General features: G+C 31.2%; 50 protein-coding genes and 2 pseudogenes (1 of these 52 running past the window's edge). 10 read left to right on the top strand and 42 right to left on the bottom strand.

The window, feature by feature from the left end:
- Positions 1–772 carry the 3' portion of an AraC family transcriptional regulator gene (locus tag DWW96_RS06035; protein WP_117909782.1) on the top strand. It extends 110 nt beyond the left edge of the window, so 772 of the gene's 882 nt are visible here — the last part of the coding sequence; its start codon lies off the left edge, out of view; its stop codon occupies positions 770–772.
- 5 nt (positions 773–777) lie between these two features.
- On the opposite strand, the gene DWW96_RS06030 is transcribed toward DWW96_RS06035, so the two are convergent.
- Positions 778–1,668, bottom strand: a complete 891-nt coding sequence (locus DWW96_RS06030) for an AraC family transcriptional regulator (protein ID WP_243003027.1) — start codon at positions 1,666–1,668, stop codon at positions 778–780.
- Between the two features lie 196 nt (positions 1,669–1,864).
- Here DWW96_RS06030 and DWW96_RS06025 point away from each other — a divergent pair, with 196 nt between their 5' ends.
- Positions 1,865–3,538, top strand: coding sequence for an alpha-glucosidase (locus tag DWW96_RS06025; RefSeq protein ID WP_117909780.1), 1,674 nt, complete (start codon positions 1,865–1,867; stop codon positions 3,536–3,538).
- 157 nt (positions 3,539–3,695) lie between these two features.
- Here the strand turns inward: DWW96_RS06025 and DWW96_RS06020 are convergent, their stop codons facing one another.
- The 5 genes from DWW96_RS06020 to DWW96_RS06000 form a co-directional block, all read right to left on the bottom strand.
- Positions 3,696–5,777 carry a heavy metal translocating P-type ATPase gene (locus tag DWW96_RS06020; protein WP_117909778.1) on the bottom strand — a complete coding sequence of 694 codons (2,082 nt, stop codon included), beginning with the start codon at positions 5,775–5,777 and terminating at the stop codon, positions 3,696–3,698.
- A 142-nt stretch (positions 5,778–5,919) separates the two neighbouring features.
- Positions 5,920–6,231: a DUF6110 family protein gene (locus DWW96_RS06015; protein WP_117909776.1), complete on the bottom strand. Its 312-nt coding sequence runs from the start codon at positions 6,229–6,231 to the stop codon at positions 5,920–5,922.
- A gap of 319 nt (positions 6,232–6,550) precedes the next feature.
- A complete protein-coding gene (locus tag DWW96_RS06010; RefSeq protein ID WP_117909774.1) occupies positions 6,551–8,416 on the bottom strand; it encodes a heavy metal translocating P-type ATPase in 1,866 nt (621 codons plus the stop codon).
- Between the two features lie 134 nt (positions 8,417–8,550).
- Positions 8,551–8,769, bottom strand: a complete 219-nt coding sequence (locus DWW96_RS06005; RefSeq protein WP_117909772.1) for a cation transporter — start codon at positions 8,767–8,769, stop codon at positions 8,551–8,553.
- 55 nt (positions 8,770–8,824) lie between these two features.
- Entirely contained in the window at positions 8,825–9,187 is a 363-nt protein-coding gene (locus DWW96_RS06000; RefSeq protein WP_022087925.1) for a metalloregulator ArsR/SmtB family transcription factor, read from the bottom strand.
- A gap of 400 nt (positions 9,188–9,587) precedes the next feature.
- On the opposite strand from DWW96_RS06000, the gene trkA reads away from it, so the two are divergent.
- Both trkA and DWW96_RS05990 read left to right on the top strand, forming a co-directional pair.
- Complete coding sequence (trkA, locus tag DWW96_RS05995; RefSeq protein WP_022087924.1) at positions 9,588–10,946, top strand: Trk system potassium transporter TrkA; 1,359 nt, start codon at positions 9,588–9,590, stop codon at positions 10,944–10,946.
- Between the two features lie 9 nt (positions 10,947–10,955).
- On the top strand, positions 10,956–12,395 hold the full coding sequence (locus tag DWW96_RS05990) for a TrkH family potassium uptake protein (RefSeq protein ID WP_022087923.1): 1,440 nt from the start codon (positions 10,956–10,958) through the stop codon (positions 12,393–12,395).
- 179 nt (positions 12,396–12,574) lie between these two features.
- Here DWW96_RS05990 and DWW96_RS05985 read toward each other — a convergent pair whose 3' ends face one another.
- Positions 12,575–12,802, bottom strand: coding sequence for a DUF3006 domain-containing protein (locus DWW96_RS05985; RefSeq protein WP_117909770.1), 228 nt, complete (start codon positions 12,800–12,802; stop codon positions 12,575–12,577).
- Positions 12,803–13,163: 361 nt separating this feature from the next.
- On the opposite strand from DWW96_RS05985, the gene DWW96_RS05980 reads away from it, so the two are divergent.
- On the top strand, positions 13,164–14,024 hold the full coding sequence (locus DWW96_RS05980) for a patatin-like phospholipase family protein (RefSeq protein WP_117909768.1): 861 nt from the start codon (positions 13,164–13,166) through the stop codon (positions 14,022–14,024).
- 899 nt (positions 14,025–14,923) lie between these two features.
- On the opposite strand, the gene DWW96_RS05975 is transcribed toward DWW96_RS05980, so the two are convergent.
- The 8 genes from DWW96_RS05975 to DWW96_RS05940 form a co-directional block, all read right to left on the bottom strand.
- Complete coding sequence (locus tag DWW96_RS05975) at positions 14,924–16,207, bottom strand: GHKL domain-containing protein (RefSeq protein ID WP_117909766.1); 1,284 nt, start codon at positions 16,205–16,207, stop codon at positions 14,924–14,926.
- Entirely contained in the window at positions 16,207–16,887 is a 681-nt protein-coding gene (locus tag DWW96_RS05970) for a LytTR family DNA-binding domain-containing protein (protein WP_022087919.1), read from the bottom strand. Before DWW96_RS05970 ends, DWW96_RS05975 begins: the two co-directional genes overlap by 1 nt.
- Before the next feature lie 322 nt (positions 16,888–17,209).
- Entirely contained in the window at positions 17,210–17,467 is a 258-nt protein-coding gene (locus DWW96_RS05965) for a heavy-metal-associated domain-containing protein (RefSeq protein WP_117909765.1), read from the bottom strand.
- Positions 17,468–17,907: 440 nt separating this feature from the next.
- Positions 17,908–18,708, bottom strand: coding sequence for an ATP-binding cassette domain-containing protein (locus DWW96_RS05960; protein WP_117909762.1), 801 nt, complete (start codon positions 18,706–18,708; stop codon positions 17,908–17,910).
- Positions 18,708–19,643: an ABC transporter permease gene (locus DWW96_RS05955; protein WP_117909761.1), complete on the bottom strand. Its 936-nt coding sequence runs from the start codon at positions 19,641–19,643 to the stop codon at positions 18,708–18,710. The genes DWW96_RS05960 and DWW96_RS05955 overlap by 1 nt, the downstream gene beginning before the upstream one ends.
- Before the next feature lie 12 nt (positions 19,644–19,655).
- The gene (locus DWW96_RS05950) at positions 19,656–20,672 is read right to left on the bottom strand and encodes an ABC transporter substrate-binding protein (RefSeq protein WP_117909759.1); all 1,017 of its coding nucleotides are present in this window, start codon (positions 20,670–20,672) and stop codon (positions 19,656–19,658) included.
- A gap of 630 nt (positions 20,673–21,302) precedes the next feature.
- Positions 21,303–22,028, bottom strand: coding sequence for a hypothetical protein (locus tag DWW96_RS05945; protein ID WP_117909757.1), 726 nt, complete (start codon positions 22,026–22,028; stop codon positions 21,303–21,305).
- Between the two features lie 25 nt (positions 22,029–22,053).
- The gene (locus tag DWW96_RS05940; protein WP_117909755.1) at positions 22,054–23,136 is read right to left on the bottom strand and encodes an iron-containing alcohol dehydrogenase family protein; all 1,083 of its coding nucleotides are present in this window, start codon (positions 23,134–23,136) and stop codon (positions 22,054–22,056) included.
- A gap of 248 nt (positions 23,137–23,384) precedes the next feature.
- Here DWW96_RS05940 and DWW96_RS05935 point away from each other — a divergent pair, with 248 nt between their 5' ends.
- Positions 23,385–24,326, top strand: a complete 942-nt coding sequence (locus DWW96_RS05935) for an AEC family transporter (protein ID WP_022087912.1) — start codon at positions 23,385–23,387, stop codon at positions 24,324–24,326.
- A 218-nt stretch (positions 24,327–24,544) separates the two neighbouring features.
- On the opposite strand, the gene DWW96_RS05930 is transcribed toward DWW96_RS05935, so the two are convergent.
- Together DWW96_RS05930 and DWW96_RS14395 are read right to left on the bottom strand one after the other, a co-directional pair.
- Positions 24,545–24,958: an EamA family transporter gene (locus tag DWW96_RS05930; protein WP_117909751.1), complete on the bottom strand. Its 414-nt coding sequence runs from the start codon at positions 24,956–24,958 to the stop codon at positions 24,545–24,547.
- A gap of 12 nt (positions 24,959–24,970) precedes the next feature.
- Positions 24,971–25,882, bottom strand: coding sequence for an SEC-C metal-binding domain-containing protein (locus DWW96_RS14395; RefSeq protein ID WP_022087910.1), 912 nt, complete (start codon positions 25,880–25,882; stop codon positions 24,971–24,973).
- Between the two features lie 466 nt (positions 25,883–26,348).
- Here DWW96_RS14395 and DWW96_RS05920 point away from each other — a divergent pair, with 466 nt between their 5' ends.
- Entirely contained in the window at positions 26,349–26,951 is a 603-nt protein-coding gene (locus tag DWW96_RS05920; protein ID WP_117909749.1) for an accessory gene regulator B family protein, read from the top strand.
- 299 nt (positions 26,952–27,250) lie between these two features.
- Here DWW96_RS05920 and DWW96_RS05915 read toward each other — a convergent pair whose 3' ends face one another.
- From DWW96_RS05915 to DWW96_RS13970, 10 genes are all read right to left on the bottom strand, one after another.
- Entirely contained in the window at positions 27,251–28,480 is a 1,230-nt protein-coding gene (locus DWW96_RS05915) for a GHKL domain-containing protein (RefSeq protein ID WP_158562656.1), read from the bottom strand.
- A gap of 118 nt (positions 28,481–28,598) precedes the next feature.
- Entirely contained in the window at positions 28,599–29,333 is a 735-nt protein-coding gene (locus DWW96_RS05910) for a LytTR family transcriptional regulator DNA-binding domain-containing protein (RefSeq protein WP_022087906.1), read from the bottom strand.
- Positions 29,334–29,526: 193 nt separating this feature from the next.
- Positions 29,527–31,380, bottom strand: a complete 1,854-nt coding sequence (locus DWW96_RS05905) for an ABC transporter ATP-binding protein (RefSeq protein WP_117909745.1) — start codon at positions 31,378–31,380, stop codon at positions 29,527–29,529.
- On the bottom strand, positions 31,374–33,263 hold the full coding sequence (locus tag DWW96_RS05900; protein WP_117909743.1) for an ABC transporter ATP-binding protein: 1,890 nt from the start codon (positions 33,261–33,263) through the stop codon (positions 31,374–31,376). Before DWW96_RS05900 ends, DWW96_RS05905 begins: the two co-directional genes overlap by 7 nt.
- Positions 33,264–33,461: 198 nt before the next feature.
- Entirely contained in the window at positions 33,462–34,721 is a 1,260-nt protein-coding gene (locus DWW96_RS05895; RefSeq protein ID WP_117909741.1) for a GHKL domain-containing protein, read from the bottom strand.
- On the bottom strand, positions 34,718–35,425 hold the full coding sequence (locus tag DWW96_RS05890) for a LytTR family DNA-binding domain-containing protein (protein WP_117909739.1): 708 nt from the start codon (positions 35,423–35,425) through the stop codon (positions 34,718–34,720). The genes DWW96_RS05895 and DWW96_RS05890 overlap by 4 nt, the downstream gene beginning before the upstream one ends.
- Positions 35,426–35,976: 551 nt before the next feature.
- Positions 35,977–36,102: a hypothetical protein gene (locus DWW96_RS14530; protein ID WP_260978319.1), complete on the bottom strand. Its 126-nt coding sequence runs from the start codon at positions 36,100–36,102 to the stop codon at positions 35,977–35,979.
- Positions 36,092–36,301: a hypothetical protein gene (locus tag DWW96_RS05885; protein WP_117909737.1), complete on the bottom strand. Its 210-nt coding sequence runs from the start codon at positions 36,299–36,301 to the stop codon at positions 36,092–36,094. Before DWW96_RS05885 ends, DWW96_RS14530 begins: the two co-directional genes overlap by 11 nt.
- Positions 36,302–36,336: 35 nt before the next feature.
- Positions 36,337–36,468 (bottom strand): hypothetical protein, encoded by a 132-nt coding sequence (locus tag DWW96_RS14525; RefSeq protein ID WP_278286568.1) that lies wholly within the window; start codon positions 36,466–36,468, stop codon positions 36,337–36,339.
- Positions 36,469–36,622: 154 nt separating this feature from the next.
- On the bottom strand, positions 36,623–36,913 hold the full coding sequence (locus DWW96_RS13970; RefSeq protein ID WP_158562655.1) for a TetR-like C-terminal domain-containing protein: 291 nt from the start codon (positions 36,911–36,913) through the stop codon (positions 36,623–36,625).
- A 290-nt stretch (positions 36,914–37,203) separates the two neighbouring features.
- On the opposite strand from DWW96_RS13970, the gene DWW96_RS05870 reads away from it, so the two are divergent.
- Positions 37,204–38,577 carry a sodium-dependent transporter gene (locus DWW96_RS05870; protein WP_117909735.1) on the top strand — a complete coding sequence of 458 codons (1,374 nt, stop codon included), beginning with the start codon at positions 37,204–37,206 and terminating at the stop codon, positions 38,575–38,577.
- Positions 38,578–39,019: 442 nt separating this feature from the next.
- Here the strand turns inward: DWW96_RS05870 and DWW96_RS05865 are convergent, their stop codons facing one another.
- From DWW96_RS05865 to DWW96_RS05845, 5 genes are all read right to left on the bottom strand, one after another.
- Positions 39,020–39,277, bottom strand: coding sequence for an HPr family phosphocarrier protein (locus DWW96_RS05865; RefSeq protein ID WP_117909733.1), 258 nt, complete (start codon positions 39,275–39,277; stop codon positions 39,020–39,022).
- Between the two features lie 16 nt (positions 39,278–39,293).
- Positions 39,294–39,599, bottom strand: coding sequence for a PTS sugar transporter subunit IIB (locus DWW96_RS05860; RefSeq protein WP_243003026.1), 306 nt, complete (start codon positions 39,597–39,599; stop codon positions 39,294–39,296).
- An 82-nt stretch (positions 39,600–39,681) separates the two neighbouring features.
- On the bottom strand, positions 39,682–40,998 hold the full coding sequence (locus DWW96_RS05855) for a PTS transporter subunit EIIC (RefSeq protein WP_117909731.1): 1,317 nt from the start codon (positions 40,996–40,998) through the stop codon (positions 39,682–39,684).
- Entirely contained in the window at positions 40,985–42,394 is a 1,410-nt protein-coding gene (locus DWW96_RS05850) for a glycoside hydrolase family 1 protein (protein WP_117909729.1), read from the bottom strand. The genes DWW96_RS05855 and DWW96_RS05850 overlap by 14 nt, the downstream gene beginning before the upstream one ends.
- Positions 42,387–42,707, bottom strand: a complete 321-nt coding sequence (locus tag DWW96_RS05845; RefSeq protein ID WP_117909728.1) for a PTS lactose/cellobiose transporter subunit IIA — start codon at positions 42,705–42,707, stop codon at positions 42,387–42,389. Before DWW96_RS05845 ends, DWW96_RS05850 begins: the two co-directional genes overlap by 8 nt.
- 165 nt (positions 42,708–42,872) lie before the next feature.
- On the opposite strand from DWW96_RS05845, the gene DWW96_RS05840 reads away from it, so the two are divergent.
- On the top strand, positions 42,873–44,768 hold the full coding sequence (locus DWW96_RS05840; protein WP_117909726.1) for a PTS sugar transporter subunit IIA: 1,896 nt from the start codon (positions 42,873–42,875) through the stop codon (positions 44,766–44,768).
- A gap of 825 nt (positions 44,769–45,593) precedes the next feature.
- Here DWW96_RS05840 and DWW96_RS05835 read toward each other — a convergent pair.
- The 3 genes and pseudogenes from DWW96_RS05835 to DWW96_RS14390 form a co-directional block, all read right to left on the bottom strand.
- Positions 45,594–46,187, bottom strand: a complete 594-nt coding sequence (locus DWW96_RS05835) for a fibronectin type III domain-containing protein (protein WP_117909724.1) — start codon at positions 46,185–46,187, stop codon at positions 45,594–45,596.
- A gap of 120 nt (positions 46,188–46,307) precedes the next feature.
- Positions 46,308–48,044 (bottom strand): metallophosphoesterase, encoded by a 1,737-nt coding sequence (locus DWW96_RS05830; protein WP_117909721.1) that lies wholly within the window; start codon positions 48,042–48,044, stop codon positions 46,308–46,310.
- Positions 48,045–48,286: 242 nt separating this feature from the next.
- A pseudogene (locus DWW96_RS14390) lies at positions 48,287–48,466 on the bottom strand (5-methyltetrahydropteroyltriglutamate--homocysteine methyltransferase); the annotation flags it as partial.
- Between the two features lie 331 nt (positions 48,467–48,797).
- Here DWW96_RS14390 and DWW96_RS05820 point away from each other — a divergent pair.
- Positions 48,798–49,574 (top strand): sulfite exporter TauE/SafE family protein, encoded by a 777-nt coding sequence (locus tag DWW96_RS05820; RefSeq protein ID WP_117909719.1) that lies wholly within the window; start codon positions 48,798–48,800, stop codon positions 49,572–49,574.
- Positions 49,575–49,738: 164 nt separating this feature from the next.
- Here the strand turns inward: DWW96_RS05820 and DWW96_RS05815 are convergent, their stop codons facing one another.
- The 7 genes and pseudogenes from DWW96_RS05815 to DWW96_RS13960 form a co-directional block, all read right to left on the bottom strand.
- Complete coding sequence (locus DWW96_RS05815; RefSeq protein ID WP_117909717.1) at positions 49,739–50,986, bottom strand: DUF438 domain-containing protein; 1,248 nt, start codon at positions 50,984–50,986, stop codon at positions 49,739–49,741.
- A 183-nt stretch (positions 50,987–51,169) separates the two neighbouring features.
- Positions 51,170–52,507: a M18 family aminopeptidase gene (locus tag DWW96_RS05810; RefSeq protein WP_117909715.1), complete on the bottom strand. Its 1,338-nt coding sequence runs from the start codon at positions 52,505–52,507 to the stop codon at positions 51,170–51,172.
- Between the two features lie 119 nt (positions 52,508–52,626).
- Positions 52,627–52,803, bottom strand: coding sequence for a hypothetical protein (locus tag DWW96_RS13965; protein ID WP_158562654.1), 177 nt, complete (start codon positions 52,801–52,803; stop codon positions 52,627–52,629).
- A gap of 205 nt (positions 52,804–53,008) precedes the next feature.
- Complete coding sequence (locus DWW96_RS05805) at positions 53,009–54,406, bottom strand: sodium-dependent transporter (RefSeq protein WP_117909713.1); 1,398 nt, start codon at positions 54,404–54,406, stop codon at positions 53,009–53,011.
- Positions 54,407–54,613: 207 nt separating this feature from the next.
- Positions 54,614–55,591: a biotin synthase BioB gene (gene bioB, locus DWW96_RS05800; RefSeq protein WP_347496335.1), complete on the bottom strand. Its 978-nt coding sequence runs from the start codon at positions 55,589–55,591 to the stop codon at positions 54,614–54,616.
- 157 nt (positions 55,592–55,748) lie between these two features.
- The gene (locus DWW96_RS05795; RefSeq protein WP_117909709.1) at positions 55,749–56,276 is read right to left on the bottom strand and encodes a nitroreductase; all 528 of its coding nucleotides are present in this window, start codon (positions 56,274–56,276) and stop codon (positions 55,749–55,751) included.
- Positions 56,277–56,525: 249 nt separating this feature from the next.
- Positions 56,526–57,671: pseudogene (locus DWW96_RS13960) on the bottom strand (hypothetical protein); the annotation flags it as partial.

The raw sequence follows: 57,671 nt of genomic DNA, 5'->3' as shown, positions 1-57,671 counted from the left end.
TTTGCATTGGCATAATGAAGTTGAAATTATAGTAATAAAGAAAGGTTGCGGAATAGTTAATGTTAATTTAGTATCATACTCAGTTGAAGCCGGAAATATAATTTTTGTATTTCCAGGTCAATTGCATTCAATAAGTCAGAATGAAGATAATATTATGGAATATGAAAATATATTATTTAAATCAGGTCTTCTTAAATCTTCAGGATATGATTTATGTAATGATAAATTTGTTCAGTCCTTGCTTTCAGGGAGTTTAAATATAAATCCTGTTATTAATGATTGTTTTGAATATTACAAGCCTGTTATTACCCAAATTAATGAAATTGACAGATTATGTGATTTTCGTCCATATGCATATCAGTTATCAGTCAAATCTCATCTGTTTCAAATATTTTATATCTTAATTTCAAGTTGTGGCTTAAACGAAGTTAAACCTATCAGTAAAAAGTCCCTTGATAAGGTAAAGTCTATTCTGACTTATATTGCAGATAATTTTCAAAGTAATATTACTATAGAGGAAATTGCAGGTCATTGTTTTTACAGCAAATCCTATTTTATGAAATTCTTTAAGGAAACTATGGGTATGAGTTTTATACAATATCTTAATGATTATCGTTTAGAAGTTGCAGCTAAATTATTAACCACAACTTCTGATGATATTATTGATATCTCTGTTAATACCGGATTTGAGAATTTATCTTATTTTAACAGATGCTTTAAGAAAAAATACGGCACTACTCCGGGAAGATATAGAAAAACCATCAATTCTTAAATGTTTTAACTATATTTTTTTAAATCATTTATAAAAGAAAGAGGTGTCATGCGATACTTTTTCTTAAATGCCCTATGAAAATATGAAAGATTGTGAAATCCTACAGATAATGAAACTTCCATTATTGATGAGTTTCCCTTTTCAAATAGTTCGACTGCTTTTTCAAGTCGCAAATTATTAATGTATTCAACACAAGTCATATTCATATGTTTTTTAAAAAATCGCATAAAATGATAATCACTAAAATAACAAAGTTTAGCTAATTGTGACACGGTAATTGTTTCAGAATAATGAAGTTCAATATAATCAAGTACATTTTTTATCTTGTCCGACACCTTTTCTGTCTCCGGCACTGCTACCTTTTTACTATATTGAAGCAATAAGAATATTGTTTGTAAAAATAATGATTTCAATGCAAGTTCATAACCAATTATTGATTCGTCATATGTTGTATTAATCTGATTAAATATTTTTCTAAGAGATACATATGCCGGATAATTTGGTTTTATAACGTATGGCATGGAAAACTCCTGATTCATAATAGGCGCAAGATACCTTGTCGAGCATATATCTGTAGAATTTCCTCCTAAAAATTTCAGGTGAAATACATATGTTTCAGAACTTACTTTTTTATTATTTCCTAATGTTATTGAATGTAAAAACAATGGAGGAACAAATAAAATATCTCCTTCTTCTACTTCATATTCAACTAAATCAATCTTATATATACATTTTCCACTTGTAATCAACGTAAGTTCCGCCTCTTCGTGCCAATGGTTAGTTACTCCCATGTATTCTGAAGAAAGATTTGTTATATATTTTTGTACAGGAAAAAAACTTTCTCCATGTTTAGCATCTTCTTTTTGATCTATCGCAAGTGTATGTACCTTTTTCAAATTTATTACCTCTTATCATTACTTCATATATTTTATTTTCAATAGCAGTATTGTGTTATATATTGTTAAAATACTGCAAGATAATTTTATTTTTTATTTTTATAATAGCAGTATAATACATATATTTCAATGTATTTACATTATATGAGTGAAAGAATTTACTAAGCATCAGTTTTAGTAAAAATGAGGTATTTATATGAATAAAAAATGGTGGCATGATAAGGTTGCTTATCAGATTTATCCTAAAAGTTTTCTTGATACTAATGGGGATGGAATTGGTGATTTAAAAGGTATAATATCTAAACTGGATTATTTAAAAGAATTAGGAATTGACATTATATGGCTTTCTCCTATTTACAAGTCACCTTTTATTGATCAGGGCTATGATATTTCTGACTATTATTCTATTGCCAAAGAATTCGGAACTATGGAAGATTTTGATGAATTACTTTCTGAAGCAAAAAAACGTAATATGTACATTATAATGGATTTAGTTATAAATCACTGTTCTGATCAACATGAATGGTTTAGGAAAGCTTTAGCTGACCCTGATGGCGAATACGCTGATTATTTCTATTTCAGAGAAGGCAAAAATGGTAATCCACCTAGCAATTATCGTTCATATTTTGGTGGTAGTTGTTGGGAACCTGTACCTGGAACTGATAAATATTATTTACATATGTTTGCAAAAGAACAGCCCGATTTAAATTGGGAAAATCCAATTCTAAGACAAAAACTTTTTGATATGGTAAACTGGTGGCTTGAAAAAGGTCTTGCCGGGTTTAGAATTGATGCAATTATGAATATCAAAAAAGACCTTGATTTTCCTGATTTTGGACCTGACGGTCCTGATGGCTTGTCAGGATGTTGGCGCATGATAGAGAGTGTTGATGGAATAGGCGAATTGTTAGACGACTTAAAGAAAAACACGTTTGAGAAATATGAAGCATTTACTGTTGCCGAAGCTTTTAATTTAAACAAATCTGAACTTAATAAGTTTATTGGCGAAAACGGATATTTCTCAACTATTTTTGATTTCAGTGCGCAGTGCCTTAGTGACGGTAAACATGGTTGGTATGATTCACCTGACATCACTTTTAAGAAGTGGCGTGAAACCATCATTAACTCACAACTTGATGTCCAAAAGGTTGGATTTGAAGCAAATATTATAGAAAACCATGACGAACCTCGTGGAGTATCAAGATTTTTACCTGAATATGCCAGAAACGCTGATGGCACAAAAATGCTTGGAACCGTAAGTATTCTGCTTCGTGGAATTCCATTTATTTATCAGGGACAGGAAATAGGAATGCAAAATGCCATTTGGGAAAGCATTGATGAATTTAATGACATAAACACAATAGACCAGTATAGCATTGCAAGAAAAGCCGGTCTTAATGACACGGATGCATTAGCTGTCTGTAGCAAAATGAGTCGTGACAATGCAAGAACACCTATGCAGTGGGATTCTTCTAAAAATGCCGGCTTTACAAATGGTACACCTTGGTTAAAAGTTAACTCGAATTATAAATTAGTTAATGTTGATACTCAGGAAAAAGATTCCGATTCTGTGCTTAACTACTACAAAAAATTAGTGTCAGTGCGCAAATCTCCTGAATATATAGAAACATTTACTTACGGCGAATTTATTCCTGCATATGAAAACACTGAAACAGTTATGGCTTATTATCGTGTATTTAATAACAAACGTATACTTGTTATTTCCAATTTTGGTAATACATCCGTAAATATACCTCTTGAATATAGCGTAAAACATATAATTCTTTCAAACAAAAACCGAAACGCTCTTCCGATTACCTCTATTAAACTTGAAAGTTGTGAGGTTCTTGTTTTAGAATGCGATAATTAAAAAGGATTGGCTTTATATAAATTTTCTTAAATGTCATAATTAGGGGCTCTAAACTTTACTTAGTTGTAAAATTTAGAGCCTTTAAATTTTTACATTTAATTAAATCTTATATACCAATCCTCTTTTTTATACATTTAATATTGTATATTTATTCTTTCTAATCATCCAATAAATTCTGCATACTACGCAAGCTTATTAATAAAGTTGATGTATTATGCAAAAGTGCTGCTAATGTAGGCTGAATAATTCCTGCCACTCCAAGAACAATTAATCCTGTGTTAAATATTGCTATATCTTTGTAGTTTTTATGAATTTTCTTCATTAGCCCATTACTAATTGCTTTTAATGTTACGATTTCATATAAACTGTCAGCACCTATTGTAACATCAGCAATTTCCCGTGCAATTTGAGCGCCATCACTTATTGCAATTCCTACATCTGCCGCTGATAACGCCGGTGAATCATTTACACCATCACCTATCATTATAACTTTTCGGCCAAGTGACTTTTCCTTTTCTACAAATTTAGCTTTGTCTTCCGGAAGTACTTCTGAATAATATTCATCCACACCAACACGTTTTGCTATAACTGAAGCTGTTCTTTCACTATCACCTGTCATCATAACGACCTTACTTAATCCTGCTTTTTTCAACGAATTAATTACTGCTTCTGCTTCATCCCTTAATGGGTCTTCTATGCAAATTACGCCTGCAAGTTCATTTTCAATTGCAAGATACAGATGAGAACACTGTAATGGCAAATTATTAAACTTTTCTTCCATTCCTTTTGGGACCACACATTTTTCATCTTCAAACACAAAATGCGAGCTTCCTATAATTGTTTTTCTTCCGTTATAAAACGTAGAAATGCCATGAGCCACTATATATTCAACCTTTGTATGTTCCTCTTCATGTTCAAGACCTTTCTTTGCTGCTGCATCTACAACAGCCTTAGCCATAGAATGTGGAAAATGTTCTTCTAAGCACGCTGCAATTTTTAACAATTCATCCTGAGACTGTCCGTTGAATGAAATAACATCTACAACTGTAGGTTGTGCCTTTGTAAGTGTGCCTGTTTTATCAAACACAATACTGTCTGCTTCTGCTATTGCTTCAAGATATTTACCACCCTTTACGGTTATGTTATAAATACTTGCCTCTCTAATGGCTGACAATACAGATATCGGCATCGCAAGCTTTAATGCACACGAGAAGTCAACCATAAGCACTGACAATGCCCTTGTTACATTTCTTGTAACAAGCCATGTTACACCTGTTCCAAGCAAAGTGTATGGAACAAGTCTGTCTGCCAAATGTTCTGCTTTTCCTTCTACCTGTGACTTGAGTTTTTCTGACTCTTCAATCATCGTTACAATTTTATCAAATCTTCCTGAACCACTTACTTCTTTAACACAAATTGTAAGTTCTCCTTCCTCAACAACTGTTCCTGCATATACCGAACTGTCTTTTTCCTTTTGTACCGGAAGTGATTCTCCCGTCATTGACGCCTGATTTACCATAGCTTCTCCATCTGTAACAGTACCGTCAAACGGAATAACATTTCCCATATGTACTATAACTTTGTCCCCTGCCTTTATCTTATTTGAATCTACAAGGATTTCTTTTCCATCACTGCCAACAAGCCATACCTTATCAATGTTAAGTGACATACTTCTTGCTAAATCATCAACAGATTTCTTGTGAGTCCACTCTTCAAGAATCTCACCTATTCCAAGTAAAAACATTACTGAACCTGCTGTTTCCATATCTCCTCTAAGCATAGAAACTGTTATTGCCGTTGCATCTAATACCGGTACTTCAATTTTTCCTTTGAGAAGAGTCTGTATTCCATGTTTAATATATTTTGTCGATTTAACAACTGATATGGCTGCTCTTATAGGATATGGAATAAATAACTTTGAACTATATCTAAGAACTACTTTATTTATAAGTTTTTCTTTGTATTTTTCATTCAATTCTCTTCCTGAATTTTCAAGAAAAATCTTTGGTACTTCTACATTCTCATAAGAGAATGTCTTAATCATTTTAATTATTTCTTCCCTGTCTCCCTGATAACATACAGTTACATCACCTGTTCTGTTTTGAACATTTACATGAGTAATATTCTTTCCCATAGAAAAATAATATTGTAGTATGTCTGCCTGTTCATATGACATTCTATTTTGAATGACGTGAAAACGTATACGACCTTTTATTTCATGCATTATTTTAACTTTCATTTTTGTGCCTCCATACAACTATAAAAAGCAACTTAAGCAGTTATTCCCTGCCCTCGCTGCTTTCATAGTACCTATTTCGATATAAAGTTATTTTTATCTGCATTTATGTAATTTAATAAGTTATAAACTATTAACTTCAAATTTACTCTGCATCTTCTGTTGTATCTTCAACTACATCTTCAAATTCATCTTCAATATTTTCTGCTTCCTCTGCTGCAGCTCTTTCTTCATTAATCTGCTGAGCTTCTGCATAAATATCTTCTGCATTTTCCTGAATTGTTGTAGCTGTCTTCATAACACAATCTTTAGCTCTAAGAGCTGCTGCTGTACAGTTTGTATATACTTTTTTAGCATCCTTACTTCCTAAAACTTTTACACCTGCTGTTCCAAATAATACACCTGCTGCAAAAATTCCTGTTTTCTTAATATCAATTTTCTTTAATACGTCTAACATTTTTCTCCTCCTAATTCTACTGCTACCTTAAGACTTCAAAACTATTGTAAAACTTATTAAAATTTAGCAATCCATTTTATTGCCATATTATGCAAAGCATTACTAAAGTGTTTTAATCATCTATCTGTAGTTATTTATTTCTAACTCATTTTATAGCACACTTATTTTTTTGTGTCAATAAATGGTAATAAATTATTAATTACAAATTTGCACCATATTATTCCTGTATAATTTTTATATACTTATTTGTTTATATATTATCTTTAAACTCAAAAAACATGGTCAAAATTTAACCGGTCAAGTTTTTCATTTTATTCATCTATTCTTCTTTTAATGTTCGCATCGAGTTAAGTATTGCTATAACCGATACGCCTACATCTGCAAATACTGCTTCCCACATATTTGCAACGCCAAAAGCTCCTAATATAAGCACTAATGCTTTAACTCCTAACGCAAATACAATGTTTTGCTTTACAATAGAAAGTGTTTTTCTTGATATTTTCACAACTGAGGCAATTTTTGTAACATCATCATCCATTAATACAACGTCCGCTGCTTCAATTGCCGCATCACTTCCCATACTTCCCATTGCAATACCTATGTCAGCTCTTGTGAGTACAGGAGCATCGTTAATTCCATCACCAACAAATGCCACTTTGTCCTTTTCACTCTTTTGTTCAAGAAGTTTTTCTACACGGTCTACTTTGTCTGCCGGTAACAATTGTGCATGATATTCATCAATTCCAAGTTCACCTGCCACCTTCTCAACTATTTCCTTCTGGTCTCCGCTAAGCATTACAGTCTTTCTAACACCCACATGCTTCATATCTGAAATAGCTTCTTTAGCACCTTCTTTTATTTCATCAGAAATAACTAAAGAGCCTGCAAATTTGCCATCAATCGCTACATAAATTATTGTCCCAATTGCATCACATTTTTCATAGGAAATGTTTTGTTTATTCATCAGTTTTTCATTGCCAACAAAAACATCTTTCCCTGCAAACTGTGCATGTATTCCATGCCCTGCAATTTCTTCAACATTCTGAAGTTTTGATGTATCTATTTTTTCTCCATATGCATTTTTAATAGACTCAGCAATAGGATGTGTCGAATACGATTCACTATATGCTGCTACTTCCAACAATTCCTTTTCACTACATCCGACTGCATTTATCCCTGATACTTTAAATTCACCTTTAGTTAGAGTTCCTGTCTTATCAAATACTATTGTTGACATTTCTGCCAATGCTTCTAAATAATTGCTTCCCTTTACAAGTATTCCAATTCTTGAAGCTGCTCCGATTCCACCGAAAAATCCTAATGGTACTGATATAACCAAAGCACATGGGCAAGAGATTACAAGGAATATACATGCTCTCTGAATCCAGTCACCCCACTGTCCTCCGAAAAACAAAGGCGGTATTATTGCCAAAGCAACTGCACCAATAGTAACTACAGGTGTATAATATTTTGCAAATCTTGTAATAAAGTTTTCAACTCGAGCTTTCTTACTGCTTGCATTTTCTACTAATTCAAGAATCTTAGCTACTGTAGAATCATCAAATTCCTTTGTAGTTTTTACTTTTAAAGTCGTACTTCCGTTAACACAGCCACTTATGATTTCATCACCTGCACTAACCTTTCTTGGAACAGACTCACCTGTTAAAGCTGCAGTGTCAACAAATGACTCTCCTTCAACTACAACTCCATCAAGAGGTACTTTTTCACCCGGCTTAATTACTATAATACTTCCTACCTCAACATCATCCGGATCGACCTGTTTTAATCCGTTTTCAGTTTCAATATTTGCATATTCCGGGCAAATATCCATCATATCTGAAATTGACTTTCTTGATTTACCAACGGCATATGCCTGGAACAATTCACCTACCTGATAAAACAACATAACTGCTACTGCTTCTGAATATTCACCAACTCCAAATGCACCAAATGTAGCAATCATCATCAAAAAGTTTTCATCAAACACCTGTCCGTGACTTATATTTCTAAACGCTTTAAAAACAATGTCATATCCAATAATAATATATGGTACGAGATAAATAACAAATAATATCCACTTATTTACATCATCAAACTTTCCTGTTTTTTCTAATATAAGAAGAACTACAAATAAAATTAATGTTGCTATTATTCGTCCCAACATCTTTTTTTGCTTTTCACTCATAATATACTCCATTTCTCCGTATTTATTTTACGGATGTATAATCAAAAACCGTATTTTCTAATTTATATTTATAAAGCCGGTAACTTTCTTTGACTTATGCATTGAAAATCTGCCGGCTTTATAACTATGGACAATTATAATAAAATCTTGCAGTCAGGTTCTACCTTCGCACAAACCTTTACTACTTCTTTCATAATGTCATCAAATCTTGCATCGTCTGCATCAACCATCATCTTCTGTGTCATAAAGCTTACAGATGCACCATTTACTCCATCAATTTTCTTAATTAAATCTTCCATCTTTGCTGCACAATTTGCACAATCCAAATCCTGTAATTTAAATTTCTTCTTCATAATTAACATCCTTTCCACTAATGCTTTAGTACTGACTTTCTAATCTCTAATATATTTATTTTTCTTCTATATGTTCAATTCCCTGGGAAATTATCGTTCTCACATGACCATCTGCAAGTGAATAGAAAATTGATTTACCTTCTCTTCTATTCTTAATAAGTTTAGCCTGCTTTAAAATTCTCAACTGATGAGATACGGCTGACTGAGTCATGTTCAAAGTTTCTGCCAAATCACATACACATACTTCAGATTCAAATAATACAAAAAGTATACGTATTCTTGTAGAATCTCCAAATACTTTAAATAACTCTGCCAAATCATATAATTCATCCTCATCAGGCATATTATCATTAACGATTTTCAACAAGTCTTCATGAGTCTTACATTCATCGCAACATTCTACATTGTGATTTATCATTTTAATTCCACCTTTCTCCAAACATATGAATAATTGTTCATATGTTTATAGTATATTTTTTTTTCATTTCTGTCAACATATTTTTTTTCTTTAATGCTATTAAATAATCTACTATATTAATATTGATTTTCTGCTCACTCCCGTTATTTTCACAATAGTTCTTTTCTTTCCTTTTCAGTCGATTTTTTTGTTTATCTAATATCCTATACTTTCCAATCTAACTATGTTATAATCTTTGACGCAAGGAACTTATAATTATTCAAACTAATTATAGGTTTCTTGTATTAAGTTTAAACATTTTTGTTGATAGTTTTAAACTAATATTAAGAAAGGATTTTAAATACAAGTCATTGTCTAATCTTTGATTTGTGTCTTGTTTTTACAAGGTTTGGTACGGAAAATGAATATAATCATAGTTGGCTGTGGTAAAGTTGGAAAAAATCTGGCTGCACAGTTGAGCAAAGAGGATAATAGTATCTGCGTTGTTGACATTGATGGAAATGTTGTTCACAAGTTAGCTGACACTTATGATGTTATGGGAATTATCGGTAACGGTGCAAGTTATAGCGTTTTACAGGAAGCCGGTCTTGAATATGCTGATTTATTAATCGCTGTAACTAAGTCTGACGAAGTAAATCTTTTATGCTGCATGATTGCAAAAAAAGGAAGCAACTGTAACACAATTGCCAGAGTCAGAAATCCTATATATAACAAAGAACGTCATTTTCTTCAGGAAGAATTAGGATTATCCATGATTATTAATCCTGAATTTATTTCAGCAACTGAAATTTCACGTATTTTGTGTTTTCCAAATGCAATTGATGTTGATCTATTTTCAAAAGGACGAGCTGAAATGATTCGTTTTAGAATTCCTAAGGATTCTGTTCTTGATAATGTACATATAAAAGATTTATCATCCCGTATATTTGCAGGTGTTCTTATATGTGCTATTGAAAGGGATAATGAAGTAACAATCCCAACAGGTGATTTTGTTTTAAAATCAGGAGATGTTGTATCAATGATGTCTTCTAGACAGACAACCATTGACTTCTTCCATTTTATTAATTTCCATACTCACGAAGTTAAAAATGCGATGATTGTTGGTGGTGGAAAAATTGCTGTATATTTAGCACAAATGCTTTTGAAGTTAAAGATTTCAGTAAAAATAATCGAACATGACCCTGCACGTTGCCAGGAATTGTGTGAAATGCTACCTAATGCTACTATCATCTGCGGTGACGGAACAGACAATACTCTTCTTATTGAAGAACGAATAGACCAGACAGATGCATTAGTTACATTAACTAATTATGATGAAGAAAATATACTTCTTGCTTTATTTGCTCAAAAGAGAGTAAAAACTAAAGTTGTGTCAAAAATAAATCGTTCACAGTTAACTGAAGTGGTTCATAATTTAAATTTAGACAGTGTTATTTATCCTAAAAATCTTTGTACTGAACGAATTTTACAATATGTACGTGCAAAGCAAAATGCCATTGGAAGTAATATCGTTACTCTATATAGATTATGTGACGATAAGGTTGAAGCTTTGGAATTTAACATTGCCGAGAAATCAAAACTGACAGGTGTTCCTTTGAAAGACCTTAATATAAAAAAGGGTGTATTAATTTGTTGTATAACCCGTGATGATAAATTAATTATTCCGGGTGGAGATGATGTAATTGCTCCTGGTGACTCAATGATTATAGTTACAACTCTTTTAGGCTTAAAAGACGCTAGGGATATTTTGGAGGATTAACATAAAGTCATGAATTATTCAATTATACGATATATTTTAGGAATTGTATTAAAACTTGAAGGCATATTAATGTGTCTGCCTTTGATTGTGGGCATAATTTATTCTGAAAAATCAGCATACTCTTATGTAATTACCATTGCTATGTGTCTGATTATTGGTACTATTCTTAGTCACAAGAAACCAAAAGATACAGAATTTTATGCAACAGAAGGTTACATAACAGTTTCATTAAGCTGGGTAATTTTAAGTATATTTGGTTGTCTTCCATTTGTTATAAGTGGAGAGATACCTTCAATGGTAGACGCCTTATTTGAAACCATCTCCGGTTTCACAACTACAGGAGCAAGTATTTTATCTGATGTTGAATCTTTATCCTATTGTAATAATATGTGGAGATGCTTTACGCATTGGATTGGTGGTATGGGAGTTCTGGTTTTTATACTTGCGATTCTCCCAATGCGTGGTGGACAGCGAATGTATCTTATGAAAGCAGAGAGTCCCGGACCTTCTGTTGAAAAACTTGTACCAAAAGTTAGAAATACTGCAATGATTTTATATGGGATATATACTGTTATGACTTTTATTGAAGTACTACTTCTTCTTATATCAGGTATGCCGTTATTTGATGCTTTAACTACATCTTTTGGTACTGCCGGTACAGGTGGATTTGGAATAAAAAATGACAGTATAACCGGATATAACTCATCGATTCAGATTATAGTAACTGTTTTTATGATATTATTTGGTTTAAACTTTAATATATACTATCTTATTTTATGTAAAAAATTTAAACAGGCACTACATTCTGAAGAATTAAAAGCTTACCTTTTAGTAATTTTTGCAACTATAGGAATTATTACTTTTAATATTCGTAGTTTTTTCCCAACTATAGGTGAAGCATTAAAACATGCGGCATTCCAGGTTGGTTCAATTATTACTACAACAGGATTTTCGACCACAAATTTTGATTTATGGCCACAAGTATCCAAAACAATTCTTATTATGCTAATGTTTATGGGTGCCTGTGCCGGAAGTACAGGTGGTGGTATTAAGGTTTCACGACTTTTAATATTAATCAAAACATTAAAAAAAGAATTATTTACTATTGTTCATCCTCGCGGAGTCAAAAAAATAACTATGGACAAACGACCTATTGAACATGAAACAGTACGTTTAACAAATATTTTTATGGTTGCATACATATTTATTTTGGCATTTTCAATTTTACTTATCGGCATTGATAATTTAGACTTCACAACTAATTTCACAGCCGTAGCTGCCACATTAAATAATATCGGTCCCGGATTAGAACTTGTTGGACCTACCCGTAATTTTGGAATATTTTCTGATTTTTCAAAATTTATTTTAATGTTTGATATGTTAGCCGGACGACTTGAAATTTTCCCTATGTTAATGCTTTTTGCACCAATCTCATGGAAAAGACAATAGTTCGAAATGTATGTTTTAAAATAAATTGAATTTGCAGTTAAACATTCATAGAACGTATAAGTATTATGTTTAATATCCTTATACAAAACAGGCACTACATACTGAACAGACCCCCAAAAAGTTAAAATTCCAGTTATAACTTTTTAGAGTCGGCTCACTTGCAGTGCCTGTTTTTATTATCAACTGTATATCGACGGTTCAACAATAACTTTTTCTTCTTTTTCATTCATTTTTTCCATACGATGTTTTCTAAGAAATTCTTCATCTGTGTCCATAGAATATTTTCCCGTTATTCCCTTCTTTATTACATTTCCTTCTGTTGCTTCTTCCGGAATCTTCTTTTTCTGAATAACGTACTCTTTTCCATTCGTGTCTTCACAAACTACCATTGCGTCCTCAAATCTCATTATTATCAGCTTCACTTTTTAGTCCGTCCCTTCCTGCATTTCAAAACACAATGATTAGAATTACCTTTGTGTTTTGCAACATCTATACTATAAATTTACCTATTAATTGTAAATATCTTATAGAATAAATTACTATTGCATAAATTAAATCTCGACATTTTACAATTAATTATAGTAAGTATACTATTTTTTATATTCATTTTCAAGAACGGCATAATCAGGAACAATATGTTTATTAGCATTTTTACTTTTAATAATATAAATTTTTTCTCTTTTCAAAAATTATAATAAACATTACATTTCAGTTCTTTTTTGCTTTTTTAAACATATATTTAATTTATACTTAGTATAAGGATTTAAAATGGATTACGGATTAGCTTTATCTGGTGGTGGTGCAAGAGGAAGTGCTCACATCGGAATTTTAATGGCTCTCGCTGAAGAAAATATGTTGCCCTCTTCAATCGCAGGAACGAGTGCCGGAAGTATTATCGCCGGTTTATATGCGGCAAATGTTTCTATTGATACTATGCAAAAAATTGCCCAGATTTTAACTTCTCACCCAACTACTATATTAGACCCGGATATTATTGGAATGCTTTTATTTTTTCCTCAATTTTTAACTTGTCGCAAGCAGCATTTAACGGGGTTATTAAAAGGGCATAAACTTAATAACTTTCTTTGCTCTTATACTGATGGTAAAGATATTTCTGACTTAACTACTCCCCTTATAATTCCTACCGTGGATTTAATTTCCGGTAATACAATTGCATTTACTAATTCTGAAATAAAATATCCTACCGAAAACGTCATTTGGAAAAAGAGCGGAAAACTATGTGACATTATTACCGCAAGTTGCTCTGTCCCCGGAATATTTCGTCCTGTCAAAATGAGCAAGTACTACCTGGTTGATGGTGGTGTAACCCACAACCTTCCGGTAAATCTTTTAATGTCCACAGGCGTTGATAAAATTATTGCTGTTGACATTGGTGTAGATTATAAAACTCCTCACAACAATTCTATTACTGAAATTCTCTCTCATTCTTTTTCTATTATGTCTTACAATCTGAAAACATGCCTTTCTCAGGGAGAACGACTTTTACTTGAACCTTCACTTGATAAAAATGCCGGTCTTTTAACTTTTAATATGATTAATGATTGTATAAAATCCGGATATGTTTACGGCAAAAAGATGATTCCTAAAATTAAAGATGCCTTGAAATAATCTTGTTATACGCACGGCTTCGCCGTTCATAACACTTCGAATCCGCTTCGCTTCTTCTCAGTGATTATGCATTCGCCGACTCTTACTCTTTATCTTTTTTGTTATACCCATGGCTTCGCCATGTAATCACTTCGAATCCGCTTCGCTTCTTCTCAGTGATTATGCATTCGACAACTCTTATTCTTTATCTTTTTTTGTTATACCCATGGCTTCGCCATGTACATCACTTCGAATCCGCTTTGCTTCTTCTCAGTGATTATACATTCGCCAAATACTTTCAGCTTTTTTTGCAAGCAAAAAGCTGAAAGTATTTGGCTCATTGCGTATAACAAGAAAAGCCTTTCAAATAGATTATTTCTACTTGAAAGGCTTCTTTAGTGAACAGGTCGTTCCACTTGTAATTCCCCAATTACATTATTATTTTGTATACACCTCATACGGAAAACCTGTCTCTTATTAGTCCCAATACATATATTTCCAAATGCTACACTCAACGTGTACCTTCTAATTGTTAATTATTTGTTGACGATTGAAATTAATGTTTTCAAATCGTATCTGTTAAACTTATTCTATTTGAAGAAAAATTTAATTATTCTCCAAATTGTATCCATTGCACATGTATCAATAAACATATCTTTTACCTCTTCCAAACTTACTTGTTTGTTTCTTTCTAAATTTAATTGTATCTAATATTTCTTTTAACTGCAATCCATATGTTCTTAACGCAGTTTTTTTGTTCTTAACGTAGTAAAATCTGTTACGAGCGTAAGTTTTCTGTTCTTAACTTAATCATTTTCTTTACTAACACATCTACTTCTACATAACCTTCTTACTATCTTTAATTAATCATTAACTTACTTTATCCGCTAACCTTTATATTCACGACCCGTTCAATAAAATTAAATTAGCATTTCTAACAAAAATCTGCCATCAACATATTTGATTTGCATTGTGCCGTTATATTTATCCACTACCCTCCTTATGTTTGAAATACCATATCCATGGTTCTTTTTGTCATTCTTTGATGTATTTATATTTTTCACATCCACCGGCTGTGATGTATTTTCTATTTTTAAAATTATTCTCTTTTTGTGGTTCTGAATTGTTATTCCTAATTCTTTCTTTCCTTCAAATCGACTAAAAGCCTCTTTAACATTATCCAATGAATTTGCCAGAATAATACATAAATCAGTTTGTTCTATTCCTACTGACTGTGGGAATTTTCCAAGAATCTGAATTTTAACATCATCACCATTTTCCTGTTTGATTGCCTGTACTTCGCCATTAATAATGTAATCCGCAACCACATTTCCTGTCTTATACGTAAAATGTACATCTTTTCTATTTATTAGTTCATTTACATAGTCTCTTGCCTGCTCAACATCATTTTCATTTAACAATGCTGATATTGCATTATAATGCTTATTAACATCATGCCTGAAAGCCCTTAATTCACTATCTTCCGTTATAAGTCTCTCATAATAATTTTTTTGGTATTTCATACACTCTTCATTCAAATCATTAATTTCCATTAAGATTTTTCTTGAGTTTACTACATACACAAACATAACACTCATTGCAATTATTATGACTAAAAATATAACTGCTACAATCATTGCCATTCTTTGAATGCTCAATGTCATTTCACCTAAATAAGCACCCTGAATACATGCAACTACAATTCCTAAAGTTCCCATTACAGCGATAACAAAAATAAGTTCTTTAATCTTTATATTCCTTATTACCTCAGCAATATCTTTTCTTCTTTTGTACAAAAATAATGCTGCTAAAAAAATTATTATAAATCCTATGCAATTTCCATAGATAAAAATTTTTCTTTCATAATCATCATAATCATTTCCAAGTGAAGTAATTCCAACCAGTATCAGCCAAACCATTAAATCTATAAGCGATACTAAAACAAACTCTATAATGAATCCTCTTATAATAGTCTGTATTTTTTCATCAAACAGCACTAAAAGAATTACTATCTGAAATAAAATTTCTGCCGTTACGGTAGGCTTATTTACATTAAACAAATAAGCAGCCGTCAAACCTAAAATAGGTATTATTGCATATTTTAATTTACTCTTTCGTAAATTAAATCCCATAATGCCAATTGGAAATACTATGTATTTAATGAAGCTTAAAAATGTACTTAACACCTTTAATCCATAAATCATCAGCAAAACCTCGCATTCTCTATACAGAAGCTTGTGTATTTTTTCTCGACAGACGCTTTTAATCTGCTACTAATCTGAAGAACCGTGCCTCCATGCATATACACTTTACCATTCTTCATTTCTTCCACCTGCTCCATGTTAACCAGACATCCTCTGAAAATCTTTATAAATCCTACAGTTTCCAATCTGTCCTCTAAGGCTTTCATACTTTCTCTCAGTAAAAATTCCTGTCCGTCTGTAAGATACAAATTGCAATAAATATGCTCTGATTTAATGTATTCAATATTTCTACTGTCTATGCCTTCTATAAGAACCGTTCCTCTTACTATCTTTAAAGCTCTCTCTAAAACTACCGGTAACTGATCTTCTATGTATTTCTTTGTAACAAATCCAATAACATTTACTCCAAATGCCTGAGCCATCATCTCTTCATGGCTCGTTGCAAAAATAATGACTGTATTGCTCTTTGCATTCTCTAACTTTTCTTTTACTGCAATACCGCCAACCATCGGCATTTCAATGTCAAGTATTAAAATATCTATGTTCTGATCAGTAATTTCCTGTCCGTCTTTATATTTTTTTATAATTGTTTCTTCGTTGTATTTCTTCGTGACGTCTTTACATACTCTCTCTATTCTTTCCCTCATTATATTATCGTCGTCACATATTCCTATAAACATATTTCATTTCTCCTAAATAAAAATCGTCTATATTTTATCTGTTTGTATCATTTTTATTTTTCTTATCTATAATGCATACACATTACACACAACAATGCCAATTGCATCTTACGACCCATCATTATTTTATTAAAATACCCTACTATATATTTTAATATAAATACAAATATCTTCAACTGTTTTTTATCGACTTTTCCGATTACTTATTACTTTTCCCTACTTTTTTAATCTATCAAAATAAAATCTTTATATAAATATGTTGTTTCTATAAAAAATACCTAAAAAAACACTTTTTTGTGTAATTTCAGGTATCTCTAATTTATTATTTTCTTCCAAATAATGAAAACTTCTTTTTTTCATATGGTTGTGTTTCTATCGACAATACTTTATATCCCGTATCATCAATAGCTTTCTTTACAGCCTCTTCATCTATCTTGTCCTCCGAAATAATTTCCGTTATTCCCTTACCGTGAGAAGATGTTACTTTTTTTAATGGTACTGCTTTTCTTACAGCTTCATTAACATGACTTTCACACATTCCACACATCATCCCATCTACTTTCACAACTGTTTTAAACATAATTAAGCCTCCATTTCCATACCTTGTAGGGGTATCTCTATTTCATACTATATCGCTATGATTATATATTGTCAAGCAAATGTAGATAAGCCTTATTATTGTCTACCTTCTTCTTTCAAATATGTCTTTTCCTATGCAAGGTGCCATATCCAATACGGCACCCGCATAATATTTGAATGAAAAAGAAATGAGTCATTTCCTGATGTAGGTGTTTTTAATGTGAAACTACAACGTAATTTCACTTTAGACATCTTATTTAACACTATTTAGTTTCCCAGACTAATTAATGACACGGAGTTATTAAGATGTCTTCTATCAAAATATGAACTTGTAGGCTTTTAACTGACTTATTTAAGCCTGTGATTGTATAATAACAAATCTTAGTCAATTTCAAATATATTCCATGTAAAATTTATGGAAAATTTTACATATAAAAATTGCTAGCTTAACAATATCCTATCATTATCAAATTCTTTTTGTTTCTTCATTGAATACATCTTAATCATGTCTTCCATTGTCATGTTGTCTCTTTCATCTCCTGACAAATCAAGAAGTATTTCCCCTGAATCAAGCATAATCGTTCTTGTTCCTGTTGTTAATGACTGCTTCATGTTATGAGTAATCATCATTGTTGTTATATTATTTTCACTGACAATTGTCTTTGTAATGTCCATAACCTTCTGTGCCGTTGCAGGATCAAGAGCTGCTGTATGTTCATCTAACAGTAATAATTTAGGAATTGACAAAGTACACATAAGCAGTGTTACAACCTGCCTCTGTCCTCCTGAAAGCAAACCTATTTTTGTTTTCATTCTGTCTTCAATCCCCATATTATAACGGGCAAGATTTTCCCTAAAAAATTCAACTTTCTTTTTTGTAATCGCTCTCGCAAATGGATTTGAGCCCTTAGATGCTCTTGAATATGCCAAAGCAAGATTTTCTTCTATTGTCATATTAGGAGCTGTTCCTTTCATTGGATCCTGAAATACTCTTCCAATAACTTTAGCTCTTGAATGTTCACTGTCATAAGTTATATCTTTTCCATCAAGTAAAATGTGTCCTGAGTCAATCATAAAGCTTCCACATATAGCATTGAACAACGTACTCTTTCCTGCTCCGTTTGAACCGACAATCGTTACAAACTCACCATCCTCAAGCTTAAGACTCATATTGTTAATTGCAATATGTTCATTTACTGTCCCTTTTTCAAATGTCTTTGAAATATTCTGAATATCTAACATTATCTCGCCGCCTTTCTCTGTTTTGTTTCTGCAATTTTCTGTTTTATTGCAGGAACTGCCAGTGTAATTGCTACGATTAATGCACATGTAAATTTCATCAGATTACTGCTCAAATCTCCAAATAAATTTTCTCTAATTACAAATGCAACAATTATTTTATAAACAATTGAACCTACAACTGCTGAAATCATTCCAATAGTTGCTCCTCTTTTTCCAAATACGGCTTCACCTATAATAACTGCAGCCAAGCCATATATAAGTGTTCCATTTGCTGTATTTATATCTGCATATCCAACACTTTGTGATGCCATTGCTCCTGCAAGTCCTATTAAGGCATTTGCAAGCATAAGTCCTATAATCTTTGTTCTGTCAACATTAATTGAAGATGCTCTGACCATATCAGGATTATCTCCTGTAGCTCGTATACAAAGTCCAATATGTGTCTTAAAGAACCATATTATTAATGATAAAACTACGATTACAATTATCAAACTAACTACTGATTTTACAACACTTGTTTCAAATTGTCCTCGAATTGCAAATATCTCTTTTATTTTTTCAAATATAGTAATCTTGTTATAACTTAAGTTCGTTGTTGCACCTTTTTCCGTAAGGGAATAACATACAAGATTTATCGAGTACAATCCACTCATTGTTATTATTCCCGCAAGTACAGGATGTACCTGCAACTTAGTCTGCAATAAACCTGTAATTGCTCCTGCTACTGCTCCTGCCACAATTCCTGCAAATAATGCAAGAATAGGGTGTCCGTTTAATGCAACTAATACTGAAATAACTGCTCCGAATCCAAAACTTCCTTCTGTTGTCAAATCAGGTATATCTAATATTCTAAGTGATATATATATTCCCATTGCCAACAATCCATAGATCAAGCAATCCGGAATGTTTGATATATAATACTGTAATTCAATCATCTTTGTTCCTCTTTAGTTCTCAATTAACTTAACTTCATAATCTGTTTTAATGTTATCTTCGCTAATTCCTAATACTTCCATTGTAGCTTTGTTAACTGTGCAATAATCAATTCCTACAACCTGTGCCGGAATATCTTCAACTTTCTTTCCATTTACATAGTCCATTGCAATATCAACTGTTTTCTTACCAATTCCCTTATCATCAATTGCTAATGTTGCAAAACAGCCTGAAACAACTGTTGTTGCTGATGAACAATATGTTGGAATTTTCTTTTCTTTGCAAATATCTGTTAATGTACTAATTCCGTCCTGAATAATTGAATCATTTGGAATAAATATCATATCTACACCTTCTGCTACTAATGCATTTGTTGCAGATTCTACATCATTTGATGTTGGTGCTGTTTTTTCAACATATTCAACGCTTGTTTTGTCTAAATATTCTTCACACTGCTTTGCTGTGTTTGTTGCATTATCCTCATTTCCGCTATAAATGATACCAACCTTCTTTGCCGGTGTTACTGACTGAGCAAAATCAATAATGTCTGATACAGGAATTGCATTAGATGTTCCTGTTGCATTCTTATCCGGTTTATCCATGTCTGTAATTACTCCTGCTGCTACAGGTGCTGATACAGCACAGAAAAATACAGGTGTATCTGTTTCTGTATTAACCATAGCCTGTGTAGGAGGTGTGGCAATAGTAAATACCATATCATATGTTCCATCTATCATATTTGTCACAATTGTTGTAAGTGCTGTTGAATCGCCTGCTGCACATTTATATTCTATCTGTGAATCCTCATATCCCTGTGCTTTTAATTCATCAATAATACCATCTCTCATATCTGTAAAAGCTCCATTTTCAATCATTGAAACTACACCAACTTTTACTTTTCCATCTCCATTAGTGTCCTTTGAATCAGTCTTTCCTGAACTGTTGCTTCCGTTTCCTCCGCATCCTGTAAATGCTGTTGCTACCATTCCTACTGTTAATAAAACGCTCAAAACTTTCTTCATCTTTCTCATCTTTTTTCTCCTTTTCTTCACTTTGAGTTTTTTAACAATCTGGATAACCTCTAGAGTATTTATTGCATAAAAAAATCCTTAACAATAACACTTAACAAAATGTTATCATCAAGGACGAAAATACTAAAATAATATTCCGCGGTGCCACCTTGATTCGTAAGAAAAATATCTTACACACTCAACGAGTACTATCATACTCTGTGCAACTTACGTATGCCTTCACGTCACAGAATACTAACAAATATAATGCTTTGTTCTGTGCCCTCTGCGGTCCATTTATGTGAGCTGCGTTCTGCAAGGATTCCACCAGCCCTTGCTCTCTGTAAGTGCACGATTCACTTTTACCTCCGCATCAACGGTTTTAATGGTCATCTATATCGTTGTTCTGAATTATAACGCTATAAAAAATGTAAGTCAATTATTTTTTTATATTTTTGCCACCTAAAATTTTACACTAACTTATATTTTCTATACGTTTTAATTTTTGCCGTGAAGCAAAATATATTTCTACTTAAAATTTGTGATAGTGGATTTTAGGCTTACATTATTTTCAAATAAAAATTATGCATATACTAAAAGATGCCGAAACTATTGAGTGCTACGCACCACAATTCCGGCATCTTTTTTTAATTACTTAACGAATTTATTATCTATATCTTTTACAGATTTTACTTTTTTGTACTTCTGCTCTTTTGCTGCTTTTTCTTTAATTTTATCTAACTCTTTGTTCCACGCTTTTGTACCCGACTCATAGTTTACATCCGTACCTGACTTCTTAACATAATCACTTTCCAATGATTCAACGTACTTTTGAATTGGCAATTGCTTCTGATATACTTCTTTTTCATAAGCCCAATACTCATCTTCTGAATCAAACTGTGCTATCACTTTTTTTACATCATCGGCATTCTCAGCTTCATCTGACATTTTCTTCAAATCAGCAATATAATTATCCACTTCTTCATCTGTAACATCAAAACCTGCTTTTATTGCCTTAACATACATTGCATTAAATTCTTCCATGTATTTTACAGCTTCTTTTTCTGCCGTCTTCTCACTTTCTCCCTTAAGCATATAAAAAGCCTTTGAAACTTCTATTTCCCTTTTAGTTATTAAAATATCTTTCCCACATTCAAATATTTCATCTGATGCAGAATATGTTTGTGCTGCCGGTCCGTCAGTTGCAATTCTAAATTTACTTTTACTTCCTGATGTTTCATTTTTGCTGTCATCACTTAAAATTTTACCCCATTGTGACATTACATCATTACCACCAAGTGCAGTCTTTATTGGAAAATAAGCTATAACTCCTGCAACAGCTACACATAATGCAATAATACTGATTTTCTTTTTCATAAAACCACCTCCAAAGTTCTTCCTACTATTTCATTTTTTCTAATTTGCCCATTGAGCAGGCAACCATTTCTTTTGTAATTTTATAAGGATTATGCTCTATATCTTTCATGGCAACTGCATTTTCAGCCAATTCTTCTAACTTGTCCTTTCCAAATTCTAAATCTGCAAGGCATGTTGGAAGACCTACATCTTTACTAAACTTATACACTTTTTCAAAGTCTTCTTCATTCTTATCTACAAGCAGCAAATTTAATACACCATAACTTACTACTTCTCCGTGCAAATGATTCTTTTCTATGTGTGGATATGCCGTAAGAGAATAAAATATTGCATGGGCAAGTCCTGTGTTGTAATCAATTATATGCTCCGCTGTCAAAAATATAGATGCAATACCTGTTGAAACTATAATTGCTAATACAACCTGTTCATAGGCATATGAAACTTCCTGCGCATTATTTGATTCCATTGCTTCTTTTCCATATCGAAGAACCGGTTCATAACACATTTTACTTACATCTACACCCATCTGTGTATAGTGATTTAATTCTTCTCCTCTTGAAGACATTGAACTTTCAAAGTACTTTGCCATAGTATCACCCATTCCTGCCCACATATATCTTGAAGGGGAATGTACTAAAATATCCGTATCAATAAATGCATGTACCGGTGGTGCCTGAAAGAAAAACGGTTCTTTAAATCTTCCATCAGGATAGTACATAATGGAAACACTTGTGCAGGCAGAACAGTTTGACGCTATTGTTGGGAATGAAAATACAGGTTTACCACATTTTACCCCAAGACATTTTCCAGTATCTGTTGATTTTCCTCCACCAATTGAGAAAATCATATCTGCCTGTTTTACCAAATCATTTTCCATTAATTTTTCTACATTTTCGTAAGTTGCTTCTCCACCATACCAGATAAAATCTAATATTTCTAATTTTGATTCTTTGCAGGCTGCTATTATTTTATCCTTTGCGGCTGCAATTGCTTTATGCCCACCTATAGCAATAACCTTTGTACCATATGGCTCACAAATTTCAGGTATTTTATTATATATTTTATCTCCAATTGAATAGCTTGGAAGATGCATACTGTAATTTTCCATTTATTTTATGTCTCCTTTGCTAAAGTAAAATTAATATTATAGGTAAAGGCAGATTATAAATAGCTCTGTGAATATTCCTAAGTCATTCACAAAATGAGCATCAATCCTTTATGCTTTTGCCCTATCATATAAAGTATAGCACAAATCCGAGAATTTTTTCACTTAATAAAAACATTGCTTATTTAACGTTTTAGCGATAATATTTTTAATGACTATCTATGCATTTACAAATTCCGGAGGTTTTTCAAATGATAAATATATCCGTTCTTTTTAATCAGCTCATTATGCTTTTTTTAATTATATGCACCGGATATCTGGCATACAAATTACAATATTTTGACGAACTTACTAATAAGAAATTAAATAAACTGGTTGTAAATATAACCCTACCCATGACAACAATAGATTCTGTTTTGTCTATGGCACAACGTCCTAAAGGTTCAACTGTGTTATTCGTATTTATTGCTTCAATTATTTTATACGCAGTATTACCTATTATCAGTTTTATAATAATTAAATTAATTAAAATGCCTTTCAATACACAAGGCATATATACTTTTATGCTAACTTTTTCAAATGTAGGATTTATGGGTTTTCCTGTTATTCAGGCTGCATTTGGCTCTGAGCAGGGAACTACCGCTGTATTTTATGCAGCCATTCTCAACATTATATTTACCTGTTGTACATTTACTTATGGAGTAGTTTTAATAGGATATGGGACTGCGAAAAAGATGGCCTTTACATTAAAAAACATATTATCACCAGGTATAATATGCTCTTTGCTTTCCATTGTAATTTATGCATTAGACATAAGTTTTCCTATTCCTATAACAAATGCAATATCAATACTTGGTAATCTGACCTCACCACTTGCAATGATGTTAATTGGTTCAACGTTAGCATCTATGAAAATAGGTGAAATATTTAAAGATAAAAGAGTTTACTTATTTACATTTGTCAAGCTAATTATTATTCCACTAATTTGTTATCCATTATTTCAACTATTCATTAAAGATACTTTAGTTAGAAATGTCTTTTTTATTGAATCACTAATGCCTGTAGCAAATACAGCACTTATATTTGCCACAGAATATGATTTAGACAAAAAATTAACTTCAAGAACTATTTTTTTAACAACACTTTTATCTCTATTTACAATCCCTGCATTTTTATATTTATTTGCAGTTTAATCTATTTTATAATATAGAATCTTCTAATTATTTTGTGTTTGGTGTCTTTACAAAAAAAATCAGAAGCAATATTGCGTTTATTAAATTCACAATATTACTTCTGATTTTTTTACTAAAAGTGTATTTTATATTTATAAATTTTTATAAAACTGTTGTTCGTTATAGTTAATATAAACTTATTTGGTATATTAAACTGCTTATTCTATATCTTATATTCTCTAAATAACCATGAACAAAGTTCCTGACGTGATAAGTATGCATCCTATAATTGATTTTGATGTAAAATCTTCATGCAAAAATACAAAAGCCATAATCAAAGTTATCACTACACTTAATTTGTCTATTGGAACTACCTTTGACGCATCTCCCATCTGTAATGCTTTATAGTAGCACAACCATGAAGCTCCTGTGGCCAGCCCTGACAAAATCAAAAATATCCAGCTTTTCTTTCCTATCTCTGTAATTCCCGACTGATTATTAGTCAGAAATACCATTGCCCATGCCATAATTAAAACTACCAACGTTCTTATGGCTGTAGCCAGATTAGAATTAACTCCATCTATTCCAACTTTAGCAAGTATAGATGTTAAAGCTGCAAATACAGATGATAAAATTGCAAATACCATCCACATTATTATTCACCTCTATCTTCCACAACAATATTTATACTTCTTTCCACTTCCACAAGGGCATTTATCATTAGGATAAACTTTCTTTGTCTTAACAACCGGCTGATTAACTAATCTTTTGCCCATATTGTCAAATGTCCAAGGAATTGAATCATCTATTCTGGTAGGATTAGAAATTACCTTTCTTGCTGCTTTATTTTCGCCGGTGTTTTCTTTAACTACAGAACTTACTAATTCAACATTAGAAGGACCATTAGGAAGTTCTCCATAAACACCTATTGTATTTATTTCCTCAACAGTTGGAATATAATATTTACTTTCATCTTTTATAGAATTGTCTTCTGAATCAGACAATCTCTTATGAGATACAACGTTATCATTAACTTCAAATTCATTATATACTTCCGGTATACTTTCAATTCTGTTAATTAACTCTTCTGTGCTTTCATTATAATTAATTCCATCTTTCATAATCTGCATAAGCAAATCTATCGAAATCTTTCCATATAATACACACATTGTTCTCAAACTGCTTAATAAGAAACTGGTCACTTTACGTTTCTCATTAAACTCTTTATTTTCTATTTTTTCAAGTACTGCCTGAACTTCTACCGGCACTACTATTTCACCATTATTCATTCCGCCTAAATAACCGGCTGCATATAATTTTTCATATAAAGCATCGTTAGACTTTCCACCTTCAGTTGAAGTAATTTCTTTTTTAACTGCTTCAATTTCTTCATTTGTAAGATATTGGAAATATTTTTCTACTTCTTCGTCATTCAACATATGTTCTACAATTTTATCAATCAATTGTTCTTTATTAAGTGTTGAATAACCTCTTATCTTTTTCTGCTTAGCAATGTCTTTTAATTCATTTTTGAGAAAATCATTAAAAATTTCTTTTAAAGCTGTACCTTTTTTCATTAATTTAAATCCTCTCTTCTAAACGTTTAATATTTCCCTAGTTCGCGTTGATAAGCTCTTATATTATCTGCTATTTTCAACTCTAAGAACGCTTGTTTGCCGATAAAAGTATAGCAAACTCAATTATTTTTTTCAATTGTTTTATTAAATTGAAGGTTATCATTCATATAAACCATTAGTTAATTTTTCAAATTTTATATTTCCTATTTCTAAATTTTATACTTATTTGATTTTTAATTCGTCAAATATTGAGTATGTATCACCAATATTTCTTTTAAATTATATGTTTTTTTACTAAAAAACGCACATTTTTTCATATTATCAGCAATTTCCTGTATTTTTTCATTTAAACAACATACCTTTTACTTTTTTTCTTTAATTCGACAAATATCTTTCTATACTCTACACATCTTTGGGTGTGGTTTTAGTGTGAATTTATTTCATTACTATTCCTGCCGTAAATCTTATGGCAGAAGAATGGAGAATTAATATGCAAAGTCTTATCGATGAATTAAAAGATGAATACGGCTACAGCAGTTATGATATAGCAATGGTAAAATATGTACTTACAAGCATCTTTTATGAATTTTCAAAACTTATTATTTTCGGTATATTTTTTGGATTTTTAGGTTATTTTAAATCATTCTTAGTTTCTTTGATTTTGCTTTTATTTTTAAGAATTAACATCGGCGGAATTCATTGTAAACATTATATTACATGTTTTTTATTAACATTTGTCGTTTTATTTTCTTCAATTATACTACTTCCCAAACTTTTATTTGTAGCACCTATATTAATAATTTCCATATGTACAATATGTATGATTATCAATTATAAAATAGGTCCAATAGCATCACCGTTCAGACCTTCGCCTGACAGTATTTTGATTAAGAAATGTCGAAATACCGGATTTGTTATAATTTTTATTTTTATTATTTTTGTTAGCTTTTTCCATGAATTCAGCTTATTTGCTACATACTTTCAAGTTGGATTCTGGACTATTGTGTTACATACAGCGCAATTATTTATTGCTAAAATCTCAAAAAAGGAGGAATGTGCTAATGCGTAAATTCAAACTTTCTACTTTAAACACACTTTGTACATTGTGTTTAGCATTATCATGGGGTTTTAAATTTTCAAAAGTTAGCTTTTGTTTCTTTGGGGAACCTAAACTTCCTCGCAAAGAAGACTTTGAATAATTAACCTTCATAATCTTTTACTCCAAAAAATCTGCCTTCATTGACACACCCGACAGTCTGTATGACCGTCATTACAATGAAAGGCAGATTTTTATTTGTTGATTATTACGATGTAGACACAAAATTATTATGTTGTGGCAAAAGGCCTCAACTTTGATGCCTATGGAATTTATTTTTCAATTATTACTGAAAACTTTATTGTATTTCCAATTTTAGTCATTATGTTTTCTACTAAAATATCAAACTTATATTTATCCTGATATTCTTTTATTTTGTTAAGACCAATTCCTCTGTCTTCACCTTTTGTAGAATATCCTTTTTCAAACATCTTAATTATCTCATCCTCCGTACAATATGTATAAGGATTTGAGACCTCAACTATTACTTTCTTTTCAGTTTCAGATATTTTAATTGTAATGTTTTCTTTTTTTTCACAGTCATTATTGCCATTTACACTTCCTTCATTTCCACACTCATTATTATCTTTTATATTTTCCCGGTTATTTTGTGTAGTTTTATTTGAAAGAATTGCATCTCTTGCATTATCTATTAATATTCCAAGAATTTCTATGAAATCATAAACTGATATGTATTTAAATTCTCCAGTGCATAAATTTACATCATACGTTGTTTCTACACCCATATTTTCAGTTTCTTTTAATTTGCCAAATAAAAATCCTGCAATAATAGGTTCATTAATTCTATACAAAATACTATTATACTTATTTTCTTCAGAAATTCTGTTCTTATATTCATTCTTTCGCTGTTTTATCTTTTCATTGTTTTCTTCATTTTCCAGAGCTGATAAAGCAAGCAAATGATTATTAAAATCGTGCTGATTTTTACGTACAACATCTATCAGACTTTTAAAGGAATCATTATATATTCTAGTCATTTCTAACTGCTTTTGCTTTAATTTAACTTCGTAAGTTGACTGCTGCCATCTATAGATGGCAAATATTACTATAACAAACAATAAGCCTCCTGTAAGATATGCATCTGTCATAATAAAATTGTCTTTTTTGAACTTATAAAGATAATATGCAAGAATTAATCCATTTACTAATATACACACCATCCCCCTCTTTTCTTTATCAACAATTATATTGTGTAATATCTTATATAATTTTGATTTCTGTGAAAAGAATACAAATATCAGAACAGCTATGTTTATAAACAATGCCATAAAATTTTCATTTTTAATGAACTTATAAATAAGAAGACTTGCAGGTATGTACATTATCATTTGCGTAACTGATACAATGAGCATTGTCAACATGCAGTTATAAACAGAATTTACAATACTGTCACCAAACTGAAGCATCGAATAAATAATGAAAAACAAATACATTATTAACATTGTCTCTTTAAAAAGCACTTCTTCATTAACTAAATACATATAAATTATCTCTAAACTTATAAAACTTAATGTATAAATGGAAATTATATTTTTTCGACCATATAAGTTATGTATGCATATTATTACAGATATTATTTCAAAAAAATAAATTAAAATCTCACTCATTTTTCAACCTGCTCATAAATTCTTTTTTTAATCTAGGGCCTATTTCAAGTTCTCCATAATTATTTATAAGTTTAATATATCTGTTAACTGAGTCTATACTTAAAATATAGTTCATATTTACAACAACATGTTTATTACATTGTGCAAAATTGTTATCTCCTAACTCCTGAATAATACTCTTACATGACGCATATGGTGCCTTATGTACTCCATCTGTGCAATGATATTCTATGTACCTGTTTCTGTTCTCTACATATACAATATCTTTTGTCTGAAGTGAGAACAAAATTCCGTCTCTTTTATAATATATTATCTTCGATTCTTCCTTCGGAGTTTCAAATTCTAATACTTCTTTAACTGTATCCATAAGTTCATTGATGTCATAAGATTTTTCAAAGTAGCGATAACAGTGCAAATAACTGTATGAATGTAACTTAGGGTCTTCTAAAGATGATGTGATTATAATTGGTGTAAATTTGTATTCAGGTATGGTTCGTATTCTTTCAACGAATTTAATTCCTGACACATCTCCTAAAGCATTTGTATCAAGAATTATATCCACTATAAATACGCTTATATTTTCTTCTAACGCATATTTATATGCCTGCGCACTATCTTTTGCCTTGTAAACATTTATGTCTGTAATATTTGACAATTTGCTACAAATCATATCCATGTATTGTTCACTATCTTCTATAACCAGAATATTTTTCTTCTGCACTGTCATTGATTATTTTCCTCTTCTTTTAGGTTTTTACTCATATTGGTTCTGTAAAATTCAGCTTATTTATCAATGATACTATGGATGTGTGCGTTTTTTCAAGTTACAATAATTTTTTATTTTTCTTTTTTAATAAAATACTTGCTCTTATTCCAATATGGCTATCTATAACTCCGATACTACTTAAATCCTGTAGCAATTAATTCTGGTAGTGTTTAGCCTGAGTATTGTACATATTAAAATAAAATCCGTTTGTATTTTCCATTAATTTGTCATGACTTCCGTCCTCAATTATTGTACCACCATCAAAAACTATTATTCTGTCGCAAAATCTACAGGATGAAAGTCTATGGGATATATAAACTGCGGTTTTTCCACCAACAAGCTTATCAAAGTTGTTATAGACTTCAAATTCAGCGATTGGATCTAAGGCTGCTGTAGGTTCGTCAAGTACTACTACCGGTGCATCCTTATACAATGCCCTGACAATTGCAAGCTTCTGAGCCTGACCACCTGATGGTTCAACTCCTGACTCATCAAACATTTTATAAAGGTTTGTATTTTGCTTATTTTCCAAAGAATTAATCCAACCGTCAATCTCTACTATTTTGCACAGTTCATTAATCTTATTTTCAACATTAGAATATTTATTCTGTCCCATATCGCCATTGGCATATTTATTCTGTCCCATATCAATATTATCCTTTATGGAAAATGCCATAAGCCTGTAATCCTGAAAAACTACTGAAAGTAAATCTAAATATTTAGAGTATTCTATATCATTTATATTTACTCCATTTACAAGAATTTCTCCTTCTGTAACTTCATATAATCTGCAAAGAAGTTTTATGAAAGTTGTCTTTCCTGCGCCATTTTTTCCTACTATTGAAAGATGTTCTCCCGGATGTATTGATGTATTTATGTTTTTTAAAATATAAACATCTGTATTAGGATATTTAAAACTTACATTTTTAAATTCTATAGATACACCATCATTAACATTTGGAACTTCTGCATTTTTACTTTTCTCATATTTTATATCAATTTCAGCTTTTTCAATATAATCAAGATAATATTTTAGAATTGATGCTGTATACTTTAATCCCATTAATCCTCTTGAAATATTATAAAGTGCTTCCGTAAACTTAATAACTGCCTGTGTAAGGCTGCTAAAATCTCCGATTGTAATCTTTCCTGTTAATGTATTTACACCAAGAATAATATAAACTGCTATATTACAAATCTCCGTTGATGTTATTGAAATTTTTTCATTATTCCATATTTTTTTCATGCTTCTTTTTGAAAGATTATATTGCTTAGTACTTTGTTCCTTCTGGTTATCAATAATCATATTATCTGCATTATAAATTCTAATATCCTTGGCATACTCACCTGTTGTAAGTTCATCCAGATAATAATCAACAACACGGTCTATTTCCATTGCTTCAGAGAAATAATTTTCCTTTAATTTTGTTGTTTTCATTGTCATATATGTATTAATAACGAAACTTAAAAATACAGGAATAAGTAACCATACTGAGCAATTAACAACTATATACATAACCCCTGCAAGCACTAATATATTACTTATAAGTCCTACGATTCCGTCTGTAAGTCCCTGTATAAGGTTAGTTTGTTCAAATGCCCGTCCTGCTTTATTTACACTGTCTAGCATTTCAGAATTTTCAGTATACTCAAACTTCATTTGCATAGTATTAAAACTTATTTCCATTTGAAGCATTCTGTCAAAACGGTCATTACAATAATTCTGCTTCTCATTTGCAAACTTTCCTACTACTGCATAAAGATAAGTTCCAATGCAGATAAAAGCTACCCAGAAAATTATCATACCAATGTTTCTGTTCTGCTCATATACGATTTCATTAATTAAATATTTTGAGCCGATAATAGAAACAAAAGGTCCTGCTGTGTTAACTATAACTGACAACAAAATATAAAAGTAATAGATTGGAAGTTTTTTCCATGCAAACTTTGCAAAATATCCGGTGCAAAAAGCTATGTCTTTAATTCCACTAAATAATTTTTTTAGCATGTTACTCCCTCCTTCTCACTTTTGTAATACTGTGCCTGAATCTTAAACATATCACTATATTTTCCGCCAGTTTTCATTAATTCATCATGTGTTCCCTCTTCAATAATTTTTCCATCCTCAAACATAACTATTTTGTCACAAAATCTTGTACTTGAAAGTCTGTGTGAAATGAAAATTGCAGTCTTTCCCTTTACCATTTCATTAAATTCCTGATACATCTTATCTTCTGCAAGTGCATCAAGTGCTGCCGTAGGTTCATCAAGTACAAGTACATCCCTGTCACTGTACAATGCTCTTGCCATAGCAAGTCTTTGTCTTTCTCCACCGGAAAGATCCACTCCGTCAGGATCAATAATTCTAAGAAGTTTTGTGTCGATTTTGTTTTCGTACCTGTTAATCTTCTCATCTAAGTCACTTCTTTTTAATGTTTCCATAACCTTGTCTCTATCAGTTTCATTATCAGATTTCATTGAAATGTTCTGCCATACAGGGAAAGCAAATATTTCTATATTCTGAAATACCGGAGCAAAGATATTAAAATATGATTCTCTGTCAAACTGTTTTATATCAACTCCATTAAGTAAAATTCTTCCTTCTGTTGGTTCATATAGTCTCATAAGAAGCTTTGTGAGAGTTGTTTTTCCTGCGCCGTTTATTCCTACTATTGCAAGTTTACTTCCTGCCTCTATTGTGAGGTTAAGATTTTTTAGAATAAATTTATCATGTCCCGGATATTTAAATGAGACATTTTCAAATTTAAATTCATATTTTTCTAATTTGATATTATTTATTGTTCCCTCACCCTTTTGATAATTAGGTATCTCCTCTGTCCAATCCATAAATGTTCTAAAATCATCTAACTGCATTCTGTTCATATTCATCCACACAAGATTACAAAACAGATCCGTCATGGCTGTTGAAAATGCAGCCACTAATCCAATATATAAAACAAAATTAGAAATACTCATGCCCCTAAACATAATCATGTAAATAAGCACTGAATATAGCAATACATTTTGAATTAATCTAAGCATACTCATTTTTGCTTCACACATAATCCACTTACTGTGATGTTTTTTGCAGGCAGCATAATATATTGTGTTAATGTCATTCCACATATTCTGTATAAACTCCTGCATTTTAAACAGTCTTATGTCCTTAGCGTACTTAAAGTCTCTTGCTGTATTTGAAAAATAACTATTTTTTCTATAATTAGATGCCATAGCATCTCTAAATTTTGTCTTGCTCCACTCCATTGTCGAATCTAATATTTTATAGATAAAAAACGAAAGTGCAATTATAACAAGTACAAGCACCGGATTAACTAAAGCTATGGCAAATCCTGAAATAAATACCATAGTTAGATTGGCAATTATATTCTGCCCTCTCATACAATATCCGTGAATTCCCTGATATGTATACAATGCCTGTTTTGATCTTTGAGTTAAATCAAGAAAATCCGGATTTTCCATATTTTTAAAATCCGTTGTAAATGATTTTCTAAGATATTTTGAAACTATACCTTTGTACACGTTTTCCCACTGATATTCGCAAATATAACCAGCCTTATAGGCAATAAGATTAAGTGTAAGAGCTGCCACTCCCACTATTACCATCACCTTAATCATTACGTCTGTACTAACCTTTTGCTCTACCAATGCTAAAGCAATTTTTGGTATATAAATTCCAATAAGATTGTATAATGAGATTAATATTCCACCGGCAATAACCGCTATAATAAATATTCTGCTAAAACTCCACGTCAACTTAACTGCATACATGAAATTATTAAGCATTCCATGCTTAGTTGACTGAATTCCTTTTTGTTCCCTATCATGGGATGCAGAAAAGAAATTTTTAAACCTCTCCAATATTTTATTCATAACCTCTCCTTTTTTGTTTTCAGAATATAATTTTCCAGTAATTATTTTGCTTCAGATTTTTCTATCATACCTTAAATTTTTTCTTTTTTTGCCACAATGTAATCATTTGTGTTTTATATGTAATCATTTGTAAAATATTTTTCGCATTTACAAATATCAATATAATAATTGCCCGATTGCCATTTTTATTAACAATTCTTATATTCCATACAAACTTACAGCTACTTCAAATTCTTCTCCTTTATCAATAAATTCTACATACCCACCATATTTTTTTACAATATTCTCTATACTTGATACTCCAATTCCATGATTATGCACATCATGTTTACTAGTTTGTTTTATATTCACTAACTCCTTTATCTTGCTGTTGCAGATTTTTATAAACATTGTATTCTTCTTATAAATTATGTCTATTTTAATCCATCTGTCTTCCATATTAATTTTTTTGCAAGATTCTATTGCATTATCTAATATATTTCCTAACAGGATTCCTGCATCTTTATAATCAAGATTAACGGATTTTGGTACTTTAATGTTTACATATGTCTTTATTTTCAAATTTTCTGCCAGGCACATCTTGTGATTTATTATCGTATTTATAACTATATTAGATGTATATAATTTTTTGTTACTCGCATCTAACTCATTAATAATTTTATAAATTTCTTTTGAAATCTCATTATTCTTTTGTGCCTCTGAGCATATCGCTAATAGCATATTTTTCAAATCATGCTTAATTCTTCGTATCTCTTTATTACTTTTTTCCACTTCATTATAATATTGTTCTTTTGCCTGTGCCTCTTGTAACAACATTTCCTTTTCATAATTATCCGATAATGTTTCTGTTACTTTAACAAACATTTTAAACATTAAAACATTACTCGAAATCGTCATAACTATTATCATTAAACACATTATAATAACCGGATTATTCTTACTGTTTTGAATAATATTCATAGTTATACAACATATACAAACACATGTAAGTGGAATAATAACCAGATATTTACTTATATCAAAAGACAATTTAGGGAATTTTATTTTCCTAACTTTACAAATTGCATAAACTATTAAAAAGCGGATAATTTCGCAGATAAAAGAACTTCCATAGTAACGGATAAAATATGGAATTGCCTGTCCTAAAAAATTCAAAACAAAAAATCCTATCAGTTCCGCTACAATTCCAAATCCTATGTACAAAACCGGTAGAATTATATGATACGAAATACTATATGAAAATGAGCAACTATATAGATAAATCATCAATATACATAAAATCAGATTTGCATTTGGATTGTGAAACTGATTTACAACACTAATCCAAATTATGCATCCACAAAAAAGAATCGTACAATATTTCTTTTTCATAGTTCTTTTTTCACTAAAACTCTTAAAATATTTGAAAATAATCAAATAGTCAATTATATTAATTATTAAATCATAAATTATGCTCATACCTGCCCCCTTAAATAATTCAAGTGCTTTTTCTTAATTTCTTTTCTATAATCTCTGCTTACATATAGCATCCTGTGATCTTGCAAAATTACATTTTCTCCTATAATCCCTTCGATTTTTGAAAGATTTACAATCAACGATTTATTTAACATTCCAAACATTTCATCATCTAATTGTGACCATATTTCTTTCAATGTCATATTACATTGATATTTTTTATCATCAATTGTATATATCCATACTTTTCTACCATCTTTTTCTAAATAACAAATATCTGAAAATGCAATGTTGTAATTATTTTTTTTGTAAGAAAATACAAAGCTCCTTCTCTTTATTTCTAAATAGTTCTTTGTTTTCTCTAATGTATTTTTTATTTTTTCGAAGGTTAACGGTTTTTGTATAAAGTCAAATGTTACGGTTTCAAACACATCAAACACATATTGCGAATGACTGGTCATAAAAATAATTAAAGAATCAACATTTTTCTCTCGAAGTTTTTTTGCAAAATCTATCCCTGACATTTCTTTCATTTCAATATCTAATATAAACACATCAAAATTAACATTATTTTCTGTTATGTATTTCTGTAATTCTTCCGCACAAAAAAACACCTCATATTCCAATGATTTATCGTGAATAATTTGAAGAAATTCTTCAATCTGTTCAATAATCACCCTATCATCATCACAAATTGCAATATTCATTTTCTGACCTTCTCTTTCTTAATTAGTAGGGATTTTGTAATTATATCATAATTCAATTTCAAAAGCATCTTTATTTGGGCTTAGGTAAACTCGTGCAACTTGCCCTATATTTAACTTATTTTTAAATTTGTAGGGCTTTTAAAATGCTTTGAGCTTAGTTCCACATATTTATGTACTTAGGAAATTTTATTTTAAACGTATAAACTATTTCCAATTATCCCCTATTGTTTAAATATTACGAAATTGTTACAATTCATCTTGTAATTGGCCAGTACAAATCTAAAATAAGGAGGACGAAACTATGTGTTTTAAATTCAATAGCTGTTCCGAGTTATTTAATGCTCTTTGCAATTTTTTTAAATTCGGTTGTTAGTTAGTAAAAGGTAATATTTATCATTTATAAATTACCTATACAATTGCAATATGGCTAAAATGAAAAAGCCCTTTTCATTTTAGCCATATTTTTTAACCATATAAATTCTATTCCTCTGTTTTTTCTACTGCAGCAATTGCTTGAGAAAATTGTCCTACTCCTACGCTGTTTATCTTTTCTAAAATTTAATCACAACATTAAATGCTTCGTCTGACTTTGATGCCTTTTCTATTGCTTCGTCAAGTTTTTCTAACGGATATTCATCCGTGATAATTGATTCAATATCCCATCGTTTACTTTTCATTATTTGCTATATTGCATGTTTCAAATCCAAGTTTTTTTGCAATATTCAATCTGAAATCTGATAAATCTGCTATTATAACTTGATCTAATCCAAAATATTTTAGCGTAATTGCAGCTGCAATTCCAATTGTTCCACATCCAAATACAATTGCTTTTTCTCCTTTTTGTGGTTGTGAACGTCTTGCAGCTCTGCATCCCACTGTAAAAGGCTCAATTAAACTTGCTTCCCTGTCACTTATTTCAGCCGGTATAAATGCTTTAACTTTGCCTCCGGTACTAAAATATACTCTGAAAAGCCGCCTATTGTTCCTGCTCTCTTTGTATCATTTTTTACAAATCTTGGATACAGATATACTCTCTTTTCCAAGATAAATTCCTGCTTTCATAAAATTCTTCTCCAAATATTCATTACTGCTTATTATAATAATTTAAATTTGACCATAATATTAAATTGTTTTGTAATTACTAAATTTAACTAATATTAATATTTTTAACACTGCAAGATTACATTAAATACTTTATTAATTAGATGTATTTACACATTTTAAAATTATGTCACATATATGTTCTTCTGACATTTTGCAATCATTTTGTAGCCATTCTTTTACAACAGCAATCATTCCATTTATGTAAAATGCTGCAATATATGTTTTTTCTTCATTTGAAATACTATACATATCCATTGCCGGACTAAAAATGTGTTTAAACATTTTTTTATAAATCGGGTAATTTACTCCCATGCATGCCAATCCTATTATGCCAATTATTATTCCCAAAATAAACATCAGGTTTCCATTGCCTATTACCTTCATTGACAGACACATCCCTATTCCTGTAATTAATGCTTATAAAATACCAAAAGTATAAGTAAATATCGTTGCCGGCATTTTTGCCTTTCTGTCAAGTTTTCTTAATGCCACCACTTTTGATGTATCCTTTGGTGCATATTCATTTGATTTCTAACTGTTTTTACTCTTTGTTTCATAGCGATTTATTTTACTCTTCTGTCAGACGATTTTATTCTACTCTTATTGTGTTTTTTTCTGCTCTATGTTACACTTTTTATACTTGCGATTAAAAAGTATATGAGAGGTAAAAAATTATGAAAAAACACAATAATAAAAGGAGTTCTTTTTCCGGAAAGCTGGGATTTGTATTATCTGCTGCCGGAGCTTCTGTAGGTCTTGGAAACATATGGCGATTTCCGTATTTAGCTGCTAAATATGGCGGCGGGATGTTCTTATTAGTATATATCATTCTTGCCCTGACATTTGGATATACAATGATTGTTGCTGAAACATCTATTGGACGTATGACTAAGAAAAGTCCTGTGGGTGCTTTTAAATTTTTTGGCAACTCTAAGTTTGCATCTTTAGGCGGATGGATTAACGCTATTATTCCTATTCTCATTGTTCCATATTATTCTGTAATTGGTGGATGGGTTATTAAATATTTAGCCGAATATATAATTGGCGGCAGCAAATTATTAGCGGGTGATGACTATTTTACTAATTTTATTACAGGTGGTTTTTCCGCTGAAATCTGCTTTATAATATTTACATTTATTACTTTAGCCATTATTTATGCCGGAGTTAGAAATGGTATTGAACGTGTATCAAAATTTATGATGCCTATTTTAATTGTTTTATCAATTATAATTACAATTTATTCTATGACACGACCTGGTGCTTTAGCCGGAGTAAAATATTTCCTTATTCCTAATTTTGAGAATTTTTCATGGATGACTGTTGTTGCTGCAATGGGACAGATGTTTTATTCTTTATCAATTGCTATGGGAATTTTAATTACATTCGGCTCATACATGAAGAAGGATTTATCAATCGAAGATTCTACTAAAAATGTAGAAATATTTGATACCGCTATTGCGATTATGGCTGGCTTAATGATTATCCCTGCAGTATTTGCTTTCTCTGGTGGTGACCCTGATGCCTTAAATGCAGGTCCTTCATTAATGTTCATCACTATTCCTAAAATGTTTGAAAGCATGGGACTTAGCACGGTTGTTGGAATTTTATTCTTTACATTAGTTTTATTTGCAGCACTTACGAGTTCAATAGCCTTAACTGAAAGTGCTGTTTCAACTTTTCAAGATGAATTTGGATGGGGCAGAAAGAAAGCTACTTTCATTCTTGGTGGAATAATGCTTGTTCTAGGAAGTTTATCAGCTCTTGGTTATGGACCTTTAGCCTGTGTAAAAATCATTGGAATGCAATTTTTAGATTTCTTTGACTTTTTAACAAACTCTGTAATGATGCCAATTGCAGCATTTGCCATATGTATACTCGTTTCAAAGGTAATTGGTCTTAATAAGATTGAGGAAGAGGTTCTTAACGGCGAGGGAAAATTTCGCAGAAAGAAAATTTTTAATTTTATGATTAAATATCTTTGTCCTATATTTGCAACAATTATTCTTCTTAGTTCAATCGCAAATGCATTTGGATTGATTACAATATAAAAAAGGGATACTATATTATTGAAAAAGTAATTAGTTTATATGCTACTTTTTCATGTAAAAATTTTCAAAAAATAACTGCCATGCCTCAAAAGACTCTGACAGTTGATGTAAAATTAATGTATGAACTCAAACATTAACTTACAGAAAATTTATAATTTAAATCAGTGCAACTAAATATAACATAGAAGAAAACAGTAACAAAGAATCAGACTAAACGTCGTATAAATTTAATAAGCCGCTAATAACGGCTTATTAAATTACACCATAAAAAGTGACAGAAAAGATTAAAACTTCAATAGAAACCTCAAAAAATGCATAAATGAAACTGTCACTTCACGAATTTTCATTCGTTAAAGCGACAGCCCCTCTAAATAAGAAAGATAAAATAAATATATTTAAGGCCAAATTATCCTTCATATATTATCAAACCATATTATTTAATTTATAGTTTTTCTTCTATATATTTTTTTATAGTCTTTAATGATTTTTTTTCATTATCTCCATTAATTAATATTGATATTTTCTGACCATATTTAGCACATAAACCTACAACTTCAGTTATATTTTTTATATTTGCTATCTTTCCATCTTTGTTTATATACACTTCAATTGCATACTCGCTTGCAATGTTTGCTAATTCTGCGGCTGGTCGTGCATGTAATCCATCTATGCAACTTATTATATGGTCAATTTGAATCATATTTGCCTCCTTAACATTATATTTCCTTTAATGCCTCATCCAAAACTTTTTTTGCATTCATCATTCCAAAATCCTGAGCAGCAATTGCCATTACCGGAATTCCTTCTGCCTGTTTTTTTATGTCATCTAATGCAAATCTTATTTGTGGTCCAAGAAGTATAACACTTGTTCCTTCAAGATTATCACCTAACTCTACCATTGGGATAGCATCTACACTGGCATCTAACCCTCTTGTTTTTGCTTCCTGCTCAAGTTTCATTTTCATAATCCCGGTACTCATACCTGCATTACATACTAACAAAATCTTCATATTAATCTTCATTCCTTTCTCGTTGTTTGGGCACAAATAGTAATGAAAAATTTTATTTTTCAACCTATTATCCTACGATGTAAAATTATCTATTTTATGCCTGCGTGCTCTCTTCCATCACTTCTTCTTTTATTTTCTGTTTTTCATATATTTTGAAGAATGGGAAGTATATAATTATGTCAATTACAATTAAAGCACAAATTAAAATTAATGCTTTAATATCCATAGTATCAATAAGTCCACCTATTGGACAAAACATATTCCAACTTGCATATGCAAAAGTTTTTGCTACAATTCCCGTATTCATTGCTATATATGTAATTACACCATTTAACGGCATAACCAATATGAAAGGCAACATCATTGTTGAATTGTACATAAGTGGCAAACCAAAAATCAACGGTTCATTAATGTTAAATAATGAAGGAATAATAGCTATTTTTCCTATTGTCTTAAGTTGTTTTGATTTACTGAACAATGTTAAAATAGCAAGTCCAAGTGTTGCACCACTACCTCCAATAGCCATAAATGTCCACCAAAATGGCTCAGTAACAATATACGGAAGTGCTACTGCTGCTGTACCAGCTGCAAAGGCAGCCTGATTAGCTGTAAAATTATTCATTAAGAATGTATCCAACGGACCTGTTATTACTGTATCATGAATACCAAACCACCAGAAAATCATAACTATTAATGCTAATATAACAACTCCCCAAATACTGTCAACCATATTAACTATAGGTGTCATAATAAGTTGCATTATTGCCGGAATTCCTACTCCCGTAAAGTTTAATAATACTGCGTCAACTGTTGCAACTGCTACCAAAACAATCACTATTGGAACAAGGTTTCCTATCGATTCGGCAAGTGCAGGTGGAACTCCACCACCTTCCAAATTGATGTATCCAACCTTTCTGTCAGATAAAAATCTGTATAATTCAAAAGATACAATTGTTACTAATATTGCAACAAATAAACCTTTTCCATCCAGATAATCAAAAACTAACGTTCCCTCTTTGTTCATAGTTGCTGTTATCATAAATGACGCAACTGAAACTGCAACTGTAACCCATGATTTGTCCATCTTATAATGTTTGCCTAAATTAATTGCTAATCCAATTGATGTCCACAATGCAATCAGAGACATTGTTACCGAATAAACATACCCCAGTGCTGGACTTGTAAACGATGCAATATTTGCCCATCCGTGCATAATAGCCTTAAGCACACCTGAATCCATTGTTGTATAATCCATTGGCGGTGATATAATAATAAGAGCAAAACTTCCTATAGTGAATAGTGGAATTAAAGCTAGGAATGTGTTTTGCAAAGCTTGAAGATATTTCTGTCTTGCCAATTTATTTGCAAGTGGAGATATCTTCTTTTCAATCCAATTACTAAATTTTTCCATTGTAACTTCCTCCTTTTTCTTTTATAAATTCTTTATACCAATGATAACTGTCTTTCGGTATTCTCTTGCAGTTATCATCAAAGTCTATATAAACTAAACCATAACGTTTCTTATAACCGTTAATCCAACTGTAAACGTCCATTGTTGACCATACAAAATATCCTCTACAGTCACAACCTTCAACTATAGCTTTTTTAATCCAATCTACATATCCCTGTAGAAAATTAATTCTATACTGATCATGTATTTTTTCACCTTCAACTATGTCATACTCTCCCAAACCATTTTCCGTAATAATAATTGGTGTATCAGGATATAATTCCTTAAATTCCATCAACATATCATATACTGATTTAGGATATATTTCTGTTCCCCAAGGTGTTTTCTTCGTATTTGGATCATCATCCAGCGCACACCAGTCTTTTATTTCCATTTCCTCATTTTTTGATGAGTCTCCTGTATTATTCACCTCCATTACAGTTTCTCTTCCTGTACAAGGTTTAACCAAAAATCTGCAATATGCATTCACACCAAGATAATCTACTGTTCCTGCCTTAAATATTTCTTTGTCTTCTTCTTTCATATATGACAAATCATAACCTAACTCTGTTAAATGTTCTATATATTCATCAGGATAATATCCCTTTATGCATGTATCATTAACTGACGTGTTAAAAAATATATTTGCAAGCTTTTTCGCCTTCCTATATTCTTCATTATCCTTTAATATTTCAATTGGATAGCTATCACTTACAAGTCCTATCATTCCCTTATATCCCATATTTTTATATGCTTTAACAGCTCTTGCGCTAGCTAACATTAAATGATACATAGCTTTCCACCGTCTCTCAAGATTCTTTACATTAGGAGGATAATTTCCAAAACCATAACAGCAAAGTGTTTCGTAATTTGGTTCATTTATTGTTGCCCAATAATTTACTTTGTCTCCAAATTCCTTAAAGCAAACCTTTACATATTCTTCATACGCATCAACTGTTGCCCTGTTTTCCCATCCACCATTTTCAAATAAGGATTGTGGTAAGTCATAATGATATAATGTTACTAACGGTTCTACATTATATTTTTTACATGTGTCAATTAATCTATTATAAAAATCAATACCTTCTCTACTGATTTTTCCTACACCATCCGGTATTATTCTTGTCCACGCAATGGAGAATCTATATGCATTCTGATTTCCATCTGCTATCATTTTTATATCTTCTTCATATCTATGATAATGATCACATGCTACATCTCCTGTTACAGGATTTATATTGTTTTTTTCACTATGACAAAAAGTGTCCCAATTGGACATTCCTTTGCCACCTTCTTTCCATCCTCCCTCACATTGATAAGCTGCTGTAGCACTTCCCCACAAGAATTTTCTATCCATTAATTTTCTCCCTGTACAATGTTATAAATTCTTTTGCAACACGTTCATACATTATTGTCGTCATTAAATGATCCTGTGCATGAACTAACATTATGCTATATTCAATATCCTTTCCCTGAGCCTCCTTTGCCAGCAATTCTGTCTGAGCGTTATGAGCGTTAGTTAACTCACTTTCTCCTTTTTTTATTAGCTCATCAGCTTCATCAAACTCTCCATTTCTTGCTTTTTCCACTGCCTTAAAAAAAGATGAAAACGCATCTCCGGCATAGCTTATAAGTTGAAAAGCTACCATTTGTGCTTCTTCTCTATTCATATTTTTTTCTCCTTTCGTTTCTTTATGCTGCTATTATATTTCACTTGATTTGCGATTACAAATCGACTTTTGCGGTATACACCGCATTGAAGTATTTGCCTGTACTTTATCAATATTGTATAATTTAATTACTTTTATAACGTATTTTTTATTAAGGAGATTGTTATGAACAGATTCACTAAGCGGCAAAAAAAAATAATTAAAGAAATCAGTAGTTCTAATGATTATATAACAGGGAAATCACTAAGTTTGATTTTAAATGTTTCTTTAAGAACTATTCAATCTGAAGTTGCTGAAATAAATAAAGTCCTACCGTTAATTTTATCAACTAACAGAGGATATTCTCTTGATTACAATATGTATAAAGCATTAACTTTCCAGCTATCTGAAGATGAACAAAATTTGGAACATATAATTTTGAAAAAAGTATTTTTTCACACGCCTCATTATAATATTGATGACCTGGCGGATTCTCTATATATTAGCACTACTACCTTGGAAAAATACTTTAAAACAATAAATAAAACTTTAGAAAATTTTGATTTAAAAATATCAAGAAACAACAACACTGTTTTTGTTGTTGGCAACGAATTAAATAAGCGCAAATACTTAAACAAAATTATTTTTGATGAAATTAATCCGGCTTTTAACAGTATTGACAATCTGACCAATTATTTTGAAGGCATCGATGTTGATAAAATAAAGATAATTATTCTAAACTCAATAAATAAATATGACTACTATATTGATAATGCTTACTATAACAATTTAATTGTAAACATTACTATAGCATTATACAGAATGCGTACGGATCATTATGTTTCACAACCGATTAATAATATATCCGACCATTCTGATAATATAGAATCGAAAATTGCAAACGAAATTTGTACTCAGTATTCAGCACATTGCAATATTGCTCCTACAAAAGATGATATTTTTTATATTTCATCATTATTAGAGGGAATAATAAAACCTATAAACCAAAATCATCTGATAAGTTCTAAAGATATCTTGTCGGAAGATTTTATAGAAGATATCCGAGAGATTTTATTAAATGTATTTTCTTATTACATGTTAGAAATTAATTTTGATGAGTATCTTTATAGTTTTGCTCTACATATACATGGTTTAATTAAAAGAGCTAACAGTATTCAGTCATCAGGAAACGATTTTCTCTATAATATAAAGAAAAATTGTCCTTTTATATATGATGTATCTGTTAATATTGCTCAAAAACTAAATAAAAAATACAACATTCATATTGCTGATTCTGAAATCGGATACATAAGCATACATATTGGATATCTTATTGAATCATCTAACACTGATTCTGATAAAGTTTCTATTTTGCTTTTATGTCATGATTACCACCATATTGACTCTAATATTGAAAAAAAACTTTTAGATAATTATGACAATTTTATAACACTAAAATTATTTAACACTAATAACAGTTCTACTTTAATTGATGCATACTCTGATTTGATTATAACTACACAACCTTTAAATCTCATTGGAAAAGAAGTTATTGTGGTATCACCATTTTTTACTATGATGGATCAAATAAACATAGATAATGCCATTCATAAATGTTTAGAAAACAAGCAAAAAATTAAAAGAAACAATATGTTATCATCATTTTTTGATAAAAAGCTTTTCTTTAAATCAAACAATTTTAGCAATAAGGAAGATGTTATTAAGTTTTTGGGACAAAATGTTATAGATTATGGTTTGTGTAAAGATGGTTTTATTGAATCTGTTTTAGAACGTGAACAATTATCTTCAACATGTTTTTTTGACACCTTTGCAATTCCACATGCTTTAGACATGAACGCTACCCATACTATGATTTGTGTTCTTACTAGTGAAAATGGCATTAAATGGGACGAACATACTATTCATATTGTTTTAATGTTAGCCGTCCAACAAAATGACAGGAAAAAATTCATGGAATTATATAATGGTATAGTCCAGACATTAGAAAAGCCTGAAAAAGTTAACAAACTTGTATCAGCTGACAGTCTAATGTTCTTTCTTGAACAATTGTTAGAAAAATAAAATTATGAATGTCAAACATAACTTATGAGATTTAAATACATAAGATTGAGGCTGTTCATACCTCGGATATGCTTCCTTCTAAATAGACAAGTGAAAAATCACTTAATATTTAGAAGGGAGCATTTTCTATGTTAAAATCCACAATCAGTCCATAAGATAATCTTGATTCTATTCATATAATTAAATCTGTAAAGAAAGTATGACTCATATGGCCAATAGACTAGAAATTACACTAACTTCTATTTAGCAATGGATAACTATTTACAACAATTCTAGTGAAGATGAATTTTACGTATCTACATATAAACATTACCCAAAATAATTAAAAGAGCAAGCTGTATTGAATTATCTTTCAGACAATCAAGGAAGGAAATAGAATTTATGGATATTCCATTAATGCACTATGCAACCTTGGAAAAGTAAGTTGAGCTTCCTATTATAAATGACTTAATAGGAAAATCCCGGCTACTGAAACTAAAAACATATTAAGCCGTGAATTTTCTGCCTATACACCAAATAAAAATAGTTAACTGCTGTTACAGAATTTAAGTATTATATTTGAACTGAAAAATATAATGTGTACTTGAGTGCAATACTCGATTTATATGACAGAAAAATTGTTGCTTACGTAGTCAGAGACAGCAATAAAAGATTACAAAGAAATTTAGGAATATTAACACTTATTGAAAACACAAAAACTATTTAAAAGTAGAATAAAAACATCCAGCAGGAATATCCTGCTGGATAGAAAAATTTTTTATTGTTTTAATTGTCTACTTAACATGAAGCAATTCACCCATTAATAGCATCCTTTTTTTATTGAAATTATTTAACTATTTTGATTAATATCCTTGACCATTTTCCTGTTTTTTTGCCATTTATTGCTCTAACCCTAATGTAGTAATTCCTGATTTTAAGTTTCTTTAATACATATACTTTTTTACTTGTCATATATGTAGTTGTTTTTGATTTTTTGAACTTCTTATTTGCTGAAATACTTACCTCGTATTTTTTAACATTCTTACTCTTTGTCCAGCTTATTTTTATTGAACGTTTTTTTACTTGCTTTACTTTAAGATCTTTTACCTTTGCAGGTACTTTTTCTTTAATTATATCTGTTGTCTTTAAAGTTTCATTATTTGTTGTTTCGGCATTAGCTGTCGTATTGATACCTTCAATTTTTGTTGCAGGTTCTGTTGCTGACTCATTTTCTTTTGTTGCAGGTTCTGTCGTCGACTCATTTTCTTTTATTGAATGATTCTTAGGCAAAACCTCAAATTCAATTTTAGCATCAGGGTTTACGTAATTTATGCTTCCCGTATCCTGTAAATCTGAAATTGTGTCAGTTGATTCATCTACTGTTACTGTCTTAACCTTTATACTTTCATCTGTTACTGTAATAACATCATATACAGGCATTCCCGGTGTTCCAGTAATTTCTGCATATCCCGGAATTGTGCTGTTAGCTGAATCCTGTTTTGATGCACAGCCACCGCACTCAAGATAAACTGTTCCGTTTTTATCTTCTACTCCATTTTTTTAAGCTTTTGTTCTAATGTATGAGTGGTCATGACCGAATAATACTAATTCTACATTGTATTTGTCAAAAACAGGTGTAAATGCTTCTGAAACATCTCCTGCAATTCCTGCTCCGCCATATGGTCCTCTGTGTATTGCTGCGATAATATATTTCTGTTTTGTTTTTGACATATCATCTGCTGCCCACTTAGCCTGTGACTTTAAGCCTTCACCCTTACATTCTGAATTCAAAACTACGAAATGTACTTTTCCGTAATCGAAAGAATAAACTGTTCCCGGTGTCACACCTTCTTCTGTACATTCATTTGGAACTGAAAAATGTTCTCTAAAAGCCCATGCATCATATGAAGATGTCTGTTCATGATTGCCTACTACCGGAATATATGCTGTACTTCCAAACATTCCCTGAGACTTTCCTATAAACCATCTCCATTCATCTTCAAAATAATTTGTATCTACAAGATCTCCTGTTTCCATAATAAATACAGGGTTATATGTATTTGCTATTTTTGTAACTGCTTTCTGGAAAATATCATATCCCGACTCTGTTTTAGACTGACTGTCTGATGCTCTTACAAAAGTAAAATCATCAGATAAACTTCCTGTTGTAAATGAATAAACCTCTGATTTTACATCTCCACATACTGCCTGATAATAATATTTTGTATTCTTTGAAAGTTCTGTTGCCTCTGCTCTAAACACACTTGCACTTTCCTTGTGGTTTAAAGCTTTTGTAGCATTAAATTTCTTAGCATTTGTCATATTTTCATTTACAGATACATTTACATAGCCTTCTGAAAAACTAGCCGGCATTTGCCATGTAAACTTTCTGGTACTTTCAACATTGTTGCCAAAAGTATTTGTTAATACGTTAATTTCACTACTGCTTAATGATGTAGTTTCCTTAAATTCCGGCATTGGTGTTGCGTACCATGCACCATCTGCTGTTGTTCTTGGTCTTGCCCACTGAAGATAATCAGCATCTGTTGCATTATATTCAATTATTACAAAGTCACCATCATCTTCACCAATTGCATTACAGTCAGTATCCTGAAAATCAATTCTTCTAACAGCCTTCTTAGTTGACTGACTGTCTGTTGCATAACCTTCAAAAGCAAAAGCCTTTTCGCTTTCCATTGAATCATTGCCATGAACACCTACAAGGTCAACATATCCTTCTTTTAACGGTTTCTTCGATGTGTTATCAAAAATATTATTATCTGTTAAAAGCTGTTGATTGCTCATTAATGTAACTGCTACACCTTTGCCATTAATTATAATATCATCCCACTGCATGTCACCTGTAGGAACCTGAAAATTAGCCGGTGTAGTGTTATCCTTATACTTCTTAGTTCTTATTAAATAAGATGAATGTGCCGGAATACTTCCATTAAGATCAAGCTTATGCCATCCCGGATCATTCTTGTCATCGCCTGTAGCACCTTCATACTGAACAGACCATGTGGATAAGTCTACCTCTGAATCTGTAGGATTGTATAATTCAATAAAACCGTGCGAACCTGCACCCTTATTATTTCCGCCACCATACACCTGGTTAATAATTACATGATTTACTGCTACATTATAATTTCCTGCCCCGTCATATGGAGTTCCTGCTTCAACAGTTGCCGCATTAATTTGATTTACACTATTATTTAATGGCATTCCATTTAATCCTGATGCCACAATACCGGCAATAAGAACTGCCCCTATTGCTTTACTTGTATTTTTTCTCATAATTTCCTCTCACTTTTCTAAACTTAATTTACGTGTACTCACATATAATAATTCGTAATATTAAAGCCTCTGTATACTTTATGTCAAAGTTACGTAAAAAATAAAAAAGTGAAATTAAAGTCATTAAAAATATCTGAATATTAAAAAAATGCAAAAAATATATAGAAAACAATACACTTATCCAAATAACAAAAAGAAACCAGAAGCTCCCCATAAAGGTTAGCTTATGGTTACATATTCAACTATCCCCAAACTTCTTTAGCTATTTCTTTAACAAGCTTAAGCTTTGCCCACTGCTCTTCTTCTGTAAGCTTGTTTCCGATCTCGCATGATGCGAATCCGCACTGAGGACTTAAGTAAAGTCTGTCTAATGGAATATATTTTTCTGCTTCGTGTATTCTCTTTATTACTTCTTCTTTATTTCCATTGTCGAACTGTTTTCTTGCTTCCTTAAGCTTCTCCGGTCTTAAGAAACTTCCTACAAAGTTGGTTCTAGATATTCATTGACCCATTAAACAAAATTAAAGTTTTTCATCCCTCTATTTTACGTCTCTGTATAACGGTAACATTTTTTGTAGCATTTTTCCATATATTTTCACAGCTTACTGTAACATTTTTTATATCTATATATTTACATATATTTATGTAACTGTATTTACATATATTTCTGTAACCTGTTTGTTTTCACAATACGTATCTGTTATAATATTTTCCAGTTTCATTATACTTAATGCTTAAAGGAGGACTTTTACAATGTCTTTATTTATTACAATACTAGTTACTTTTTTTGCTGGAATGGGTGCCGGACTTGGTACAGGATTTGCCGGAATGAGCGCCGCCGCAGTTATCAGTCCTATGTTAATCACTTTTCTTGGTATGGACCCTTATATGGCGGTAGGTATAGCACTTTCATCAGATGTTCTTGCCAGTGCTATCTCTGCTTACACTTATGGGAAAAGCAAGAATCTTGACATTAAAAATGGTATTATTATGATGGTCAGTGTTCTTGCATTTACAGTTGTCGGAAGCTATGTTTCCAATCTTGTTCCTTCAACTACAATGGGTGGATTTTCAGTATTTATGACTTTTATTCTGGGTATTAAATTTATCGTAAAACCTGTTATGACAACTAAGGAAGCTATGGAAAATGTATCTGCAAAAAAACGTGCCATCCAGTCAGTTATATGTGGCGTTTTAATTGGATTTATATGTGGTTTCATCGGTGCAGGAGGTGGCATGATGATGTTACTTATACTAACATCTGTTCTTGGCTATGAATTAAAAACTGCAGTCGGAACAAGTGTATTTATTATGGCCTTCACTGCATTTACAGGTGCTGCATCTCATTTTGCCATAGGTGGCGTACCTGATGTGAAAGTTTGGATTTTGTGTATTTTGTTCACATTAATCTGGGCTAGAATTGCAGCAGTTTTTGCAAATAAAGCAACACCTAAAACCTTAAATCGTGCAACAGGTATTATACTTGTAGTTCTTGGAATTGTTGTTATGGGATTTTCTATGTTTGCATAACCACAAAACTGGAAATATTATATTTAAAAATACAGATAAACTTTTGTTATTAAAATTTATCTGTATTTTTTATTTCATTATGACTAAAATTTTCTTAGCCTTAATCTTAAATAATTTTCTAAATTTTCAATATTATCATAACCATAAATTTTATTTAATTTTTGTTACAATTTGAAATGTTCCTTTACAAATTCCATATCCTGAACCAACTCTACTGTTCCTAAATAATCTTTTTTTTCATTTCTTACTGCCATATAGGTCACTAACATTGTTCTTCCATTCTTTTCCATCCATACCGGTACCTTGTCCATATTTCCACTTTTAAATTCTTCTATAATTCTTCTCACCTGTTTTTCTACTTTTGGAGGATGACATGAAAACACTTCCCTTCCAATAGCCATTTCCGGTCGCTTAAATACCTTAGGGCCTTCATTAAAATATCTGTTTATATTTTCTGTATCTACAAATGTTATTTCAAGTGGAATTGTATTAAGCATAGCTGCAAGCTGTTCTACTGTCATTGTTCCTCCAGCCATCACTATTTCATCTTCTTTTACTTTCCTGTCTTCTACTATTTTTTTCTTTTTAGTAATATATGCCTTTTCTGCTTCTTCCCAAATCACATTTTCTACATCCAGACATTTTTCATAATCCTTTGAGTCTATATATATGTCATACCACTCTGTTTCCGTAAAATTTAATGCACAATTAGGAAAAAGTATATTTGCCTCTTTATATATCATTTCTTTTATTCGAATTAAAACCGCTTTAAATCTCTCTTTCCATTCGTTATCCTGTTCATCTGCATTGTATAATTTTGTTATTTCATCCCTGATTTCATCATCTACCGTCCACATTACATCCGATGGTCCACTAATATCATACTTAACTTTTAAATGGGGATACAGCAAATCTCCCTTCTTTGCATAATGAATTGCTATCTGTCTTAGATTAGTTAATAATTCTTTCTCAATATTTCCATCATTTGCAACACCCATACATCTTTCAACTAGCTGTTCAATTTTTTCATTTTCACGGGTAAATGTATATAATGGATGTCCCGAAATACTAATTAGTTTTTTGGTTGCAGCCATCCTTTTTTCTTTAACAGACTGATTTGCAGCTTTTTCTGCATTTAAAATTCTTTCTTCTGTAGTTTTTCCATGGAATAATGCAGAATGTACATCACATAACTTTTGAACCTCTTCTAAAGGCGTTCCTTCTTTTAACAGCCTTTGTTCCGCTAACATAATTTCAGACGCGTCAACCTCTTTAAATTCTTTTACAAAATCAGCACGTACACTTTCGAGGTTGTCTTTATTTTTAAGTCTTTTTAAATACTCTTTAATTTTTTCTATTACATCTTCTCTAGTCAACTTATCACCACTTCTACTAATATTTAATTTATCCATTTCTTAATTCCTTCCCAATATATATTCTATATTAGTTTTTTTATTTTTAAATATAATATACATATATTGACCGATATTGCGAAAAATGTCCTTACATCAGTTTTTTTCTGATATAAAGACACCTTAATTTTACTATAATTATTTATACCATTCTTTTCGTCTGGTTGAAAGATATGGAACTTTCTATTTTAAACTAATCTCTCCATTTTCGCCTGTTATAATAGCTGTCTCATAAAATTTCTTCACAGCCTTTATCATTAATTCTGTATCTTTTATTCCTGCCGTCTCGTATGGCGAATGCATTGCAAGCTGTGCAAGTCCTATATCTACTGTATTAAGTGATATATGACTGTTTGAAATATTTCCAAGAGTTGAGCCACCCGGAATATCTGAACGATTTACATATGACTGAACAGGCACTTCCGCTTTTTTGCAAATTTCCTTAAATATTGCTGCCGATACTGCATCAGTTGTATATTTTTGATTTGCATTATATTTAATAACAATTCCTTTATTCATATATGGTCTGTTTGTTGGGTCAGCTTTTTCCTTATAATTAGGATGAACTGCATGAGCGTTATCTGCTGAAAGCATAAATGATGATGCACACGCTCTTACAAAATCTTCATTGTCTTTTCCTTTACACATTGAAATTCGTGAAAGTACATCTGCAAGAAATGATGAATCAGCTCCCTGTTTCGTAGTACTTCCAACTTCCTCGTTGTCAAAAACAGCACATACATTTACACTTTCTTTATTTGTCTCTTTGCTTTTAATCAATGCATTTATGCAACTATACGCACACATTACGTCATCTAGTCTTGGAGCTGATATAAATTCATTATCTGCTCCCCATACAGTTCCTTTCTCTCTGTTGTATAAAAATAAATCTGTACTAATAATAGAATCTGTATCTGTATTTGCTTCTTTTGCAATTATTTTTTCAAATTTATTTTTAGCTGATATTTCACCAAATAAAGGTATCATATCTTTTTGTGGATTATATTTAATTCCACTATTTGCATCTCTGTTCATATGAATTGCAAGGTTTGGTATAACACACAAATCCCTATCTACATTTATAAGAACAGGCTTAAGGGTATTTCCATCCTTTATAATAACACGTCCTGCTACTGAAAGTGGTCTGTCAAGCCAAGGTGCCATCAACATTCCACCGTACTTTTCTACATTTAATGTTACATAATTACTGTCTTCTATCATCTCAGGATTTTCTTTAATTTTAAATGCCGGTGAATCACTATGTGCAGCTGCTATCTGGAAATTATAAAAATCTTCATTCTCAGGCATACAAAATGCAATTATTGATGAATCATTTCTTGTTACATAATATTTTCCATTAGGTTTAATTTCCCATCTATCCATTTCATTTAACTTAACAAAGCCTGCACTTTCAAGCATTTTTGAAAAATTATTTACTACATGGAATGCTGTAGGGCTTTTCTTTATAAACGCCATTAGTTCTTTTGATGTATTTCTATAATTACTGTTATTTTCTGCCATGTTGTCTCCTTTTTTTATTAACTCGTTGTATTTTTATTATTATATTTTTTTAATTTCACTATTCTCAAATAAATTGTTTGCGTTTTTATTAATGGCAACTCTTTCCTTAAAATTACATTTTAATCTCTACTCAAAATTTTTAATAAACTGTCCACAATATTATATAATGCCTGTATAAGCTGTGCAAACATAACAGGTGGAGCTAGTTTAAATAATATTTTACTAATCTTTTCCTGTCCAAGAAATTCTGTTGTATCTGTTGCATTCATAATTTTTTCTCGTTGTAATTGTTCCAAATCAGCTCCATTTTAGACTTCTGAAAAAGGGTTGTCAACAAACTTATTTGCTCCTAAAACAAACTTAAAATTAATTTTAAATAAAAATGGATTAATTAAAGCCTCGTTTTTTCTTCACAAAAAACTCGCCTTTATAAATATGGCCTTGCCCTATACAAAAAAACAGAAACTCTTAAACTATCAGAGTCTCTGTTCTTTAGAATCTTTATTTCGTAATCATATTTAGTAAACCTGTTGACTGCAAGAATAAAATAATCATAATTAATGGCATTATATATTTTATCATAACATTATATAATTTTTTACGTGAGAACTTTTCTCCATTTAATTCCATTTCATCTGTAATCCATGACGGCTTCATAATCCAACCAATAAGTATCGCTGATAGTAATGAAATAAATGGCATAAGGAAACTATTACTAATATAATCCATAATATCCAAAAGCTGTCCTGTGCTTCCGTTTGGAAGTTTAACTTCTACATAGAAAATGCTATATCCTAAAGCAATAACTGCTGTTGCAATTAAATAAATAACAGATAGAATTCCTGTAGTTTTCTTTCTATCTGCATGGAAAATTTCCATACAATTTGCAACGATTGATTCTAATACAGAAATACATGAAGTTAATGCCGCAAATCCTGCTAATACAAAGAAAATAAGTCCTACAATTCTGCCTGCAAATCCCATTCTATAAAATACACTTGGAAGTGATACAAACATAAGTCCCGGCCCTGCTGACATTCCATCAAGACCTGAGAAAACAAATACTGCAGGAATAATCATCATACCGGCTAAGAAAGCTACTGCCGTATCCATAATTTCAATATGAGATACTGCTTTATTTAAATTAACATCTTTCTTAACATATGAACCATATGTAATCATAATACCCATTGATACACTTAATGAGAAGAATAACTGACTCATTGCATCTAATGAAATCTGTAAAAATTTCTGTACGGTAATACCTGACATATCAGGTTTTAAATAAACCTTTAATCCCTGAAGACCTGTTCTAACTGTTCCATCATCTAAAGTTGTTTTTAACGTTAATGAGAAAATTGCTATTCCGATTACTAGAAGTAAAAGTACCGGCATAACGAATTTAGAAACTCTCTCAATACCTTTTTCAACTCCGTTATAAACTATAATTGCTGTTAAAAGCATAAAAATAATTCCAAACCATACTGAAGAATGTGAAGAAATAAAGTTTGTAAAACAATTGTCCGCTACTGCATCTTTTCCTGAACCGAAAATATAAATAGTCATATACTTAAGAATCCATCCACCGATTACAGCATAATAAGTCATAATTAATACCGGAACAAAAAATGTAATAACCCCTAAAAACTTCCACTTCTTTCTCATTGACTGATATGCATATATCGCACTCTTTCCTGTCTTACGACCTATTGCAATATCAGTTGTTAATAATGTAAAACCTACTGTCAATACAAGCACCAAATATATGATAAGGAAAAGTCCTCCACCATCCTTTGCTGCCAGATATGGGAATCTCCAAAGATTTCCTACACCTACAGCACTTCCTGCCGCAGCGAGTACAAATCCTACCTGCCCACTAAACCCGTTTTTTTGTTTCATAATTGTCACCTCATAAATTTTATTTTTACTTAATTAAATTAAGTTGCTGTATTTAAAGGTAACATATTTTTGCTTTTTTAACAACATAATATGCTTTTTATTTATATAGCATAAAAGTATTTTTCTGTACCGTAATTACAATATGCATTTTTCTACGCCATAAATTTTTTATACACTGTAGACACACTTTTTATGTAGTAAATTATCTTAGTTGTTTTTCCAATATTCCGGTGTCACATCACGATTTAAATTTTTTAACATTTCTCTATCACTTCTAATCGTTGCACACGCTACAGTTGTAAGCATATCTCCTGTAATACTTGCAGATGCACCTGATTCAAATGCTATTTCTCCATCATTTGTTAGTAATGCTCTTCCTGCTGCTAAGCGAATATTTGCCTCCGGATTAATATATCTGAAAAATGCTATTGTTCTTAAAATATCATCCTCTGTAAGCTTTGGAAGATTTTCAAGTGGTGTTCCTTTTATAGGCATAAGTGCATTTATTGGAATTGAGTCAATTTCTAATTCTGCAAGGCTTACTGCCATATCTAATCTGTCTTCCCATGTTTCTCCCATTCCAATAATTCCACCGGAGCATGCACACATACCTTCTGCTTTTACTTTTTTTAGTGTTTCGATTTTCTGCTCATAAGTATGTGTTGTACATATATTAGGAAAATTACGTTTTGATGTTTCTATATTATGATGATAGCTTGTGACACCTGCCATATGAAGTCTATGTAACTGCTCCTCATTTAAAAATCCCATCGATGCACACAAATCAATTTTGCACTGTGACTTCATCGTCTCATATGCATGAATCGCTTTGTCAAATTCTTCTCCTGTCAAAGCTCTGCCGGCTGTTACAATTGAAAATCTGTCTACGCCTTCTCTCTCATTTAATCTGCAGGCTTCTAATATTTTCTCTGTTGGAAGAAAATCATACGTTTCACAACTTGTATGATAATGTGCAGACTGTGCACAGTATTTGCAATCCTCAGGACATCTTCCACTTCTTCCATTAATTATTGAGCACAAATCCACTTTATCCCCTATAAAATATTCGCGTATTGCATCCGCGCCCTTACAAAGTTCCTCTAAATCACAATTTAAAAAGACAGACAAATCATCCTCTCTTGATATTCGTCTGCCTTTTATAATCTCCTGTGCCAAATCTAACATATTCATCTTTTAATCTCCTTTATCAAAATTCATTTAACTTATTACATAGTACATTAAAAGGGTTTTAACTGTCAACTACGCTTCGTTGATTAGTTGACAATCATTTTATGTTATTTGACCTATTATTATATGTTGTGTATTAATTTAGTACTTTTCTTTATTTAATATAAAATACTCTATTTACTTTTCGCTTTGCCGCTTTCGGTGTTTCTCCATCTGCATAACCTAAAGCACAGTGTCCTATACCTACGTATTCTCCTGAAATACCTAATGATTTAAGAAGTTCTTTTCCCCACTCAGTTTCAAATTCTTCCCTCGCACGATGTATCCAACAACTTCCAATTCCTAAATCATGTGCTGCTAACATAAGATTACCCATTACAAGACTTCCATCATAAATTCCTGTTGGCCAGTCCTTTCTCGCTAAAACAATTAACATTGCGGGTGCACCATAAAACGGATCAAATCCTTCTTCCCAGCCACCAATTTTTCTGTTCATTTCAGCTATTTTATCCCTTAATTCTTTTTTTGTCACCTGAATAATTATCGTGTTCTGAGTTCCCTTTCCACTAGCTGCATATAATCCTGCCTCGATAATCTGGTCAAGAATTTCCTGCGGAACCATGTCCGCCTTATACTTACGAATACTTCTTCTTTCCTTCATTTCTTTTAATACTTCGCTCATTTTTATTCCTCCTCTACTCTTTCCCATTTCATAATATTAACTTCTTTTTATGTATAAAATATGATTTCCACTTTTTATTTTAACACTTCTTTTAAGAAAAAAGCAAAGACTACGATATACTTTATTAATTCAGTATACATCACAGTCTTCATATATTTCTTTATTTTATACCATGTAACATATAATTATTAATAAACTTTTTAATTAAAAAGAGCCTGCACTCATAAGAATACAGACTCTTTGCTTTATTTATTTTTTCATTTTAATTTTTCGCTTAGACCATTTACCATAATAAGTTATTCCATTTACAACCTTATATGCTCTTACTCTAATATAGTACTTTTTGTTAGCTTTAAGTTTTTTAATTGTAAATTTAGCTTTCTTATATTTTTTAGTCTTTGCTTTCTTAAATTTCTTTGATGTTGATATCTTTATCTGATATCCATTTACACCTTTTGCAGCTCTAAGTTTGATTTTTGCTTTTTTAGCGCTTCTCTTCTTAATTGCTTTTTTAATTTTTACTTTAGGTACTTTTACATTACCTACTGAAGAGTTTGTTGTTACATTGCCATTATCTTTTTTCACCGCATTTGTAGTTGTTGTGCCTTCATTTTTTCCGTTTCCGGTTGTTGTAACCTGCTGTGGCTCTGTTGTTCCAGATTCTGTTATTTCATCATTCTTTGTTGTCGCCTCAGATACCTTTGTTGTTGTCTCTGCCACCTTAGTTGTTGTTTCAGGTGTCTTTGTTGTTGTCTCAGTTACCTTTGTTGTTGTTTCTGCTACCTTAGTTGTTGTTTCAGGTGTCTTAGTTGTTGTTTCTGATACCTTTGTTGTTGTCTCTGCCACCTTAGTTGTTGTTTCAGGTGTCTTTGTTGTTGTCTCAGATACCTTTGTTGTTGTCTCTGCCACCTTAGTTGTTGTTTCAGGTGCCTTTGTTGTTGTCTCTGCTACCTTAGTTGTTGTTTCAGGTGTCTTTGTTGTTTCTTCAGGTGCCTTTGTTGTTGTCTCTGCCACCTTAGTTGTTGTTTCAGGTGTCTTTGTTGTTTCTTCTCCTGAAAGACTATCAAGGAATCTACCATTGCTCTGTGCAAATGAGTTTTTATTCTGTGATGAATCCCAGTTAATTGACCATGTCATGATTCCTCTTAATCCCGGATGTGCATTGTTTAATTCTGTAAATGCACTCTGTAATGTTTCATTTGAAACCTGTCCACTTCCTGCAGCACTTGCTGATGAAGGTACACCTATTACTACCTGATCAGGTCTAAGTGGTGCAAAATACTTTTCTGCAGTCTGTGACTTTGTATAATAGTTATTTACATAGAAACCGTTTAATAACATGTTGCACATTGCAACAATTCCTTCTTTTGTTCCCATGTTGTATGACTGATTATC

The organism is Eubacterium sp. AF17-7 (genome assembly GCF_003461285.1).
In the GTDB taxonomy this organism is placed as follows: domain Bacteria; phylum Bacillota; class Clostridia; order Lachnospirales; family Lachnospiraceae; genus Eubacterium_U; species Eubacterium_U album.
This window is presented reverse-complemented; position numbering and strand designations above follow the sequence as displayed.

Excerpts from the sequence above, each read along its gene's own strand:
- DWW96_RS05855 (WP_117909731.1), bottom strand. The coding sequence starts at position 40,998 with ATGGAAAAATTTAGTAATTGGATTGAAAAGAAGATATCTCCACTTGCA.
- DWW96_RS05960 (WP_117909762.1), bottom strand. The coding sequence starts at position 18,708 with ATGTTAGATATTCAGAATATTTCAAAGACATTTGAAAAAGGGACAGTA.
- DWW96_RS05950 (WP_117909759.1), bottom strand. The coding sequence starts at position 20,672 with ATGAGAAAGATGAAGAAAGTTTTGAGCGTTTTATTAACAGTAGGAATG.
- DWW96_RS05850 (WP_117909729.1), bottom strand. The coding sequence starts at position 42,394 with ATGGATAGAAAATTCTTGTGGGGAAGTGCTACAGCAGCTTATCAATGT.
- DWW96_RS05840 (WP_117909726.1), top strand. The coding sequence starts at position 42,873 with ATGAACAGATTCACTAAGCGGCAAAAAAAAATAATTAAAGAAATCAGT.
- DWW96_RS05930 (WP_117909751.1), bottom strand. The coding sequence starts at position 24,958 with ATGTGGATGGTATTTGCAATTTTATCATCTGTATTTGCAGCTTTAACA.
- trkA (WP_022087924.1), top strand. The coding sequence starts at position 9,588 with ATGAATATAATCATAGTTGGCTGTGGTAAAGTTGGAAAAAATCTGGCT.
- DWW96_RS13970 (WP_158562655.1), bottom strand. The coding sequence starts at position 36,913 with ATGAAGGTAATAGGCAATGGAAACCTGATGTTTATTTTGGGAATAATA.
- DWW96_RS05815 (WP_117909717.1), bottom strand. The coding sequence starts at position 50,986 with ATGGATAAATTAAATATTAGTAGAAGTGGTGATAAGTTGACTAGAGAA.
- DWW96_RS06025 (WP_117909780.1), top strand. The coding sequence starts at position 1,865 with ATGAATAAAAAATGGTGGCATGATAAGGTTGCTTATCAGATTTATCCT.
- DWW96_RS05805 (WP_117909713.1), bottom strand. The coding sequence starts at position 54,406 with ATGAAACAAAAAAACGGGTTTAGTGGGCAGGTAGGATTTGTACTCGCT.
- DWW96_RS06020 (WP_117909778.1), bottom strand. The coding sequence starts at position 5,777 with ATGAAAGTTAAAATAATGCATGAAATAAAAGGTCGTATACGTTTTCAC.
- DWW96_RS05865 (WP_117909733.1), bottom strand. The coding sequence starts at position 39,277 with ATGATTCAAATTGACCATATAATAAGTTGCATAGATGGATTACATGCA.
- DWW96_RS05980 (WP_117909768.1), top strand. The coding sequence starts at position 13,164 with ATGGATTACGGATTAGCTTTATCTGGTGGTGGTGCAAGAGGAAGTGCT.
- DWW96_RS05910 (WP_022087906.1), bottom strand. The coding sequence starts at position 29,333 with ATGACAGTGCAGAAGAAAAATATTCTGGTTATAGAAGATAGTGAACAA.
- DWW96_RS05975 (WP_117909766.1), bottom strand. The coding sequence starts at position 16,207 with ATGATTTATGGATTAAAGGTGTTAAGTACATTTTTAAGCTTCATTAAA.
- DWW96_RS06000 (WP_022087925.1), bottom strand. The coding sequence starts at position 9,187 with ATGATAAATCACAATGTAGAATGTTGCGATGAATGTAAGACTCATGAA.
- DWW96_RS05945 (WP_117909757.1), bottom strand. The coding sequence starts at position 22,028 with ATGAAAAAGAAAATCAGTATTATTGCATTATGTGTAGCTGTTGCAGGA.
- DWW96_RS06015 (WP_117909776.1), bottom strand. The coding sequence starts at position 6,231 with ATGTTAGACGTATTAAAGAAAATTGATATTAAGAAAACAGGAATTTTT.
- DWW96_RS05810 (WP_117909715.1), bottom strand. The coding sequence starts at position 52,507 with ATGGCAGAAAATAACAGTAATTATAGAAATACATCAAAAGAACTAATG.
- DWW96_RS05860 (WP_243003026.1), bottom strand. The coding sequence starts at position 39,599 with ATGAAGATTAATATGAAGATTTTGTTAGTATGTAATGCAGGTATGAGT.
- DWW96_RS05965 (WP_117909765.1), bottom strand. The coding sequence starts at position 17,467 with ATGTTTAAAACAGTTGTGAAAGTAGATGGGATGATGTGTGGAATGTGT.
- bioB (WP_347496335.1), bottom strand. The coding sequence starts at position 55,591 with ATGTTAGATTTGGCACAGGAGATTATAAAAGGCAGACGAATATCAAGA.
- DWW96_RS05830 (WP_117909721.1), bottom strand. The coding sequence starts at position 48,044 with ATGAGAAAAAATACAAGTAAAGCAATAGGGGCAGTTCTTATTGCCGGT.
- DWW96_RS05890 (WP_117909739.1), bottom strand. The coding sequence starts at position 35,425 with ATGAATATTGCAATTTGTGATGATGATAGGGTGATTATTGAACAGATT.
- DWW96_RS05955 (WP_117909761.1), bottom strand. The coding sequence starts at position 19,643 with ATGATTGAATTACAGTATTATATATCAAACATTCCGGATTGCTTGATC.
- DWW96_RS14395 (WP_022087910.1), bottom strand. The coding sequence starts at position 25,882 with ATGAAAAAAGGTACAGCTTTAAAAGAAATTTTTAATGATTTTCTCAAA.
- DWW96_RS06005 (WP_117909772.1), bottom strand. The coding sequence starts at position 8,769 with ATGAAGAAGAAATTTAAATTACAGGATTTGGATTGTGCAAATTGTGCA.
- DWW96_RS06010 (WP_117909774.1), bottom strand. The coding sequence starts at position 8,416 with ATGAGTGAAAAGCAAAAAAAGATGTTGGGACGAATAATAGCAACATTA.
- DWW96_RS05820 (WP_117909719.1), top strand. The coding sequence starts at position 48,798 with ATGTCTTTATTTATTACAATACTAGTTACTTTTTTTGCTGGAATGGGT.
- DWW96_RS05900 (WP_117909743.1), bottom strand. The coding sequence starts at position 33,263 with ATGAATAAAATATTGGAGAGGTTTAAAAATTTCTTTTCTGCATCCCAT.
- DWW96_RS05895 (WP_117909741.1), bottom strand. The coding sequence starts at position 34,721 with ATGAGCATAATTTATGATTTAATAATTAATATAATTGACTATTTGATT.
- DWW96_RS05845 (WP_117909728.1), bottom strand. The coding sequence starts at position 42,707 with ATGAATAGAGAAGAAGCACAAATGGTAGCTTTTCAACTTATAAGCTAT.
- DWW96_RS14530 (WP_260978319.1), bottom strand. The coding sequence starts at position 36,102 with ATGAAAAGTAAACGATGGGATATTGAATCAATTATCACGGATGAATAT.
- DWW96_RS05970 (WP_022087919.1), bottom strand. The coding sequence starts at position 16,887 with ATGTTTATAGGAATATGTGACGACGATAATATAATGAGGGAAAGAATA.
- DWW96_RS05915 (WP_158562656.1), bottom strand. The coding sequence starts at position 28,480 with ATGTATTTAGTTAATGAAGAAGTGCTTTTTAAAGAGACAATGTTAATA.
- DWW96_RS05905 (WP_117909745.1), bottom strand. The coding sequence starts at position 31,380 with ATGCTAAAAAAATTATTTAGTGGAATTAAAGACATAGCTTTTTGCACC.
- DWW96_RS05870 (WP_117909735.1), top strand. The coding sequence starts at position 37,204 with ATGAAAAAACACAATAATAAAAGGAGTTCTTTTTCCGGAAAGCTGGGA.
- DWW96_RS05935 (WP_022087912.1), top strand. The coding sequence starts at position 23,385 with ATGATAAATATATCCGTTCTTTTTAATCAGCTCATTATGCTTTTTTTA.
- DWW96_RS05985 (WP_117909770.1), bottom strand. The coding sequence starts at position 12,802 with ATGAGATTTGAGGACGCAATGGTAGTTTGTGAAGACACGAATGGAAAA.
- DWW96_RS05940 (WP_117909755.1), bottom strand. The coding sequence starts at position 23,136 with ATGGAAAATTACAGTATGCATCTTCCAAGCTATTCAATTGGAGATAAA.
- DWW96_RS05835 (WP_117909724.1), bottom strand. The coding sequence starts at position 46,187 with ATGCCTGTATATGATGTTATTACAGTAACAGATGAAAGTATAAAGGTT.
- DWW96_RS05795 (WP_117909709.1), bottom strand. The coding sequence starts at position 56,276 with ATGAGCGAAGTATTAAAAGAAATGAAGGAAAGAAGAAGTATTCGTAAG.
- DWW96_RS05920 (WP_117909749.1), top strand. The coding sequence starts at position 26,349 with ATGGCAGAAGAATGGAGAATTAATATGCAAAGTCTTATCGATGAATTA.
- DWW96_RS05990 (WP_022087923.1), top strand. The coding sequence starts at position 10,956 with ATGAATTATTCAATTATACGATATATTTTAGGAATTGTATTAAAACTT.